A 57,671-nucleotide genomic window follows, 5' to 3' on the forward strand; every position below is an offset into this window, starting at 1 on the left:
TTCGTCGTCAATTTAAGCTACCTATTGGCAAGCTTGAAGGCATTGAAGAGCCAATGGCACGTATTGGCGGTAATGCTTATCTGATGGACGCTGTGAGCTCTCTTACGACAGTTGGTATTGGTTTGGGTGAAAAACCTTCAGTTATTTCTGCCATTGTTAAATACCATCTAACCGATAGAATGCAGAAATGTGTTATTGATGCGATGGATATCCATGGCGGTAAAGGTGTATGTCTTGGCCCGAATAACTATTTAGGTCGCGGTTACCAAGCTGCTCCTATTGCGATTACGGTTGAAGGGGCAAACATTTTAACTCGTTCAATGATTATTTACGGTCAAGGTGCAATACGTTGTCATCCTTACGTACTTACCGAAATGGAATCAGCTTTTGATACCACATCAGGTAAAGGCTTAAGTAATTTTGACAATGCAATATTCGGTCATATTGGTTTCGCTATGTCTAACTTTGTAAGAAGTTTTTGGATGGGCGTAACATCAAGTCGTTTCACTAAATCACCATATAACGATAAAACAAAACGTTATTATCAACAGATGAACCGTTTCAGTGCCAACTTAGCATTACTGTCTGACTTAGCCATGGCGACTTTAGGGGGTAATCTTAAACGTAAAGAACGTATCTCTGCGCGCTTAGGTGATTTATTAAGTCAGCTTTACCTGGCTTCAGCAACGCTTAAGCGTTATGAAGATGAAGGTCGTTTAACTGAAGATTTACCTTTAGTTCAGTGGGCAGTTGAAGATTCACTTCATAAGTTACAAACATCACTTGACGATTTATTAGATAACTTCCCTATGGGTCTTGGTTTAGCGCTACGCGCTGTTATCTTCCCATTTGGTCGCCCTCTTAAACGTCCAAGTGACGTACTAGACCATAAAGTATCAAAAATTATGCAAACACCGTGTGCTAGCCGTGACCGTCTTGGTCAAGGTCAATTCTGGACGCCTTCAGAACACAACGTTGTAGGTATTCAAGAACAAACCTTACTGGATATTCTGGCTTCAGAGCCACTATATGACAAGGTATGTAAAGCAGCAGGCAAACGTCTTCCATTTATGTGGTTAGATAAAGTTGCTGCAGAAGGTAAAGCACTTGGCGTGTTAAGCGATGCTGAAGTTGCATTACTCGAAAGAGCTGAAGTTGGGCGTTTGAAATCAATTAACGTTGATGATTTCGACTCAGAAGAACTTGAAGCAAAAGCTGCAGTTGTAGCCAAGCAAATACAAGCAGCTTGATAGATTTAATCATTTAACGTCAAAGGGAAAGCATCTGCTTTCCCTTTTTTTGCGCCGAATCTTTGTTGTTTCAACGTCTATTATTTTAATCTTATTTATCTTGAGCATTAGTCACTTGAGCTTTAGTTACTTGAACTTAAGTTACTTTAATCTTAGCGCCCAATTCCCATTATGTTGAGCCTCACACTTAGCTTCGCTATCAAACAGTACTTGTTTTGATGAAATCGATATCCCCTGCAGACTTAATTTATGAACGATCATTTGGGATATAAACATATCTTCTTTATTTAGTCTCAATTGAGTTAATTGTGCTTCGTTATCGAACACACATACGACCTTCAACGATTGCGGAAAAGCATTAAAATTTACTATATGGGTTAACCACTGAAATCCGCTAATCTGTTCAATTAAGACATCACAAACGTCAGTAAGTGACTCTCTAATTTGATTATCAATTTTTTTATCTGACTTTTTCATTTCTCTTAATACTCTATATTAACTAACCTGAGCTCGGGATAACAACTTGCTTTCTAGAGGTTATTTTTACTGATAACAGCGTTAAATTTGTTTGCAATAGGCCAGCTATTGACGCACAAATTTGCCTTGTTCTAAGCAAAAATATTTCTCTACAATAAGATTGAAAGCAAACATGTAATAATTCAACAGTTTAACTAACTTCTTATCCCTAGTCAGGTTAACTAGATTTCAATTTAGACTTTAAATTTGCTAACAAGAGTTTCCGTTATGAAATTAACCAAATCAGAAGCCAACAATAAAAAAGCCCGTTTTTGTTAACGGGCTTTGAATGAGTAATTAGCTATAACTAGCTCAAGTAGCTAATCATCTAATACATCTTTAACGTTAGTTTTGATCCAACTCTTTCTCAAGTTGCTTGGTAATTGCATCTGGCGAGGTACTATTACGAGCAAATACACTATAAGCAACAGGTATCACTAATAACGTGAAAAAGGTTGCTAGCAATATTCCTGATAAAACCACAACACCAATAACAAAGCGGGTTTCAGCCCCTGCTCCACTAGACAATACCAGTGGTATAGCCCCCGCTGCTGTGGTGATACCTGTCATCAAGATTGGGCGCAAGCGTTGTGATGATGCTTGAATAACTGCATCATCAAAAGCAATACCTTTATCTCGAAGTTGGTTCGCGAATTCAACAATCAAAATACCGTTTTTAGCCGCGAGCCCCACCAGCATGATGATGCCAATTTGACTATAAATATTGATACTTTGATCAGTCAACCATAAGCCGATTAATGCACCTAAAGTCGCCAGTGGCACAGTTAACATAATCACCATTGGATGCACATAACTTTCAAACTGCGCTGCAAGTACTAAGAACACAATTCCTAAAGCTAATATAAATACAAAGTACATTGAATTACCAGAGCTTTGGTAATCTAACGATTGCCCTTTGTAACTGATTACAGCTTCCGCCGGTAAATACGTATCAGCAATATCGTTGAGATAATCAAGTGCTTCACCTAAGCTATATCCATCAGCTAAGTTAGCCTCAAGGGTAATTGCACGCATTCTGTTATAGCGGTTTAACGAACTAGCATCTGCGTATTCTTCAACCGTTACTAAGTTTGATAAAGGAACTAATTCTCCGGTTCTGTCAGAACGTACATAGATGTTTTCAAGATCGGTTGCCGTGTTTTGATTCTCGCGGTTACCTTCAATAATGACATCGTATTCCTCACCATCTCGCATGAAGGTAGTGACTAAACGCGAGCCTAACATCGATTCAAGTGTTCGGCCAATGTGCGAAATAGACACGCCCAAATCAGCGGCGCGATCTTTATCAATAGCAACCCTTAATTGCGGTTTTGTTTCTTTGTAATCATGGTCAAGACCTACGAGCATTTCATTTTCACCCGCTTTTTTAAGCATGATGTCACGCCATGTTGCAAGCTCTTCATAAGTAGGCCCGCCTAAAACAAACTGCACAGGTTTACCCACACCACGACCAAATGCTTGGCGCATTATTGGGAATGCACGAACACCGGCTAAATCGGATATACGCCCACGAATGTCGGTTATGATTTCATTTGCTGGCCGACGCTCGGCCCAATCTTCAAGTACGATAATCGCCATACCATTTGAAAAATCCGCTGCGGTTCCAAACCCACGAGGCGCACGAATTAACAAACGTTTGATATCGCCAGCTTCAACTAACGGCATCAAGCGACCTTCAATCTCATCCATGTATTTTTCAATATATTCAAAGCTCGCGCCCTGTGGTCCATTAACGACCAGGAACATAGAACCACGATCTTCCTGCGGCGCAAATTCCTGCGGCACTTTGTTGAGCAAATATCCGCTAACGGTAAATGCAACAACAACTATTAAACCAATGAGATAAGGTTGTTTAATCGCTGTATTTAGATTTGATTGATAGATTCGGGTGATAAAATCCATCAACCCATCCACTTTACGCACTAACCATGAAGACTCTCCAGCGGGTTTTAGTAACTTAGAGCACATCATAGGGCTCAAAGTCAGCGCCACTAAGCTTGAGAACATCACAGCCGCACTCATGGTGACCGCAAACTCTTTAAACAGCTTGCCTAGGTCGCCATCGAGGAAACTGATAGGCATAAATACCGCGATAAGCACTAAGGTGGTTGCCACAACAGCAAAAGCCACTTCACGTCCACCGAGATAAGCGGCTTTTAACGGTGAGTCACCTTGTTCGATACGGCGATGAATATTTTCAAGCATCACAATCGCATCATCAACCACCATACCAATGGCTAAAATCATCGCCAGAAGCGTTAGCAAATTAATGGTATACCCAAGGGTATATAAAACAATGAATGTCCCCATAAGCGATACAGGAACCGTTAACGCCGGAATAAGCATTGCCCTCACACTGCCTAAGAAAAGATAAATCACAATGATCACTAATACCATTGCAATAAACAGCGTTTGATACACTTCTTTAATCGATGCTTCAATAAATACTGAGCTATCGTAAGAACGCTTTATCTCCATACCTGCTGGCAGGGTTGGGTTAATTTCATCGACTAATGCATTGGCTGCGCGAGCAACTTCTAACGTGTTAGATGTTGATTGCTTAGAGACACCAAGACCAATCATTGATTCGGTGTTACCACGGAACATGATCCGCTCTTCTTCAGAACCGATTTGTACCTTAGCTACATCGCCCAATCTAACCAAATAACCATCAGCACCTTGGGTTATAACCAAACTGGCAAAATCTTGCTCTGTTCTAAAGCTTCTATCAACACGAACAGTAAAATGACGTTCTTTCGATTCGATAGAACCTGCAGGTAATTCGACGTTTTCAGAACGAAGCGCAGATTCAACATCAGCCACTGTAAGGTTACGTGATGCTAATGCTTGACGGTCAATCCAAATACGCATGGCGTAAACTTTACCGCCACCTAAACGAATATTAGCGACACCATCAACGACTGAAAAGCGATCAGTTAAATAGCGTCGAGCATAATCGGTTAATTGTAATGTGGTCATTTGATCTGACACCAAATTGAGCCACATGATCACTTCATCACCACCATTAGCTTTTTCAACTTCTGGTGGATCGGCCTCTTCCGGTAAGTTATCAAGCAGGCCTGAAATTCTATCGCGCACATCATTCGCCGCAGCTTCAATATCTCGCCCTACATCAAATTCTAATGTGACAGACGAACGTCCATCTCGACTGCTTGAACTAACATGTTTGATGCCTTCAACACCGCTGATCCTATCTTCAATTAATTGGGTAATACGGCTTTCAACAACAGAGGCGCTCGCGCCACGATAACGTGTATCAATCGACACCACTGGCGGGTCAATATTCGGGTATTCACGTAATGGTAACTTTTCGAACGAGACTAGACCTAAAATAATAATCAGAATACTGATAACAGAGGCTAATACCGGCCTTTTTACAGAAATATCAGTTAAGATCATGCGGCATTCTCCGAACCTGCTACATTTGCAAAATTGAACGCTTCAGCAGTTTCTGATCTAACTACATCACCCGGCCTTACTTTTAATAAACCGCGGATAATCACTGGCGTACCAATTTCCACACCATCAATGATTTCAACCCAACCTCTATTACGAATACCTAACGTGACAGAATGTTGTTCAACAACATTTTCATCATTAACAGTGTAAACATACTGCTTAGATTGAATTGGGATAATGGCTGATTCTGGTAATAAAAGTGTTTCTCGATTTTGCTTAATTAATTTCACCTTCATCAGCATCCCGGGCAGTAAAGCAGCATCAGCATTGTCAATAATAGCTCTGACAATAACCGCTCGGGTCGATGGGTTAACTCGGCTATCAATTGAAGTTACAACACCTTTAAAAATACGGTCTGGAAAAGCAATCGCTTTAGATTCGACACTTTTGCCTAATTGCAGCTCTTGAATAAAACGCTCTGGCACTGAAAAGTCTAATTTAATCTTACTGACATCGTCTAAGGTGGTAATCTGGGTTCCCGGAGAAACGAGTGAGCCAACACTAACCTGCTTAAGACCTAAGCGACCCGAAAATGGCGCATGGATTGCTCTATCTTCTAAAGCTGCTTTTGCTTGCTCTAATTCAGCTCGAGTTGTGTCGATTAAAGTTTGTAGTCTATCTCGTTCAAGTTCAGCAACAGTTTTACTAGTGACGAGACTTCTAATTCGGTCAAGTTCACGTAAATGATCTTTTACTTTCACTTCGGCAGCTTGTACCTTGGCACGTTGCTCACGATTACGAAGTTGAACTAGCAGATCACCTTTGTTGACGATGTCACCGTCATTAAAGTTAATTGCATTAACTTGCTCAGTAACTTTAGGTGTGATGGTAATAGATTCAAAAGCTTTATTGGTACCAATCGCTTCAACTTCATCACGAACAGGTAGCATGGCAACTTTTGCGACTACAACATTTGGAATTGGCTTAACACGTTCTTTGGTGTTACTAGGAGATAACGTCGATTGATAACCAAACCAAGCGAGACCTAATGCAACGAGTAATATAATTATTTTTTTCATCGGAATTCCGTTCGTCAAACTCATATACAAAATGTTAAAAGGGTTGAGATAGTCGATAGTGTACATAGCAGCAAGCTGGTATCAAGGCGTTTTACCTTTACTTACAAAATACACATTTAAGCAACATTCTCATTTTTACGGAATAAACTGAATTATGGTTCACATATGCTATGTATATTTTTAGAATTATTAATAAAAACCAATCAATTGACTGCTTAAACCAAATAAAACAGCACAAAAAAAAAGAGACACATAAATGTGTCTCTTTCGTAATAAGTTACTGCTTTTAAAACAACAGCTAATTAAATTGAGTCTTTAAAGCTATCGTACTTTACGATTTTCTTTCATTGCATCGCTAAGTACGCGATATAACTCAGTAATAACTTCATTATCTAATGGGTCGCCAACAGCATCTTTAATAAAGATTTTAGTTTGTTGTTTATCTTCTGCAGCTTCTAGCTCAACCCGATAATTACCACGCTCTAAAGGTATTTTATCTTCGCCCCATAACGAGCTCCAGAATCCACCGCTTTCTTCAAGCACAACATAATAAAGACCTTCGGCAGTATTCATGTCAACAATATCAAAGCCAAGCTCTGGCATGACAATGCGTAAACGGTCCCACGTTTTGGTAAAGTCAGCTTCTGCAATCCAGTAAGCGCCTGCGTTTTCAGTTTCAGCAACTAAATCAACATCAATACCAAGACTTTGCTCGATTCTGTCTGCTTTGATTTGCTTATCACGTGTCACACTCATGTAAGCAATCGTGTTATTGAGCATATCGATGGTATAACGGCGTTGGTCTTCACCACTTAAAAAGACTTCTTGTTCTTCACCGTCATAAGATTCTTCATGCTCTACTAAATCAATACTCATACTACCTGAGCGGCCATGTGCACTGATATCGACATCATAACGATAGCGCTGACGTAAAACGTATACTTTGTCACTACCAAACCAACTTGACTCAATAACGTCTCTGTTTTCTATCCAGCCTGTTTCAATAATACCTTCTTCATAGTCTTCTTTTTGTACAGGTACATCATACTTAGCCAGAAAGCCTTTTAGATTATCGAACACTTCTTGCTTTAAATCTGTCGTACTTGGAATGGACTCAACGATAATTTTTATATTATCACTGCCTTCCTCAACACGAGTTCCTTCAGACATTGGCAATACCAATAATGGTGGGCGAATATCCAAACGTTTACCAACAAGATCTTTATTCGTATCTTCAGTCAGCTTGGGAATATCGTATTCACGGCTATAAGTAGGCTCTTTTAAGCCTTCAGGAATAGTCAATAATGGGGTTTCTTTTGCATTAACAAAATCATCATTACCGTTTGCAGCACGACGATCTGTTGGTGTACTACACGCGGTAACGGCAGCAATTAATAAAATTGGGGTGACTTGCTTCAACATTTATTGGTTTACCTCTATCTGGGCTTGTTTCATCGCTTCTAACAACAGACCATGAAACTGCTCAGAAAGTTCAGTTAAAGGTAAACGGATATGTCCATGGCTGATTAAGCCCATCTGATGCGCAGCCCATTTAACCGGGATTGGATTAGCTTCACAAAACAAATGTTCATATAAGCCTTTCATTGGCAAGTTAATGCTTTCTGAAAGCGCATGGTCGCCAGCTAAAGCCGCATCACACATAGCTTTAAATGATTTAGGAACAATATTATTTGCAACAGAGATAACACCATCTCCGCCTAATAATAGAAAGTCACGAGCCGTAGCGTCATCGCCACTGTATAACTTAAAATCATTACCACAAAGTTCGCGTAATTTAGCCACACGGGTCAAGTCACCAGTCGCTTCTTTCACACCTATAATATTACTTACCGACACTAACTCAGCTACAGTTTCAGGCAACATATCAACTGAGGTTCTGCCCGGGACATTATAAAGAATTTGTGGAATATCAGTACAGGCAGCAACAGCTTTGTAATGAGCAATTAAACCCTTTGGAGTCGGTTTATTGTAATATGGAGTAACGCCAAGCATGCCAACTATGCCAGAGTCTGCCATAGATTTGGTAAGCTCAATGGCTTCTGCTGTTGCATTAGCACCATTACCGCCAATCACAGGGATTCTTCCTGCAGCAAACTTAACGGTTTGGGCCACAACTTGTGCATGTTCTTTCATTGGTAGAGTCGCTGACTCTCCAGTGGTACCAACAGCAACAATCGCATCTGTGCCTTGGTCAATATGAAATTCTACGAGTCTTTCAAGACTACTGTAATCTACTGTGCCATCACTATTCATTGGTGTGATTAAGGCAACGATGCTTCCGTTTATCATCTAAATTCCCCAAGGTTTCAGGATTCGCTATGTTACTTATGCCTACTACTAATGACAAGCATTAACGGGGCTCTCAAATGCATTTATATAAAACTGTAAATTTATCGACTTATTTAAACACTTTTTTGGGCTTTATTTATTGTTTAACTCAAAAATAAATAAACTTTAATTCCTTATAAATCAATAGTTATGAAAAATAACTTACCTAAGGTAACACTTTTCGAGCAGTTTATAGCCTAATACATACATACTTATGTGGTTTAGTTTTAGTTATGGTAGCATTACCACCCGCAAAAAAACTTTGCGTTAGGTCGCTAGTTTACGCTCTATGATATCGAAAAAGTGAGGAAAATCCATGACCAACTATCTGGTCGTTACTGCTATGGGTGCTGATCGCCCTGGTTTAGTAAGTCGTCTAGCCCGTTTAGCCAGTGAATGTGATTGTGACATTGTCGATAGCCGTATGGCGTTATTTGGTAATGAATTCACTTTAATCATGATGATTTCAGGCTCTTGGGCTGCAATAACAAAGATAGAAACCTTATTACCTAGTTTAAGTGTTGAACTTGAGTTGCTTACGGTAATGAAGCGCACCTCTAAGCATACGCCTAAAAATTTCATTTCTCGTATCGAAGTCAGTGTTAACGGACAAGATCAGCGAGGCACAATGAAGCGCATCACAGAATTTTTAGCTGATCGCTCTTTAGATTTGGCAGCAGTTCGTTCTCATGCCGATGATGACAATTTAACTCAAACGATATTATTCACGATTAACGTTCCTGAAAAAGTTGATCTAATCAAGCTTGAGAAAAGTATTCAAGAGCTCGCAAGTGAGCTTTCTTTAGATTGTTCAATCAATCATATGCAGGCAAGTGAAAAGTAAAATAATTCAATAAGGACTTTACATGAATACCCTAACAGTTGGTGATTTAGCACCGCAATTTTCTCTACAAAACCAATTTGACGAAACTATCTCTTTAGCTGCTGCATTAAAAGAGGGTCCTGTATTAGTGTATTTTTACCCTAAAGCTTCGACTCCGGGTTGTACTGTTCAAGCTCAAGGTTTACGCGACAGCAAAGCTGAACTTGCTAATCATAATGTAACCGTTTTGGGATTAAGCCCTGATCCTGTCGCTAAATTGCTAAAATTCAATGATAAACAAGAGCTAAATTTTTCTTTATTAAGTGATGAAGACCACGCTATTGCCGATGCGTTTGGCGTGTGGGGCGAAAAGAAATTTATGGGCAAAATTTATGATGGTATTCATCGTTTAAGTTTCTTGATCGGTCAAGATGGCAAAGTGGCGCATGTGTTTGATAAATTCAAAACTAAAAACCATCACGAAGTCGTCTTATCAGTTATTTCGGAACAATAGTCAGTCATTTCTGATATTAATCTGTTAATGATAAAGACAATCTCTAATCAGTATCGTTAATTATTATCCAGCAGCTAGAAAAAAGGCTTCGAGTATTCGAAGCCTTTTTTGTTTCTCTACGATATTTTATTGAACTTGCAGCAACTCATTACAATTGATGCTCCAACCCATTAACTACAATGATTACTTAGCACTTGGGTTATCATCTACTGTTTCTTCAGCTGAACTTGCTACCAATTTGCCTTTTTCCTGTAACTCTTGTTCTGCCTCACGTTCAGAAATGTCTTTTAAATTACGTTGAATAACATCTTGTTCTTGTGCTTCTTGAGGTAACAAACTAATGAGCTCAATCCCAACCGGTAACTCTTTATCGGCGCCCGATACGATTTTAACTTTCTGATCTTTAGTTAAATAAATGAGCGGCATTGCAGTTTCACCATACCGTTCTTTAAAATGATTTAACGTGAAACTTTCAGTAATATTGGTCACTTTAATGACAGCGCCTTTAGCCATATAACTTGCTATGCGAGCATAAGATACCGATTCACCGAATAAACATAATCGTTTTAAATAAGACTCAGATAGTTGATGTCTTGCACTGCCGCCTTCTGCGTTATTGAGTCCATAAACTTTTTGGGCACCAAACAAATCTTGAAAGTGAAAACTCACCAGTGGGTTTAACTGACGATATGGTGATAATATTAATACTCTACCTACCCCACTTAAATCCATAAAGTTTTCAGCATGCTCGGAAGCTGGATTACCAAAATAAACCGGAATATTGGCCATACGAGCTTGGCGAATATTGTCCCAGTTATTATCAGCAAGCATCACTTTTACATTTTTCTCTGTTAATACTTTAGCTAATTCACGGGAAAATTTAGACGCGCCAAACAGTAATAAGCCTTGAGAAGAGTCTGCTTTAACCCCGAGAAATTTTGCCCAAGGTCCTGCAGTTAAAGATTGGATGACGACTGTACCGATTATAACCAAAAACACCAAAGGCACGATTGAACTAGCGCCATTAACGCCTATAGCTTCGAGTTTAATTGCAAACAAAGATGATATTGCGGCGGCGACGATCCCCCGTGGCGCAACCCAACTTAGAAACCATTTATCAGCTCGAGTTAGATTAGTACCAATTCCTGAAATCCAGATACTTAATGGTCTTGCTACTAGTAAAACCACCAATAACACCCCAACTCCCCCCCAACCTAAATCAAGCATTGCAGTGGAATTCAATCTTGCCGCTAATAAGATAAACAAAGCTGAAATTAAGAGTACCGTTAACGTTTCTTTAAATTCTAAAATATCTGCGATATCTACGCCGCGCATATTGGCAAGCCAGATCCCCATCACCGTCACAGTTAATAGACCAGACTCCTCTTGAATTAAATTGGAACCGACAAACATACCTAGCATGATCGTTAATACAGCCGTATTTTTAAGGTAATGAGGAAACACTGTGGTTCTTAGCGCAATGCCAATCAAATAGCCCGCAATAGCACCTAAGCCAAAACCAAGTAACAATGTAATTCCCAAGGCTGCTAAAACGTGTGTGGCGGGATCTGCGGCCGCTGCTACCGCAATATATTCATAGACTAAAACGGCGAGTATGGCACCAATTGGATCAATAACTATGCCTTCCCAGCGCAAGATACTGGCAAGGTTTGATTTGGGTCTCACGGTTCGCAGCATTGGCACAATAACAGTTGGACCAGTTACCACAACCAAAGCACCAAATAATAGCGCCATGGGCCAATCAAAGCCTAATAGCCAGTGCGCAGCAGGGGCAATACAAGCCCAGGTAATAAATGCACCAAAAGTGACTAAGTTGGTTACCATTCGTCCATGATCTTTAATCTCTTTAAAGTTGAGTGTCAGTGCTCCTTCAAAGAGGATTACAGCAACACCTAAAGAGATAATCGGAAACAGTAAATCACCAAAAATAGCATCGGGATCTAAGATATCTAAACCAGGTCCTAATAATAGCCCACATAATAATAGCGGCAGTATCGCTGGTAACCGTAACTTCCAACCGATCCATTGACACAATAGAGACAGTACGCCAATTAATGCGAGCATCCCTGTGATGTGTTCTACCATGTTTGTATCCTTATAAAAGCGCCAATATGACTTAGCTATTTTCTTATTGAATTTCTAGCTTTATGAAATACTAATTAAGCCACTAGAGCAAGTAAAAATGAAACATAAGATGCATTAATTTAAAAAACCATTAACATCACAACATATTGATTTAAAATATGTAAAATACACTTTAATATGCGAAGACTAAATTTTAAGCACAATAACATTTTCATATGACAAGGAATCATTTGTTTACTGAGCTAATAGAAGCTGAACAAGGGCTGGCTTGCAATAGACAGGCTTCTTCACCTACTAAACTACCGCTCCACTTACATTTCAAAGAGCAATAGAGTTTCGTCAAAAATATCCAGCCGATTGTTACTTTTTCTATTTAACTAAATAATGTTCTTCCAAGCGTATGTTTCAAACGGTCTAAATATTAAAGAATCAGCATTCATAGAAAAATTACAGTTCATTCGATTATTTTTTCGTTTATCAAAAATAACGTTGCTGTTAAACATCAATAGATGATTAAAGCGTTTGTTTCATGAAATAGAAAATACTAATTAATATAATTTATGTTTAAAAATTCAGAAATGATAATTTTAAATTAAGAAAGGGGTGTAATACCAATCAGCATAAGAAAGATCACTTATTTATCCCGATTAGTATATAAATACAAAGAAGTTACTCGTGCTTGCTTACGTCACCTGCATAACTTCTTTTAATTATTCAGTTACTTACAGAATTTCGTTCAGTAACACAATAGTCATTATTTCTCATCCGGCATGGTTAAATCCAAATCATCGATACTCGGTTCTGGAGTATCATCCCCGCCCCCTTCTTGCTCAAGGCGCAGTTTTGTTGCCGCTAACGCTTTATTTAGTGCTTGTTTTTTTCGCCAAATAATTAAGCCAAGAATACCCACCACGAATAAACTGCCATTGATCACTAGAATCCAGAATATGGCTTTATCTTTTGCTTCAGCTTCCTCTTTTGCTGCTTTAATCGCGGCGCGCTGAGCTAACTCTTCAGCTGTTGGCGGCGGTGCAGGAGGCTCTATTAAATTAAAAAACTGCTCAGGTAAATCTAAAACAATTTCTCTGCCTTCAATAGTTGTAGATACCGCTGACCCCTTAATCCGATAACTGCCAAAATCTGTCACAGCGGGGATCGCCAGTAAGGTTTCACTGAATTGTACTTCATCTAAAACTACAGGCAGTTTCAGTCCAGCAGGGCCAACAATGTCAAAATGAAAATGAGTTTGCTCAAGTTGCAGAACTTCATCATCTACATTTAACTGAATATGCCAGACGCCATTAAGTTTATCTTCTGGTTCAATAATATCGACAGCAATGGGCTTTTCTGACAAATAAAATGGATAACTGATTTCACGCTGAAATATGTTATTTCTGGCTTCAACTGTTAAGGTATAATTTCCCCAAGGCTGATTGAGGTTCTTCTTGCCTGTGAAAATTCCATCATCAGGCACTTCATCGAGTCCTTCTCCATTATCCTTGTAAGAACCTACAATAATGGTACCAGTGGTGAAATTTGCATCTGTGTTTATATGGTGACTTGCAAACTTAACGGTCCACTCAATCATATAATCAAGCCCAGGAAGCCGTACCGTTAACCCATCACCGAGTAAGCGTGAAGTGACTTTTAAGCGCTCGCCTTGAAACAATGGTTGAGGGATAGGCTCAACATCAATTTCGAGTTTAGATACTTTTTTAATAGTTGAATTAGGTGCAAGGTTACCTAATAGCTGCCAAGGGCCTGGCATAGGTTTTCGAATTTTAATCATGTCACCCGTTAAACCATCTACCCATTTAACCGATTCAGGATGCCTTTCTGCATACCATTTAGAACCGTCAGGCAAAACAACTATAACGGGAGCTGAACCGTACTCACGTTGAACTAATAAGGTCAGTTCATCAACCATATGATCAATCCTGAATCTATTTTTTAATTCAGAAGCTTGAGAATATGGCACTGCTAACACTGATTGGGACAGCATGACACCAATCAGTGTTAACAGTGACAAAATATATGGTTTAAGTCCTTTCATTCGTAACGCTATACCTTAATACTTAAGCTTCACCTCTCCAGAGGCACTTTCCTGATTTTTGGACTAAATCAAGACGTTGATCATGCGATACTAATTCATCGGCCGTAGCTGAGATCACTTTAAGATTAAACGCATTTTGATCTACTAATTGAATACCACCACCCTCTTGTCCCGGCTTTTCACTGGACAAATTAAATTTAATTTGTCCACCCGTCATGATTAAGTAAACATCAGCAAGGATTTCAGCATCTAATAATGCGCCGTGATAAGTACGACGAGATAAATCGATACCATAGCGTCGACACAGTGCGTCTAGATTGTTCTTTTGACCAGGGTGAAGGTGCTTTGCAACCGTTAGCGAATCGAGAATGCCACAAATATCGGCAGTCTTAGGACCCACAGGCTGAAGGTGAGCAAACTCATGGTCCATGAAGCTAATATCGAACGGCGCGTTATGTGCGACAATTTCAGCACCATCGATAAAATCGATAAACTCTTGGGCGATTTGATGAAAGCGAGGTTCTTTAGCAACACGCTCATCAGTAATCCCATGGACTTCAATCGCTTCTGGATCGATTAACTGACCAGGATTAATGTATTGATGGTAGGTTCTACCAGTCAATTTTCTATCGATGACTTCAACACAACCAATTTCAATAATACGATGGCCAATATAGACAGGCCCGCCTGCTTGGTTCATACCGGTTGTTTCGGTATCTAAAATAACCTGGCGACTTGCGCTAGAAATAATATTCATAAGTAACTCAATTAATCGTTGTGTGTTTAGGTATAATTGCCAAAATTAATCTGTATTGCATGGTAACAATTTGATGCCGGAACTAAAACAAATCAAAATTTATACTGATGGCTCGTGCTTAGGTAATCCTGGTCCTGGCGGATACGGCATTGTAATGAAATATAAGCAGCAAACCAAAGAATTGTCTGACGGATTTAAATTGACCACCAATAACCGGATGGAATTATTAGCGCCTATCATAGCATTAGAGGCCTTATATGAACCCTGTAAAATTATTCTAACCAGTGATAGCCAATACATGCGCCAAGGAATTACGCAGTGGATCCATGGTTGGAAGAAAAAAGGCTGGATAACTTCAACCAAGACCCCGGTCAAAAATGTTGATTTATGGAAACGTCTGGATGCAGTCAGTCAAATCCACGAAATGGATTGGCGCTGGGTTAAAGGTCATGCTGGACACGCTGAAAATGAACGCTGTGATGATTTAGCAAGATGGGCAGCTGAAGCTAAACCTAAGCAGGAAGACGTTAATTACAAACCAGAATAAATTACCTGAGTTAACAGTATAATAAGGCTAAAGCGCTTAAGCTCATTTCAAAATCAATTAATAATTAATACTCTGCTGATAATTAATCATTGTGTTTGTTTGGAAATATTTTTTGAGTGACCAGCTCTGCCCGCTGTAGACGCTGGAGCCCATTGCGGTGCTCTTGCTTTTTTCTTCTCACGAATTGGTGTTAACGGCGACTCCATTTTCCTCGCGACAATTAGGTAAACACTGCCAATACCAGGCAACCAACGTTCAATTCTATTTTGCCACCATGTGCCTTGTTGTATATCGCCGATGAGTGGGTGATATACAAAACGTTCATCTTGAAGAATTTGATAGCCCAATAGACCTAACCAATCTTTCACCCTAGCAGGCATAAAAAATTGTCCAGACCAAGGTAATTTAGTTTGATATTTGGGCAGCAGCTTCCCTACAAATGCAGTACTAACAGGATTAAAACCGCAAACAAAAATGTAGCCGCCACTGATCATTACCCTGTCAACTTCACGGAGTAGCCTGTAAGGGTCTTGTTCAAACTCGATAAGAAAACTCATCAACACCGCATCCATAGAGCCACTTTGTAGGGGTAAATGGTGAGGATCTGCAATGATTGAGGCACCTTCGCCATCATGGATTGAAAAGTGGCGTGCAATATTACAATGTAGACTGGAAACTTGATGACTAAGCGGGCCTAATTTAAGTAAATGATAACCGAATATTCTTGGCCACCAATTAGCAAGTTGTTGTTCAACTGCTAATTGTATTTCTTCACCACAAGGTAATTGGTGCCAATGATGCGGTTTCTCATTTATCGCCATGAACAATAAGCCCTTTAAATTGTAAGCCTTACTTGAGTATAACGATTTTTATCTTAAAGTACCTAAGTAGGTTCAATTTAATTATCTTATTGAGATCAATAAATAAAAAGCACTCATTTCAATCTTAAGTCTTAATCTACATATACACCTAAATATTAATTCTAGCTATATAAGTTATTGTACAGAACGATTGAAGATCGACTTTGATAAAGCTAACTACTTCATTTAGGTTCAAATATCTGCTTATAAAGTGGGAATTGTTTTTTAGAATTGCTAGTAAAAATGGTGCCTATTAAAGACATCTTATTGACATCTATTCAGTGAATATCAGTACCAAAGTAAATTAACTAAGATTTATCTGCATAATTTGGTGTCTTATCGATAATCCGTTAATCTGTAGTTTCATAATTTATCAAGGTACTTTCATGCTTTCTGTTATTACTATCCCTGCTTTCGATGACAACTACATTTGGTTATTCCATCAGGCTGATTCTAATAAGACTTATGTTGTTGATCCAGGTTGTGCCACAAGCGTTTTAGCTTACCTTGAAAATACCAAGGCAGCGGGTAAAGAATTAGAACTAGTGGGAATATTGATCACTCATCATCATGCAGATCATACTGGTGGTATCGAAGCGCTTCAACAAGCTCATCAGCAGCAACTAAGCGTATATGGTCCTAGTAAAGAGAATATCAATGGATTGACTCAGCTTATTGAGCACGAGCAAACGCTGTCGTTGCCATTTATTGATTCGCCAGTAAACGTCATTGAAGTACCTGGACACACCCTTGGTCATATTGCTTACCATATCGAAAACTCACTATTTTGCGGTGATACGTTATTCAGTGGCGGTTGTGGAAGATTATTTGAAGGGACAGCTGAACAAATGTCAGCATCGTTAGCTAAGTTGTCATCACTTGATAAAGACACAAAGGTGTATTGTGCCCATGAATATACCCAAGCTAACTTAGCTTTCGCCATTGCCGTTGAGCCAAACAATCTCCAATTACAGCAGTACGAAAAGTCAGTTCATCACGCTAGATTGAACAATATCTCCACAATCCCTTCTACCATTGCAACAGAATTAGCAATAAATCCATTTCTAAGGAATAACTGCGCAGAAATCAAACAATCCATCTCGATTCAATTCAATGTGAGTAATCCCACTGATATACAAACATTTACTCTGTTAAGAGAGTGGAAAAACAATTTTTAAAAACTAGATCTAGGCTAAGCAAATGTAACTTAACGAAGACAACAAGCGTGTTTTGCTCTACAATGCCGCTTCAATTTTGACCAACACTTTAGGCTTACACTCTTGTGAAGCCTGTTTTGCAAGACTTAGGAATATCGTTTTTGATGCACAAATCTTTATATATTTTTGTTGGTAGTGTCGCCTTTTTAACAGGTTGTCAAACGCTAACAACACCAAAATCTACGCCAGAGCCTATTGCTATTCAAAAGCCTGCAGAGCCTGAAAAGACCATCGTAAAAGTTGAAAAACCCGTTGAGATAACTGATGTTTGGCAACGTATCAACCTACAAATGGCCATGCCAATTGACGATCATAAACTCGTCAATCAATACCGTGATTGGTATTTAGCAAACCCAAGACATTTAGAAATCGTCTCTCAACGCGCCGAGCCATATCTTTATTACATTGTTGAAGAATTAGAAAAACGCGATATGCCTATCGAAATTGCGTTGTTACCGATTGTAGAAAGCTCATTTGATCCATCAGCTTATTCAGCTAGTGCCGCTTCTGGCCTTTGGCAGTTAACCTCGCCTATTTCAAATCACTTTGGAGTTAAAAGCGACTGGTGGTATGACGGACGTCGTGATGTACCAGCTGCAACGATTGCAGCACTAGATTTCCTAGAATATTTATATGACCGCACAGGCAACAACTGGCTGTATGCCATAGCGGCTTACAATACCGGTGAAGGCCGTGTAAATAACGCCGTGCGTCGTAATAAAGCTGCTGGTAAAAGTACTGATTTTTGGTCGTTATCGCTGCCAAGAGAAACTCAGCGCTATGTACCACAGTTAATTGCTTTATCAGATGTGATTAAAAATGCCGATAAATACGGTATTAATTTAACACCAATTAGTAACGAGCCTCATATCGCTGTTGTTGATATTCAAAGTCAGATGGATTTAAAACTTGCTGCTGACTTAGCAGATATGAATATCAAAGATCTCAAAAGTCTCAATCCTGGGCTTGATCGTTGGGCAACATCCCCAGATGGACCGCACACCTTGGTTGTGCCTTACGATAAAAAAGATGTTTTTGAGCAAAAGTTAGCTCAATTAGATCCAAAGTCGAAATTAAACTGGCATCGTTATAAAATTCAATCGGGTGATACAGTCAGCCATATTGCTAAACGTTTCGACACTTCAGCATCGTTTATCCGTTCAAGTAACAACTTAAAGAACAACAATATTCGGGCAGGCAGATATTTAATTATACCTGTTCCACCTGAAGGAGCTGATTTAACAACGGATCAGTTATTAGCGCAAAACCAGCTAACACCTAAAGCAATGACATATACAGTAAAATCTGGAGATTCATTGTGGGTGATTGCACGTAAATACGACGTTTCGGTAGACGCCTTAATCCGTTGGAATCGTTTACCTAAAAACGGTGCGTTAAGCATTGGTAAAGTGTTAACCATTGGCTCAGCTACATCAAGCACTGGCTCAGAACGTACAGTTAATTATAAAGTGCGTTCAGGCGACTCATTGGCACGTATTGCTAATAAATTTAACGTGTCTGTAGATGATTTGATTAAGTGGAATAAGCTACATAATACCAAGTATATACAACCTGGTCAGATGCTACGTTTGGTAGTTGATGTGAGTAAAGTCAACGCATAGCGGTTAGCTGTTCTAAGTTCTGTTCTATTTTACGACAACTGTAAAATAAAAACGGCCAGTGAAATCACTGGCCGTTTTTGTATTCGTTTATTGATAACTCAAATTAAACTTACTTAACGATTAAAGGAGTCGAACCTGTATTAATCAATGGCAAATTACTGCCTTCAACTTTACCTGCAAATTTCACTTCAAAACGATATCCAGGACCTGACACTTTTTCCATTACCGCCGCAGGTACACTAAAACGTGAGGTAATCGTTTTAGCAGGAGCTAACGTCACATCTCTTAATGCTTGGGTATACATCATATCTTGCGAAGAAGACCATACCTTTTGCCCTTTAGGATCGTACAACCATAAGTCTGCCGTCATGCCAGAGTTAAATGTTATGCTAACACTATGACTTTGGCTGTTGGTCGCTGTATGAGTTAATGACATCGCTTTACTAGGGTCAGTATATTCATTTGCTTGTAAAAATCCGACCAATACTGTTTCTGCCATAGTTGAGACTCCAGCACCTAATGTCACAGTTTTAGCTTTCATTACAGGCTCAACAACTGCAGCCTTCTCTGTATTACTTTCAGCTGTCACATCTGCACTTGTTGCACTACAACCAACCAACAGCACACTTAAGCAACCTATAAATCGTTTCATTAAAACCCTCCTAATTTTTTGAACAAGCTGTCTTTAAGCTTATCTGTTTCACCTTTTAACTTGGCATCAAAAAGCGCGCTAGTATCAATACCAAATTTGGGGTCTTGCATACTGCCTGTAATCGTCAGTGGAATATCTACACCAGCTAAAGCATCATCCCCGCCCTGTCCAGCAAGAGAGCCGACGACCGATGTAGTCAGCTTATAATCCACAGTTTGTGAATCAATATTAGCGCTACCCTTACCAGCAAGGCGAATCAAAGGCGATGCCATTGCTAAATCAGGATTAGTAAATACCGCATTCTTTAGTGAATAACTCCCCGTCAAACTGGTGAAATCAGTTTTAAGCTCTTCTTTATTTTGGGCTGATAAATCGCCTTTTAACTTATCTTGAGCGCTACGGATCATTTGCGGAATATTAACACCGTAAAGCGAACCGTCTGCAATGGTAAAATCACCATTTGCAATCAAGTTTTTCTTTAAGTTATCAGGGATAAGGCTCTTACCCGACCCTTTGATATTAAAGTTAGCTGAGCCAGATATTAAATCTATATCAGCAGCATCTTTAAATAATGGTCGAAATTGTACCCCTGAAAGTGACTTTTCAAAGTTATAACTTGCGACTTTTTGGCGTCCATCAAGTTTTGCCTTTGCTGTGATGCTACCTTCATATAAATTTGCCGAAAAATCACTCAAGTTAGCAATACCGTCCTTAACGGTTGCTTTCATATTCCAGTCCTGAGTCAATAAGTTAGATACTTTTATCGACTTAACAGTCATTCCTATCGTTAAATCGATAGTTTTTAAAGCAGATAAATCTGGTTCTTTTGCAGGCTCTGTTGAAGCCACTGTTTCGCTAGCCGCTTCATCTGATTTTTCTGAAGCTGGCGGCATCATTTTATCAAGGTCGATATCACCAAAGTCCATTTGAACATTAATTCTAGGGATCTTACTTCCATAATTAACCTTAATATCACCCGTTGCATTGATGTCCATTGCTGACAACTTAGTGATAGCAACTTGTAAATTCTGCGAGTCTAACGCAACATTAATGTCTGTGACTAACTGAGTCGATACTTTCTTATTTGGGATACTTTCACCATCAACATCAGTATTGATAGTAAATCCATCTATAGTCACTTTTGCTAAATCTTTACTGACAGTTAGCTGGCCTTCGCCATTACTATTCACCGTCATATCAGGCATTTGAGCAGAAAAGTCATAAGCAAAAGCAGCGGCATTACCCAAAGAGAATTCGCCTAAGGTTAGACTATTTAGGCTAAAGACTTGTTTTGAATTGTTTACTTCATCAATCAAGTTAATAGTCGTATTGGTGATAGAAACGCCGCCTATTTGTAGACTTTGTAATTTCACACTGCTTGGCGAATCAGATGACGTTTCATCTGGCGTAGACTTCGTCTCTGCTTTATCACCAGCTAGTCCATCAAGGCTGCTAGTTCCATCCTTTTTAGTCACCATGTTCAATGTCAAACCATCTAAAGAAAGCATGGCTATTTCCACTTCTTGGCTGAATAAAGGCATTAACTCAACATTTGCCACAGCTTCTTTAATCTCAACAAAGGTTGCAGGTGAGAAGTTTTCTGGATTAGATAATGAAATACCACCGAGATTAATTCCTAATGATGGAAAAAAGCTCCAGCTTAAATCATTTTCAATAACAAACTCTCGTCCAGTTTGTTCTTTTACTGCATCTACTATCTGTGGTTTGAAGCTATTGAGATCGAAAAATACAGTTAAATACACCACCAGTATTAAGATTACCCCAGCCACAATACCTAATAGCCATTTTAGTGCCTTCATGTTTGCATCCTTGTAAGCAAATTGAACTTTCAATTTAAAGTTACTTATATTCTTTATATTAGTTTAGCTTAATACCGTTAAATCTAAAGGATTTTCCGACACAGCTATGCCATTTTTATCAGCATATAGCATCATATCAGGCTTTATTATGACACCTGCAATTTCAATGTTTACATTAACCTGACCGACATCTTTCTTGGTAGTTTTTATCGGGTTACTTGCCAATGCTTGAACGCCGATATCAAGCGTTTCAAGTGTGCCCACATCACGAACTGCGCCGAAAATAACAATGCCTTGCCAATCATTGTTAACCGCAGACTCAGCTATCATGTCGCCTAATAATGCTCGTCTGCAAGCACCACCACCGTCGACCACTAACACTTTGCCATTTCCAGGTGTAGCAAGAATAGATTTTACTTTCGAATTATCTTCAAAGCATTTAACAGTGACAACTTCCCCATAAAAAATAGTTTTACCACCATATGAATTCCAGTTTGATTGAACTAGAGTCAGTTTATCTTCGTAATGATCAAATAAGTCAGGTAATAAATCTAACATTTCAGGCTCCATGTACTAAATTTAATAGTATTAACATTAATATAAACGTGTATAGCTATTGAAACAATTCATTAATCTGAATAAACTGTCGCTTATACTTTATTGTTCATGGATGAAAACACTGCAGTACTAATATTGCTTCTATTAACTAACCTTTCTAAGTAGTTTTCAATATGACAGATATTAATTTACAAAACGTTATTAATGCTTTCGACGAATTAGATTTTGAAAATCGCACCACTAAAAACCTTGAAAATGCACGTAACAAAGTTCAAATGAAGACATATTTATCTTCGCTGGATTACAGCTTACGACGAATGAAGATTTTAGAAGAAGTGGTCACAGAGCTAGTTGAAGAAAAACAAGAAGAACTGATTAAACAAGAACATATCCAAACATACAAATCAAAGCTGATTCAACTTTCTAGAGAATTCAAAATATCTTATCAAGATGTTTTAAACATAATGGTGCAGTTGAAACAACGCTAAATATTTTATAAAAATCAATTCATCTTTAATTTTAAATGGTTTCTACAACCTTTTTAAACAGTCTATATCTGAACATTAAATGACTAAACTGATTGTTTTAAACATTATATAACATTATCAAATAAGTTAAGCATTGATAACGATGATTCAATAATAATGGATATCTTGCTCTTTTACTCATGGATAATTTCAGCTAAGAGCTTTAAATTTGATTAATTTATGTTTCTGATATGACACTTATTAAGTCCATGATTTCCATTTCACCATCAAAGAAATTATATGTTAAGTGCCATATATGGTTAACTTACACTTTAAAGTGTCCTAAAATAGCCCCTAAATTCTCGGAGCCATCGGCTATTTGAATACTACTTTGAGAAAGCTGTTCATTATGCTCTTTGTTCTCTAATGACATGTCATTAATTCTAGTAATGTTCATATTAAGTTCAGAGATCACCGCACTTTGTTCTTCTGTGGCGCCAGCAATTTGAATATTCATTTGCGAAATATCACCGATAGCTGTTTTAATTGAGTTCAGTGCCGATTCTACTTTTTGAGTCTCACCTACGGTTTCATCAGACTGAGCGATTGCCCTCTCAACCGATTGATTTACATTCTCAATCGCTTCCCTGATAGCATCGATTATGCCGTTAATTTCTCTGGTTGAATCCTGTGTCCTGCTTGCAAGCGTTCTCACTTCATCAGCTACAACAGCAAAACCTCGACCCGCTTCACCCGCACGAGCAGCTTCAATTGCCGCATTCAGCGCCAGTAAATTGGTTTGCTCTGCAATACCAACAATAACATCCAGTATCTGGCCTATTTGACTAGAGCTCACTTTCAGCCCTTTTGCTACAGATTCAGTTTGTTGTAATTCAGAAGATAAATCACCAATTTTTGAAATAGCATTATCAACAATTTCAGCGGTTTTATCTGCTTCACTATCGGCAACATTCGCACTTGTTGCAGCGGTTTGAGCATTTGATGCGACTTCAGCGGCAGTCATCGACATTTCATTTATCGCAGTCGCGACATTTTCTGTTTCTAATTGAACGCTAGATGATATTTGATTCGCTTGAGAGGAAATTGACGATAAATCATTTGCAAGTGTATGGCTTTCTGAAACAGAGACAGCTACGGAAGAAACCAGTTGTTGAATTTTATTGGTAAAAATATTAAAGCTTTGCGCAATTTGATTTAACTCATCTTGGCCATCTTCAGCTAAGCGCAACGTCAAATCACCTTCACCGTTAGCAATATTTTCAAATGCTTTTATCGTTTGCTGCATAGGCTCTGCAATACTTCTTGTAATCACAAATAATAAAACAATAATCGGTAACCAAATAATGGTTAGCAATAGTAAATATTGCATTACAAACTCTGACTTTTGCGCATAAATGTCATCAATATAAATACCTGTACCGATCACCCACCCCCATGGTTCGAACCTTTCGACAACACTCATTTTAGGACTGGGTGAATCTTGATTAGGTTTATTCCACATATAATTTACTGTGGCATTTTTAGCTTGATTAGTTCGTTCTATCATTAACTGAAAAAGTGGAACTTTCTCAGGATCTCTCATGGATAATACGTTGGTATCAACTAGTTTTTTAGCAAAAGCATGTTGAACCATGACGCCTTCTAAATTAATGGTAAAGAAGTATTCATTACCAGAATATCTAAGCTCATTCAAAGCCGTTATAGCTGCATTTTTAGCTTCAGTTTCGGTTAATAGCCCTTTTTGAGACTGCAGATGAAATTGAGCAATGACTGAGCTAGCCACACCGACTAAAGAAGTTAGCTTAGCTTCCTTCTCTTGCACTAATACGTTATCGATTCGGTTAAAGGCAAAGAAAAACATTAGTAATGTCGCTAATGCAGCAAATATGATCATTGCTAATAAACGATTAGCGATGCTTGTTTTACGGAAGAAAAGGTAAACAGAATTCATGAGGTATCACCATATTATTGGAATTTAACATCACTAAACTTCATTCCAGCAATGACCCTTTCAAATAACCTAAGCGATTAATATGAAGATGGAGCAAAGCTGAACTCTCATAAAGCTATTACAAAGAATGCTATTACAAAGTCAGTTTATAAAGTGAGATGTCTTAAACTCATAGTGACTTCCACAGTAAACTACTTCTGCGCCATATTTATCTCACTACGACTATTGTATTATCGACCACACTGCACAAATATTAAGCTAAACTTATAAATTGAAGCGAGCTAATTGGTTTCAATACAATTTTTACCGGATTTTTTGGCACGATATAGAGCGCTGTCACCCTGCCCAATCAACTCATTCAGAGTTAATGCTTTAATGTCTGCTGCATTAAACTCATCAATGGCAGCACCGATTGAAACGGTGACTCTTAAATCTTTATCTGGCCAATAGAGTTTTGCCACATCAGTTAAAATGGACTCCGCAACACTCAACAGCTGGTCTTTATCGAAACAATAGAACACGGATAAAAACTCTTCGCCACCGTATCGAATGTTCATTCCAGTGTAACGGCCACAATGCTGTCTAATAATTTGAGCTACACCAAAAATGACATTGTCACCAACTTGATGTCCATAACTGTCATTTATTGATTTAAAATTATCAATATCAATCATCAACAAGCTTAAAGTCTTATCGGACTGCTTAGCGTTTTGAATTAGCAATGAGGCATTTTGGGTAAGGTAAAGCCTATTTTTTAATTCAGTTAACGGATCTGTTACGGTTTGCAGGGCTAACTTACTTTGACTCGCTCTCAATTTAAGTTGTTGGCTTCTTATTTGGCAAAACTGCTGAAAACTTTTATGAGTTTCAGATTCTCTTCTCAAGCAGGCAATCAAGCAAATAAAATATATCCCTATCACTATTGATAATCGGTCTACTTCTTCTGCAAAATCATGCTCTAACCTCATTGGCGTTATCATTACGACATAACATAACGCCATGAAACTTAGCCCAAATAAACTGGCTTTGAATGGCAATCGAGATAATGCACCGATATAAGCCATAACAAGAATACCACCCGACTGGTAATTGAAATCCCCCTGTTCCATCGCCATTTGACCTATGTAGGTTAATGACCAATACACACACAAAACTAGAGTAAGTTCGGCTAAATCAAGATGTTTAGGTGAATAACGTTTTAAGATAAGTAGTAAGGCGACACAAAGAAAGGAGAACACGAAACGCGTCACAGTGGCTATCCAAGCATCAGCTTGTAAATGTTGGTAATCAAAATAGCCAAATAATAAATAAATCGGGATTACAGAAAGAACAAAACCAGAGTAAGGCAACATGACATGGTTTATATGGAAATGTTTAAAGCGCCAGTAGGCATATTCTGTTCGATGTATTTTTGTCGCTCCTTTTAAATAATCGAACATAAAAGTCCCTGATTTTATTCTAATAATATTATTGTAGGATATTGAATTTAAGCTCGCAATATTTGTACTTCAAAACAAATTAAAATCTCTAAACTCGTCACCCTGTAAACCTAACCACAAGGGAGATTGTTAATCCTGTTTATACTAATACTATCGATTAATTAAAAAGAGTTAAAAACAAATTAAAAATATATATTCTTGCTTGTAAAACCCTTAATTTAGCTTTTGCTCAACTGAATCTCGCTCTTTAATCTCGAAATCAAGCACAAATCTTAAATCTGACACGCTACTTTGATCTAATTTGTCAACTTGCCCAGAGGTTAATAAACTCACAGAAGTTTCTGCCATTGCTGCTATAGGCTGCTTAACTGTAGTGATATGTGGCCAGATAGTCGTTGCTAAGGGAGTATCATCGTAACCCACAACGCTTAAGTCCGTAGGAACATTTAACCCTAAAGAATTAGCTACCGATATTACAGCAGCGGCCATATCATCATTACTTGCAAATATCGCGGTAGGTTTATTCGCTCTGTCGAGTAATAACTTTGCGGCATTCAGCCCCGACTTATAGCTAAATAAACCTTGTTCAATATATACAGGTGGCACGGGCAAACTTTTAGATCGCATGGCATCTAAAAAACCCTGATATCGTAACCTGCTTGCTCCCATGTCAGGGTGGCCAATGATAAAGCCGATTTCACGATGACCTTTGGCGATTAATAAGTTAGTCATTTCAAATGCTGCTTGATAATCATCCATACAAACAAACGGTGATAAGCCAAGTTCTACATCTGGTGACACTCGAATATATGGAACATTAGATAACTTTAATTCATTCAGAATTTCTAAGTTATTGCAAAATGGTGGCAATAAAATAACACCATCGACCCTTGTTTCTTCAACAAGATCACGAACAATTTTTAATTTCTCATCCTGCGTACCATCACACTCATCAACAACTAAATGATACCCACGTTTACGACAGCTTTTTAACGCCGAAAGCATAAACTGGCTAACATAGCCACCTTCACTTGGGTTCTCATACAGTAAACCGATGAAATATGACTTTGAACTGGCTAAGCGTCTTGCAGAGATGTTAGGCCGATAATTTAATTGGCTCGCCGCTTTTTGAACTTTAATCCTAGTTTTATCGCTGACTTTTTCATCATTATTTAACACTCTAGAAACCGTCATTTTAGAAACACCTACCAATTCAGCCACATCTTGGATGGTGGTTTTGGCTTTTGGATTTATCTTGGTAGTAGAACTCATAAAAGAAACTCATATAAAGGAAAATAATTGTTACAAGGCGACAAAGTAACAAGACCTATTTAAAATATTAAAACTAGGTATGCCCACTTTTATAGGCTATCACTAGCTTTATCTTACTTTAGTCTTTGAAAAAATAATAATTTTATAGCCACAAACAAGCTTAAAATATGACATACATGTTAACAAAAACACCTAATCTATTGTAACCTGAAATGCTATTCAGCATGATAATCACTTCGAAAATTAAGTCACATTCGTGCTTTAAATTGACACTTTATTAGATCTGCAAAGCTGGCAGGAAATTACAAAGTTACTAGCAATATAAGTAATACCAAATTTAATGAGTACATCATTCTCACAGATAAAACCTACACTCCGCTGAAGTCATTACTCGTTTGTACGTTAATATGCGCTAATAATATTTTCCATTGAAGTTATTGAGCATAGAGTTTGAAGTATTTACATTTAGGGAAATCAAGTTGCATCTAATTGACATTGCCTCCATTTTACCAGTAATAGAACTATTATAAATTGAGTCAAGAACTGAGTTAACAATTCAAATTTTTATAATTTTGAGGAGGCTAATTTCTTATAGCTGGGTATATTACAACCTATCCAATTTAGCATTAACAATCTAGAGACTTAATCATCCACACATCACATCCACCATGAATTGTACCGTCTAAGGGCTTGTTGAGATGCTTAAACCCTCGTTTCTCGTATAAATTTATCGCCGCAGTCATGCTGGCTAATGTGTCTAAATAACATTGGGAATAATTAGCTTTAACAGCAAAATCTAAACAGGCTTGAGTTAACTGTTTTCCTAGTCCAAGACCTCGGCTTTCGGGCAATAAAAAAAGTTTTCTGAGTTCACATATTGTCAATGAATCATTAAAAGGTGCAATACCTGCTCCCCCTACTATTTCACCATTGATACTCGCAACCAAATACAATGATTTATGTTCAGGTAAATAGTGCTGGCTCATTTGTTCAACCTCAGCATCAGATGGACCAAAACCCTCTCCTATTGCACCAAACTCTGCACCAACAGCTTTAATTATTTCTGCTACTCGACTATCTTGTGACGCCGTAATCGCTGCTATATCGATTTGGAGTTGCGGCATGTTGCATCCTTAATGAAAATGAAAAAGAAGTTTATGTATCTTAAATTTAATCATAAAGAATACTTACTGAGATGTTAACCAATCCATAAAAATATATTAAAGCATCATTGAGTTAATATACTTATAATCAGCTCTTAAAAAATGAGTTCTTCATTGTAGTTCAAACTTGGTTTATTTGGCGTTAAATAAATTCGATACTAGGGCGTGTTGATCTTTGCCGGTTAAATTTTGTTCGAGATAAAAGTATTTTAATTGAGGCGGATGGATTGATGCCTAGTCATCTAAGCGAAATTCATCCAACAAAAAGTAAAACACTTTTAGTCGAACCCTTTGGGCAGCGTTTGTTGGCCATTCTTACTGCGTTATCGACTTTTTATGTAGAATAACTACACCACAAAGTCTCTGCCTTGTATAAATGGCCAACAACTCGCTGCAAAAACAACCTTGAAAGATCAACACGCCCTAATAGAAGCACAAGTTCTGAGGTGAATTTACCAGAAAGTATTACCGTGCTCACCGCATCAATTCAACAACTTAAATGCTCAACTAATAAAAATTTATTACCAAAGCATTGATGGTTTCAATGATAAGTCGACGAAAAACATCGCTCTATCTCATATGGATAATGTACTCAGTTTTATGTTTTCCGGACATTATTGAAGATAGTAAACCTTGCTCAAGAAACTCGCTAGCAACAGCTATAATAATGTAACCTTTCACGGCACGATGCTTATCCATTCCCCAACATAACTGAAACAAGTTTAGTATCACAAATAGTAGCCAGGGCGATTTTGACGGTGTTTATGATTGACAATAAGATGTACTACAAAGCATAGAACCATCACATAGTCCCTTTTCTACGACGGCAAGTCCTGATAAGAATTTATGCTGTACTATATGTAAATTCTGACAGTCCTTCACTTGAGTTACATCAACAACTTTATTACTTTTGATAAACTCTTACTGCTGTATAAGTAGTTGCATAGTAGGACTAAGGCTTGTAGTCATAAGCTATAGGCATAAGCTATCTTCATTAACGGTCTTCATAAGCTCAAGATACCCAGCTTAACTGAGTATGTTTGAAAACTCAGATTTTAAAAATCGAGTAAGATATTTGGCCTAATAATTATTAAAATCACGATAATCTGGTGTATGTAAAATTTGATAATAATAATTATTTTAATCATATCCAACAACTTCAACGTTAGTTTTTTCGAGCTCCATCAGCAATGCACTGTTTTTCCATTGAGGAATAAATAATGCGTAAAAATCATCAGCATCACAAAATACATCTATTAAATTATCTATACAGTCTCGCTATGTTTTGTCCTTTCGGGTCGAAACTTCAGATCACACTGTGAACGATTAGCTCAATTTTTTCCCGAATTGAAGTAAGGTAATATACCTAAATAAAAAATAATTAAATTGTCATCAAGGTAAAACATTATAAATTGTCGAATTGGCCACGACATTCTCAACTAACAAGCTAAATTTACAGAGCTGAATATTAAATACTGATGATGAAAAATCTAAATCGAAATGGAAAGGTCAAAATGGGGAACATGGGCAGAATAATTAACGAATTTAATCATGCAGGATTAACATACTAAAGCTCACAATAGCCTAATTAATGTGTGGCTTTGAAATATCAAATTTTAGGCTAGATCAAACAGAAAATAAACGTATAACTAACCAACAAAACTCGCCCACTAACTCATCTTCAAACTTTATAAACAATGAATTAATTAAACTAGAATTAAGCGGCTACAACCTGCTGCGCTTTTCTTAGTGGATTAAGACGATTATGCATCACTTTAATGGTTTCAAATTGCTGTAGCGTCTTAGAGTTAGTTAAAGGACACTCTTTAGACAACACCATCACTAATGCTGCTTGTAAACTGTTTTCAACGACCATAACTAATACACGACTGCCATTAGCATTCAAATTAAACAACTTACCAACTTCGCAATATACACATTCTTGGCTAATTTCAAAAAACCAAGACTTTGGCATTTGCGGTTTTAATAAAAAGTGTGCAGCTGTTGCGTTCAAAGCAGTTTGAACAATTGCCGCGTCAGACATATTGATTAGTTTTGGAAGGGATTCAAGCATGTGAATATAGAATTTAGCGTGCTCGACACTAAATTCTGATGTGACTAATGCATCAGGAATGAGAGTTTTAGTTTTATATGGGGTTAAGAACTCCATCTCGGAACCTAATGAAATACTTAATTGCTTAAAGTTTTCATTATATTCCCACTGCCAGTCCTTATTTGGCATTAATAACATTTTGAGTACCTAATTATAAGAATACAAACTGATAATAGATTATATTTCGGACAATATCAAAACTTAATTCAAAATATTTGATATAAAGATCATAAAGTTATAACGATCGAAAGATCGTAATTGCGATCGTTACAACTTTTTAGATCTACAAATTAGATCGTTAGATTATTAATTGAACTAATTGGAACTTATTTAGCCTTATAGGCATTAACAATATCTTTAATTAATCCTGGGCCTTGATAAATAAACCCTGTATATATTTGAACTAATTGAGAACCAGCATCAAATTTAGCTAGAGCATCTTCTGCACTATTAATTCCGCCGACACCAATAATTGGGATCTCACCATTCAAATAACCGGCTAACTCTTTGATCACTTTAGTTGATAGATCCGTTAACGGCTTGCCACTCAAGCCACCCATTTCATTGGCATTATCTAAACCAACCACTGCATCACGTGTTAACGTCGTATTTGTGGCAATTGCACCATCAAATTTACTCTTCAATAGAGACTCAGCAATTTTCTCAATCTCTTCACTGGTTAAGTCTGGGGCAATTTTAAGTGCAATTGGAACATACTTATTATATTTCTCTGCTAGCTCTGTTTGTTTTGCTTTCAATGAGCTTAATAAATCATCTAATAATTCACCGTACTGCATGGTTCGCAGACCGGGAGTATTTGGAGAAGAAATATTGACCGCGATATAATCTGAATGCTGATATACCTTTTCCATACAAATTAAGTAATCATTTTTACCTTCATCTACTGGGGTATCTTTATTTTTACCAATATTGACACCAACAATAATGTCAGTTTTCTTAGCCATTAAGTTTCTGACTAAATTATCTACACCTTTATTATTAAAACCCATGCGATTAATAATCGCCTTAGCAGGTTTTAATCTAAATAAACGTGGTTGATCATTACCAGGTTGAGGGCGAGGAGTGACTGTACCGACTTCAACATGGCCAAAACCCATAGCATGAAAAGCATCAATTGACTCACCATCTTTATCTAAACCTGCAGCAAGTCCAACAGGGTTATTAAAGGTGATCCCCATGCAAGTCACAGGAGCAGCACTTACATCTTGGCTGTAAAATAGGTTTAAAGGGTTGTTTCCAGTGTTTTTTAAACTTCCGATAGCGATGTTATGCGCTACTTCTGGATCCATTTGAAACATTACTTTTTGTGCCATTTTGTAAAAAAACATGCTTTCTCCTAAACCTAAAAAAAGCCCCGGCTAATTGCCAGGGCTTGTTCACTTATTATAAATAATTATCTTGGCCCTTCGCAATGAAGAATCAATAAATTAAGTTCACGTAACGCCACCGAGAATTTAGCAAAGTCATGACTTTGAGAAACTTTAAAGTCAGCTAATAGATGGAACCAGCGCTCTAACAGCTTCTCATTATTATCAATCCATTGCTGAATGATCGAATCAGCATCACAGGTATCTGTACAAGCTCTTAGTACTGTTGAACTGAGTGCACGTTGCTGCCAATCGAGTTCTTCTCTAAAAGCTGCTCGAGCTAATGCTTGCCAATGGTTAGATACAGGTTGAATACTGATTTGTTCAAGGAACCAATGTAATTCAACTTTTGCACCCAATCTAAAATAAGTTTCAGCAACTAACTGAACTGACTTACCTTCAATATCTGCAATCTGGGCAATATCTAACGCTGAAAACAATGTACTCATTTTAGCAACAACTTGCGCTAACTCTTGTGGTACCTTCTGTTCTGTTAATGATTTAATTTCAGTTGAAATTGCAATCACTTCAGCAGCAATCATGTACTGATCAACATTGGTTTTCAGCTCTTCAAACACAGGTTTAAAGAAGGCTACCGTTTGCTCAATATTCTCACCTTTATTGCGATGGCGGATAAACCAACGACAAGCACGGCGCATATTACGGCGCAATTGATGCAGCATTTCACTTTGTACATCAGCAGCTACAACACCATTCAATTCAGTAATCGAATGAGTTAAGTCAGCTAAACCAAAAACTTCGCGGGCCATAGTATAGCAAATTGCAGCTTCAGCGACTGTGGCACCTGTCTCATCTTGCATGCGTTGTACGAAGTTAAAGCCCATGTCATTCACTAGCTCGTTGGCTAATGAGGTAGCAATAATTTCACCGCGTAGTGGATGAGCAATCATCTTATCAGCATATTTATCTTGCAACTGCTGCGGGAAATAAGCTGTGAGTAATTTACTTAAGAAAGTATCTTCAGTTATTTCAGGAGTGACTAACTGCTCTTTTAACACCATTTTACCATAAGCAACTAGTACAGATAGTTCAGGTCTAGTTAACGGACGATTATTCGCTAAACGCTCAGCAAGCTCATCATCAGTCGGTAAAAACTCAAGTGCTCTATCGAGCTTACCGTCTTTTTCAAGATATTGAATATAACGAATGTGCTCTTTAAGCTGTGAAATACCATCAGCTTGCGTTACAGAAATAGTGCGAGTTTGATCGTTACAATCTTGTAGTACAATCTCACCCACTTCATCAGTCATTTCTTCAAGTAAGCGGTTACGCTGTTTAACGGTTAACTCACCATCTGCTACTAAAGTGTTTAGCAAAATTTTGATGTTAACTTCGTTATCTGAACAATCTACGCCGCCAACGTTGTCGACGAAATCAGTATTAACACGGCCGCCATTAGCAGCAAATTCAATACGACCTAGTTGAGTAGCACCTAAGTTACCGCCTTCACCAATAATTTTAGCGTTGAGCTCGTTACCATTAACACGAATAGCATCGTTTGCTCGATCGCCAACTTCAGCATGAGTTTCTGAAGTTGCTTTGACGTAGGTACCGATACCGCCATTCCAAATTAAATCAACACGCATTTTAAGCAATGCTTGCATCAGTTGGTTTGGTGTCATGGTGTCTAAATCAGTTTCAAGCATTGCTTTGATTTCTTTAGTCAGCTTAAGTGACTTAGCTGAACGATTGTAAATCACTCCGCCTTTAGACATCAATTTAGTGTTGTAATCTTCCCAACTTGAACGCGGTAAGTTAAATAAACGTTCACGTTCTACATAACTTTTTTCAACGTCAGGGTTTGGGTCAACAAAAATGTGCATATGGTTGAATGCAGCCACAAGCTTAGTATGACGTGACAACAACATACCGTTACCAAATACGTCACCCGCCATGTCACCAACCGCTAAACATGTAAAGTCTGTAGTTTGGCAATCAATACCTTCTTCACGGAAGTGGCGTTTAACTGACTCCCATGCACCTTTCGCTGTGATACCCATTTTTTTATGGTCGTAACCGTTGCTACCACCCGATGCAAATGCATCACCTAACCAGAAGTCATACTCAATGGCGATTTCGTTAGCAATATCTGAGAATGTTGCAGTACCTTTATCGGCCGCTACCACTAAGTACGCATCGTCTTCATCGTGACGAACCACATCTTTAGGAGGAACAACTTTACCTTCGATAATGTTGTCACTAATGTCGAGTAAACCGCGGATAAATAAGCGGTAACAAGCTTGTCCTTCATTGAAGAAAGCTTCACGACCGCCATCTGTAGGCAGTTGCTTACAAACAAAGCCACCTTTTGCACCCACTGGCACAATAACGGTATTTTTAACTTGTTGCGCTTTTACTAGACCTAATACTTCAGTACGGAAATCTTCACGTCTGTCTGACCAACGCAGACCACCACGAGCCACTTTACCACCACGTAAATGCACACCTTCTACGCGCGGAGAATATACAAAAATCTCAAACTTCGGTAATGGACGCGGCATTTCCGGGATATCTTCAGGCAAGAATTTAAACGAGATATAAGGTTTATTCTCATTTTTAGATAATGTCTGATAGAAGTTAGTACGCAAAGTGGCGTTAATTAAATCTAGGTAACGACGAATAATACGATCGTCATCTAGGCTAGATACATCTTCAAGACGTAAATCCACCTGCTCTAAAAACTTACTTAACGTACGTGTTTTTAACTTAGGATTGAACTTACGAATAAACATTTTAACCAATAAGTCAGCAATTTGCGGGTAACGGTTAAATGTTTCCTCAATGTAAGATTGGCTGAATGTCGCATCGATTTGGCGCATATACTTAGCATAAGCACGTAAAATCGACACTTCACGACCTGTTAAGCTGGTCGCTAGAATCATTCTGTTAAAGCCGTCGTCCTCAAGCTCTTTATCCCAAACTTGTGAAAGTGCATTTTGGAAACGATCTTGGCTATCGGCCAAGTTATCAATAGCAGCGCCTTGCACTGTCATTAAGAAATCTAAAATCCAGAATGTATGACCATCAGCAGTTTTAACTTCATACGGACGTTCATTGATCACACGAAGACCGAAGTTTTCAAGCATTGGTAAAACATCAGAAAGATGAATAGGTTCATCTTTATGGAATAATTTTAAGCGAACCTTATTATCATTCAGCGCAGTTTCTTGCGGCTGGTAAAATAACATGCCTAATTTATGGTCGTCATTTAATGCTTCAAGGTGTTGAATATCCACTACCGCAGAGCTTGGCAGTACATCTTCTTTATAACTTGGCGAAAACGCCGTTAAATAACGTTTTGTAAGGCCCGTTCCAGACTGCTCACCTAACGCATTGTTAAGCGAACTGTGTAATTTGTCTTCCCATGAGCGAGCCGCTTCAATGAGGTTTTTCTCAATAGCAGCCACATCGACGTCCATATTATTATTGTCAACTTTAATGATGTAATGGGTACGCGCTAAAGTTGATTCTGAGAAGTAAGTGGTAAACTCAACATCTTCACTACTGTTAAAGTGTTGAGCCAAAATACGCTGAGTGTCTTGACGTAACTTGGTGTTATATCTGTCTTTAGACACATAAACTAAGCAAGATAAGAAGCGGCCAAAGCCGTCTTTACGAACAAACAATTTAAGTTTGTCTCGATCTTGCATTTGTAATACACCACGAGCTATGTCAGCAAGTTGATTTTCTTTTGCTTGAATTAGCTCATCGCGAGGAAGGTTTTCAAGAATGTTCATCAACGCTTTGTAATCATGAGAACGAGGAGCTAATCCAGACTGCTCCATAACGCGCTCTACTTTACCAGCCAATAACGGGATTTCTCGCGGGCTACGGTTATACAAGTTCGATGCGTACAGGCCTAAGAAACGGTCTTCACCAATCACATTACCCGCTTTATCAAAACGCTTAATACCAACATAATCTACGTAAGCTGGACGATGAACACGGCTCTTAGTTGAACTTTTTGTCAACACAAGCAAGCTTTCATCAAGCGCTTGTTTACGAGCGGATGCTGAGAACGTCGACAGTAACAAACCATGTTCAGACTGCTGATTACGTGAACGAGTCATTAAGCCTAAGCTAGACTCTAAATCAGGGACCAGTTCTACATCACCTTCGACACGTTTAAGCTCGTAGTAACGATAACCCAGCAGCGTAAAATGATGATTATTTAAGTACGTCAGGAAATTAGTCGCTTCTTCCATTTCAGCTTTTTCGCCAGGAAATGGCTGCTTTGGTAATTTTTTGATCGTGTCAGATAATTTATCTGACATTTGTTGCCAATCATCTACTGAAGAAACAACATCAGCAAACACTGACTCTAATTCTTTACCAATCGCTTTAATATCGGCTTCGCTGCTTTGACGATCAATTTCAATTAAAAATACAGCCACGTTTTCAGTTGCTTCTGGTGCATCTTTAATAAAAGAAACTTCTTTAACCAATTCCTCATCACGGACTAATGCAACTGGTGTGTGTAACACCATATGCGCCGTAATCCCCATGCGGTTTAATGCCATAGTCACCGAATCAACCAAGAAAGGCATATCTGGTTGAATTATTTCAATAATACTATGGGTAGATTGCCAGCCATGTTTTGACTGACTAGGGTTAAACACACGGATGTGGCTGTTGGTTTTAGCTGATTTGTTTAGCGCATTCCAAAGGCTTAATACTGCACCATAAAGGTCGCTGTCATTACGAGCATTTAAGTCGTCTTTTGACATATGGGCATATATACAATTGGCAAATTGCTCAACTTGTTTAGCTTGAGAGTTAGGGACTTTTTTATGAATTAAATTGACTACATTTTCTAGTAGTACTGAAGGCATTGCATCTTTAAAGGCCATGTTGCAGTTTCCTTAAGCGTTTATGGCAGCGCTTTTATCATTATATTGGATGCTTCGGCTTGTTGATTCAGTCTAAAACTGAGATCTGGAGCAAAGTTTATTACTAATTAACTGCTATATCGAGCACTATTTTAGTGGTAGATCCTCTAAAATCCTTGTTAACACAAGAATTATAGCCACTATTTGACCAATCAAGCGTTTAGATAGAGTAACTATGCAAAAAAAAGAGGAGCCTAAGCTCCTCTTGTTGATTCTAAACTGTTTGTTTACTTGGGTTTGCGCCAAAAGATGGCTGATAACGCAGGTAAAATAATTATCGCACCCAACATATTCACTAAAAACATGAAAGTTAACAAAATTCCCATGTCCATTTGGAACTTAAGTGCTGAGAAGAACCAAGTACTGACACCAATCGCTAATGTTAACCCAGTAAAGATAACCGCACTGCCACGTTCAACGAGTGCTTCAAAGTACGCTTGTTGTACTTCCATTCCCTGAGTCAACTTACCAGACATAGTGGATAAAATATAAATACCGTAATCCACACCAATCCCAACACCCAAGGCAATGACTGGTAAAGTACTCACTGCTAAACCTATATCTAACCAGGTCATTAAGGCTTGAGCTAACGTCGACACCACGTATAAAGGCACAATCACTGCAACTGTTGCTTTTAATGAGCGGAAGCTAATAAGACACAGTACAAACACAGCGCCATAGACATAAATCATCATTGGTAGCTGCGCTTCACTTACGGCTTCATTTGTTGCAGCCATAACACCAACAGGGCCGGATGCGAGTTTAAATTGCAAAGTATCTGTGTTTAATTGCTCAGCCACTTGCTTCACTTTAGCAATAACGACTTCGATGGTTTCAGCTTTATGATCTTTTAAAAATAAGAACACAGGCATAACCGAACAGTTGCCGTTTAGTAATCCGGAGGTTGTAGGCACACGTCCCACAGCTTGCACTAAGCTTGCTGTAGTTCGAGGCAGAACTTGCCACTTAGGGTTACCTTCGTTAAAGCCAGCGTTCACGCGCTTAGAAACTGACGCTAAACTTGCGGTTGATTCAACACCAGGTGTATTACCAACCATCCATTCAAACTGATCTATTTCATTTAATAGCGAATGGTAGGTACAGGCTTCAGGTTTAGCTTCGACAATTACCGTCATGTAATCGGTTGTTATCGAGTAATTATCGGTAATGTGGAAAGTATCTTGGTTATAACGAGAGTCTAAATGAAGCGCTGGTGCACCGCCTTGTAAATCACCAATTTTCATATTGCTCGCTTGTTGAAAACCAAACCCATATAAAATTGCAGTACTGATTAGTACAATGACTGCATATTTAGGTGTGGCGAATCGAGAAAGACTGCGCCATAAATTTTCAATTTTTGCTTTCTTGACCGGATCTTCTTTAGTCGGCTTAATCGTTGTGTATGAAATAACTAAAGGTAATAGGATAAGGTTGGTTAAAATAATAACTGCGACACCAAGCGATGCCGATATTGCAAGCTCTCGAATAATACCAATATCAATGGCCAATAAGGTTAAAAAACCAACTGTATCAGATAATAACGCTACGCCACCAGGCACTAATAAACTGCGAAATGCCGACGCTGAAGCCGCTTTGGTATTTTGACCATCGAGTACACGACGTCTTACAGCATTAATCATCTGAACGCCGTGACTCACACCGATCGCAAAGACCAAAAATGGCACTAGGATGGACATAGGATCTAAACCAAATCCGACCACAGTCAGCAAGCCTAACTGCCAAGTTACTGCTACTAAACTACATACAAGCGGTAATATCGTCAGAATGAGTGACTTCGAAAACAGGTAAACCATCACCGCTGTAATTAAAATTGCGATTAAAAAGAACAGTAAAACCCCTTTTGCCCCTTCAGCAACATCACCCGCCATTTTTGCAAAGCCAATGATATGGATTTTAATGGTGTCAGTTTCGTATTTACCGCGAAGTTGATCTTCTAATTGTTTAGCAAATTGAATGGTATTGAGAGGCTTAGTAGTAATGTCTTTCTCAGCGCCCTCTGATTCAGCCATTTCTTCATCAGTTTTAGCGACAAAGTCCATTAACTGCGCTGTTAACATGGCAGATGAATAATCATTAGAAACTAAACGACCGACGATACCCGCTTTTTCGACGTTATCGCGTACAACATTGAGTCCGTAATCATCATTACGAAAATCAGCAGGAATAACAGGACCGCCCGCAAAACCGTCTTCGACGACTTCTGTAAAGCGCGTTGAAGGCGAGTATAAAGATTTCACTTGTGAGCGTTCAACACCAGGGATAAAAAACAGTTCATCGTGAACTTTTTTAAGGGTATCGAAATACTCAGGGTTAAATATATTACCACTAGTATCTTCAACAGATACCATAATCCTATTGGCGCCTCCAAAATCTTTTTGGTGCTTGGTATAGGTTTTCATGTACTCATGATTCAGTGGTATGTTTTTACTGAAAGCCGCATCCATTTTTAACTGGCTAGCTTGGTAACCAAGAAAAAGTGTAATAAGTATGAATGAAAGGATCACCCACATGCGGTTTCTGAAAAGATGGGTTTCAAATCCATTGACCAGTTTTTCTAACATCTTATCGGCCCTATTATTGTTGTTTTATTTTTATACAAACTTAGTATCAATTCTGTTCAGTTTTAACAGTAACATTAATAATCTGTTACCTGCCCCCCGATACTGAACTAACTCGTCCTGAGAATGACTATCCCTACTCTACTTGAGCTGAAATAAACCTTTTGAACCAGCAAACCAAACTTGACCTTGATTGTCACTTTCTATGGCGACTATATTTTCGCCTTGTCTTCTAGCAACAATATTTGCACTATCATTGCTGTCTAACTCGATGATGACACCCGCATTACCAACAAGGTATAAGGTTCCTTTCTCAGTAATAAAGGCATTATTAATCGATGATTTAACGGGCAATTCAATTTCTTGCCACTGGCTAAATAGCTTATCAGTTTTAAATACATGGCCGCGTAGACCCATCACAAATACAGCGTTATTAGCTTCAATAGCACTAAACATTGAACCTTCATAATCGAAGGGCTGTGCGGTAAAAGTGAGTCCATTGTCACTGGATGTAGCCACTAAACCGAGTTCACCTACCATTAATAATTGATTGTCTGATAACTGAATAACACGATTAAAATGTGGTAAAAGTGCAGCGCGCTCTGATAGGTACAATGCTTCATCTTCTGCTTTTAAATCTGCTAGATATGAAACATCTTCAGGAAATAGTAGTTCTTCATGAAACTCTTGAACCCATTCATTACCGCCATCAGCTGTGCGATAAAACAGGCCATAAGCACCTACTGCAATACCTTCTTGTTCATTGAAAAATAGAATATCAAGCAGTGGTTTTTCAACCTCAGCGGATTGAAATTGTACTTGCCAAGTGAGACCACCGTCCTCAGTGTGGATGATAGTGGCATCATGGCCTACTGCCCAACCTTGCTTTTCATTTAAAAAGAATACTTTGGTTAACTGTGAAATAACTGGAGAGCTAATTTGCTTCCAATCCTGCTGTTGATTAACAAGTACATGACCCCGTTCACCGACCGCAACAAGGCTATCACCTGCTTTGGCGATATCGAGAACTAGAGAGGATTCTGCTAACGGTTGGATCTGAACAGAAAGAGGATCGAATTGAGCATTAACTGACGCAGTAGAGATTAAACAACCTAAGCTGATTGCGACAACATTGCGAAGTGTGCGAAACGACATACAAACTTCCTTAGAAATAATAGGGGCGCATGGCGCCCCTTAAAGGTCTTAGCGAATACCTGCACGACGAAGTGCGTCAGGTGTGAAATTAGCTTCAGAAAGCTTGGCATCAAAATCGTACATGCGGCCTTCGTTATCTAATCCCATAGCTAAATAACGACGAGATTGTAAATCGTGGAAAATTTCTAACGTGCTCCAATGAGTAGGAACTTCATAGTAGTTAATCGAATGAGCAGTACCAACGCGGTACAATTCATCACGGTTATCATACATATCAGTTAGCGATACTTGCCAAGAATCTTCATCGATGTAGAAAACACGTGTTTTATAAATATGACGCATGCCATCTTTAAGGGTTGCTTTAACTTCCCAAACACGGTGCTTTTCCCAACGAGCAAACTCAGGGTTAATATGACCAGGAGTTAAGATTTGATCGTATTCAAGCGAGTCTGAATGAAGCTTATAGTCGTTATATGGAATATAAAGTTCTTTCTTACCAACAAGTTCCCAGTTGTAACGTACTGGTGAGCCATTGAACATATCGAAATCATCGGTTGTTCTTAAGCCATCAGACACTGTACCTGGCGTATCGAAAGCCACATTTGGTGCTTTACGAACACGGCGTTGACCTGTGTTATATGTCCAAGCTTGACGAGGTAACGCTTCTTGATCCATTGTTTCTTTTACAAGCAGTGCAGTACCAGCAAGACGTGCTGGTTGACGTACAACTTGCTTAAAGAAGAACAAGGTATTCGTTTCAGCGAGCTTATCAAGTGTAATCTCTGGACGGCTATACTCAAAACGAATCTCTTCAGCAGTTTCGATCAAGGTGTAAGCGCCACCTTTGGTAGGCGAAGCTTGGCTACGATACGTTTCAACATCAACACCGCGGTAACGCAAGATATGGTTCCAAATAACCTCTAAACCAGTTGATGGGATAGGAAATGGAACACTGATAGATGCCCCACTCACACCATTACCATTTGAAACAAGCTCAGCGTTTAATGCATTCGCTTTAGTCGCATCATATACATATTGCGGCAGTGAAGCTGTACGACGGGTTTCATAAACATTCATCTTGTATGTATCAGGATACAGTTCAAAAAGTTTGTTTTGACCCGGGGTTAAAAATTCAGCGTACTGTGCTTTATTAGCATTAGTAATAGTGAATAGAATTTTATCCGAAGGAAAAGGATCTGGGTGATGCATGCCCTTTTCATAACCCGCTACAGGAGAGGTAATCCCATTATCCCAAGCTGGAATTGAACCGTCAGCGTTCCCCGCTTTAACAGCACCAATAGGAGTAAGTTCATTACCCAATTTAGCTGCTTCGGCTTCAGATACTTTCGCCATCGCTGCAGGTGCGCTAAACGCCATAATTACTGCAGCCGATAATATCGTCAGTTTCTTCATTATTATTATCCTTCTAGATAGAATACTTGACGTTGAACGAGACGTAATCTCGATCTGTCATTGCATTAGTTGTTCCTACACCACCGAAGAAGCTGTTGTAAGAAATATCTGCACCCCAGCGGCTGCGATAATCAAAATTTACGCCGACTGCGACTGATTTACGACCTTCGGTAAATAAGAACATTGGATCAGGTGTAATACCATCAACGTCATGTGAGAAAATCACACGTGGTGACATATTCACACCAGCAAAGATATTATTGTAGTCAGCTTTGGCAACTAAGCGATAACCCCAAGCAAAGTCTGTTGGAAACGGATTAGTTTCAGGACCATCATGAAGTGCTTCGATGATGCCTGGCATATCAGGGTTACCACCCGAACGTGCTGTTCCTGGGCCGTTTAAGCGTAACTCGTCAAAACCTGGCATATCATGGATCCACACACCACCAATCTCAGCAAGCATAGTCAGGTTATCTGTTCCTAATGTAGGGCCAAATAAATGCGTGAACGTAGCCTGTGCTTGAGTGGTATCAGATAAAATAAACCCATCGATAGACTCGCCAGGTTGAACACCTTCAATTTGAGAAATACCGTCTAAATCAGGACGAATATCAGCTTCAGCTAATTGCTGCGGCATTCCAGCAAACAATAACTCTACGTCATCAATCTGTAATGGCTCATCGATTCGGTGAGAGATTTCACCCGCTACAGATGTGTCACCTACCAAAGTGTTAAAACTGAAACCATATAATTGGATATCTTCAGGATAAACAATTTGTGCTTTAGTGAAGGTTTCCATACTAAGCAGTAATTCACGGTCAATTTCACCACCACTTGCCATTAACTTTCCGAAATCAGCTGAAACAGCATCACTGGTAAAGTTAGATGCTGTACCACTAATAAGTGGACGACGGCTATGATAGTTTATGTAGTACAGACCAAACTCTGTTTCACCTAAAGACGGTGCATAATAACCTAATTTGACACCGTACTGTCCGTCATCACTTGGCTCTGCTTCATCTTGAACCAAGGCGACTTTAGTAGCATAAGGTACCATTAGACCAGCATATGCAGCTGCAATTTCATTGTACTCATCAGGAGTGGTTGCTGCAGCTAATGCTGCACCAGCAGCGCCATATAATGCAGTATATTCAGACATTAAAAATTCAAGGTTGATATCTGGATTAGCATTGAAACCTAACTGTGCATTTTGGCCATAACCACCAAAACCAGCGAAGTCATTGGTTGCAAAGTTCGAACCCGGAGTAGGAACCCAAATTGGCTCCCAATCATATTGATAAAATGCTTCAACCGATAAATTATCAGTCACACCTAAAGAAGCCCAAACCATACCTTGTGGACGGAATGCTTCTTTAAGTTCTGCACCAGGTGCATTCAAAATATTTAAATCGACAGCGTTAATCACACCAATACCATGTGGAATTAATGTACTTTCCCCCCAAGACACCACTTGGTTACCCACGCGGACTGAAAGCGGGTTTTTACCGTCATTTAAATCAAAGTTACCGTAAACAAAGGCATCTAATAGACGTACATCTTTACATTGCACTTCTGATGCGCGGTCATCTTCACACGGATCAAATTCATTGCCTGTAAGTGGGTCATTAAAGTCGTAATCACCATCGTTTAATTTACGATCGTAAAAATACATCCCACGCACGAATAACCCAAAATTCTTATATTCTAAAGACAGCTCATGCAAGCCTTTAAAAATTTCAGAAGTGGTATCGCCCTGAGAGTAAAGTAAATTACTTAAGTCGTTGTTACTTGAATAAGAGCCTGGTTGGCTCCAGATTTGAGAAGTGGTGTATTTTGGTGTTTGGCCAAATGGCGCACCAAAAGCAGAATAACCAGACCAATCAAACTGTGGTTGGTTAACTTTACCGATTTGCCCTTCCCAATCACGCTCAGAAACACGCCAGCTTGCGCCAACAGTCCAAGTCGAGTCAAAGGTGCCTCGTACTTCACCCCAATCAAATGAAACAGCATTAGCGCTACTGCTCATCCCTAAAGTCAATGCCGACACCACCCCCAAAGCGAGTGCCGACTTGTTAAAGCGTCTTTTAACAATATTCATTTTTGCTTCTCTCCGTAACCTGCCGGATTCGTTGTTATAGGATTTGAACCAACATTTTGTTAGCCTGCAGGCAACACCATTGTTACAGCAATTAACATCATTGAGCAAGTTCAAAAAACATTAAATTTGTTAACGAAATGGTGTAGTTAGGAGAAATTTAAGAAGAATAAACGAACGCTTATTTGAATTAGATCACACGAATGGACTACAGAAAGAGATAAGAAGAATATAATATTTAATTTACAATAACTTAGAGAAAACCAAGTGAAGCTAAATTACCATTTAACAATCAATTGGTCGTTTGAAGTAATTGCTCTAAATTTTATTCAGAGAAATAAATTTTCCAGAAGATTCTAGACGTAAAACGAACTGTCCATGGATACCTGCAGAGCTCACGAATGGTCTAAAATATTTACCATTAATATGTAATATTTTGCCATTCACATCCTTTACTTCCACATTCTTAACCGTTCCTTGGTAATAAGGTAGAAAATCTTTGAAACTAATATACATCGAAAATATAAATTGCATGACTTAATCATTTAACTATTAATGTTGAACAACTGACTGACAATGGTTTGTCTTAAAAACAAAACCATTGCCAGTCAAACTGAGTTAAGCGTGTTCTAACGCTTTGTCTACTTTCTCAAACAAATCTTTAGAAAGATTTGGTAAAGCTTTCAATCTTAATAAGCAATCTTTCATTTTTTGCTGACGTTCTGCATCAAATTTCGCAAATTGGATTAACGGTGTAATCATTCTCGCTGCAATTTGCGGATTTAACTCGTTCAATTTAATTAAGATATCAGTCAGGTAGTTGTAACCGCTACCACTGATGTCATGGAATTGATACGTATTGGCTGCAACGAAAAAGCCAATCAAAGACCGAACACGATTTGGATTATTAAAACTGAAACTTTCATGTTGAGTTAACGACTTAATTTCAGCTAATACTTCAGGCGTGTTTTGCGACGCTTGAAGGCTAAACCATTTATCCATCACTAAAGGCGTTGAAACCCACTTCTTCTCGAAGTCAGCCATTAATTCTTGTTTACAAGCCAACTGACCCGACACAGCGGATTTCAATGCAGCCAAGCTATCCGTCATGTTGTTTGCAGAATGATATTGCTCAGTCACCAAAGCTTCGTATTCTGAAGACACGCGTGATAACAATACTAAACAGATATTTTTAAAGGCTCTGGAAGCAGCATCATCTAAATGAATAAGTGAGCGATAACGAGTAACAAGCTCATCTAAACATGATTCTGCAAGTTCATCGACAACAAACTCTCTTGCCGCCTGTAATGAATCTAAGTCAACAGACTCAACTTGTTCGATAAGCGCTGCCGCACTTGGGAAAGCAAGGATTTCAGCGACTAAGGCTTTATCAATATTTTCGTCTAAAATAATCCCTCTGATCGCTTCAATCACTCTAGCATCAAGATGCATGGTTTCTTTAGCCTTCAGGCTTGCTACATTTTGCCATACCGCTTGACTAAATAAGCCCACAGATGCTTCCCAGCGAGCCACTTCACTCGATGCAAATCGACTCAGGTGTACAAGTTGATCCACATTAAAATCGTACTCTAAACGCACAGGGGCAGAAAAGTCTTGTAATAAAGACGGCACTGGCTGCGAGGCAATATTGTCAAAAGTAAATGTTTGCTGAGTTTGTTTCACATCCAACACTTGATTGGTTAATGAGTTGCCTTCAGAGTCCAATAGCTCAATACTGAAAGGAATATGCAATGCTTTTCCTTTAACACCTTGCGACGTCACTGATTGACTCACAGTTAATTGATATTGCTGTTTCTGCTCATCATAGCTGTCTTCAACAGTAACCACTGGCGTACCGGCTTGGCTGTACCAATTTCTGAATAAACTTAGATCAATACCACTGGCCGTTTCCATCGCGTTGACAAAGTCATCACATGTTACCGCTTGTCCATCATGGCGCTCAAAATAAAGCTTCATTCCCAACTGGAAGTTGTTCTCACCTAAAATGGTGTGCATCATGCGAATAACTTCTGCACCCTTGTTGTATACCGTTACTGTGTAGAAGTTGTTCATCTCAATGACAGATTCTGGGCGGATCGGATGCGACATTGGGCCTGCATCTTCAGCAAACTGCTGGTTCTTCATCACTCTAATAGCTTGAATACGATTAACCGCACGCGAACCTAAATCAGAGCTGAATTCTTGATCTCTAAAGACGGTTAAGCCTTCTTTCAAGCTTAGCTGGAACCAGTCACGGCAAGTAACACGGTTGCCAGTCCAGTTATGGAAATACTCATGGCCCACGACGGACTCGATGCCATGATAATCTTCATCGGTAGCACTAGCAGTGTCAGCTAATACGTATTTGGTGTTAAAGACATTTAAGCCTTTATTTTCCATCGCACCCATGTTGAAGAAATCAACGGCAACAATCATGTAAATATCTAAGTCATATTCTAAATCAAAGCGAGTTTCATCCCACGCCATCGACTTTTGTAGCGACACCATTGCATGGTTAGCTTTGTGCAAGTTTCCTTTATCCACAAATACTTGCAGCTTAACTTCACGACCACTTCGAGTAATGAACTTGTCTTCAAGTAAATCAAAATCACCCGCAACTAAAGCAAATAAATAGCTTGGTTTAGGGAAAGGGTCTTCCCAACGGACAAATTGACGAGACTCAGAAACATCGCCCTTTTCAATCAAGTTGCCGTTACTGAGTAAAAAAGGAAATGCTGCTTTATCGGCTTCGATTCTGACGGTGTAAATAGCTAATACATCAGGGCGGTCTAAGAAGTAAGTAATTCTTCTGAAACCTTCAGCTTCACATTGCGTGCAGTACGCGCCATCAGACATATATAAGCCTTCAAGGCTTGAGTTAGCTTCAGGATCTTGCTTAGTGACTAAGGTTAATTCAAAATCATTTAATGAGGTATTAACCAATAATTGATTGTCTTTTTCTTGGTATTCAACCGCTTCCCCATTAATTTGAACTGAAACTAAATTAATCTGCTCACCTACAAGTACTAAAGCTTCATTATGTTCGCCAACTCTCTGAACTTTACTGGTTGCGATAACTACAGTGTCTGAACCTTTTAAATTAAAATCTAATTCGATGTGACTTATTGTGAAAGTCGGAGCTTGATAGTCTTTTAAATGTTTTGCTTGAGCTTGAGTCATAAATAATCCTTGAATAACACTTAGCACTTTATAGGCATAAAATTTACATAATAAAAAACGCGCTTAAAGCGCGTTTTTTGGCAATAAAATAGGATTTATTTCACTGCTGATTTTTTAGCATCAACCATATCTAACGTAATTAATGCTGTCTCTTCTAAAAACGCATCAGGCACTTCTAATTCATCTTCATCAGACTCTTCAGTATCGGCTGTATCATTCTCAACGACTTCAGTAGAATCTGCTTCAGTTTCAGTAGTCTCTTCATCTTCTTCATCAAGTGATGCTAAAGGCTCAAGACCATTCTTAACACGACGTTCATTGGTACGGTCAAGAATACGTTTTTCATCTTCTTCACGTGATGCAATACGCTCGCTTTCAACTAGCGAAATAGTTTTGTCGTCGTGATGTTTCTTGAATTCAGCAATATCATCAAAAATATAACCAAATTCTACATCTGTCTTGATACGTTGCTGATGCTTGGTATCAAGTTTAGCGACAAGTTCAGGATAAATATTCCCTAATGTACCGTACTGAGCAACTGGCACTTTATCCCAAGGTAGAGCATTCTTCTCTTCAGACTCACCGTATTCGCCTGGCTCTAAAGCACTTGGGAATTTAATATCTGGCGTAACCCCTTTAAGTTGAGTACTGCCACCATTAATACGGTAAAACTTTGCAATTGTATATTGTACGTGACCAATTGGTTTTTCGTACATATCGTAAATACGGCCTAAGCTTTTATGCTGCTGAACCGTACCTTTACCAAAGCTCGCTTCACCTACAATCAGTGCTCGATCGTAATCTTGCAATGCTGCTGCGAAAATTTCAGAAGCTGAAGCACTGTAACGATCTACCATGACTGTTAATGGTCCGCTATAAGCACTCTTTCCATCATTATCACGATTTTGAGTCACACGGCCATTAGCATCACGAATTTGAACCACTGGGCCCATATCGATAAACAAACCAGTTAATAAGGTTGCTTCAGTTAAAGCACCGCCGCCATTACCACGTAGATCAATGATAATACCTTCAACTTTATCTTCTTTAAGTTTGGCGATTTCTTTTTCGACGTCTACTGACAAGTTCATGTAGAAACCAGGAATTTGAATAACACCGACTTTACGGTTAGCAAATTCGCCTTCTGTCGGTTCGATAACTTTAGACGTTGCTGCGCGGTCTTCTAAACGAATTTTGTCACGAACAATGGTGACTTCGAATGCTTTAGCGTTAGCGCCACCTTTGTTGGGTAAAATTTGTAAATTAACTTCACTGCCCTTAGGACCTTTAATCAACTCAACAACATCATCTAAACGCCAGCCGATAACATCAACTATTTCACCGTCTTTTTGACCAACACCAATAATTTTATCTTCAGGAGATAGTTTCTCACTGCTTGCAGCTGGTCCACCAGCCACTAAACTTTTAATCACTGTGTAGTCATCGTCCATTTGCAAAACTGCACCAATACCTTCAAGGCTTAGGTTCATTTCCATTTGGAAACGTTCAGCATTACGTGGAGATAAATAACTTGTATGTGGTTCTACAGTGCGAGCAAAGGCGTTCATTACACCTTGGAATACATCTTCACTGTGAGTTTGACTAAGACGCTTAATCGCATTGTTATAACGCTTACCGAGTATTTCAACTGTTTCTTCCCAGTCTTTATCAGCAAGTTTTAAGTTTAATGCATCATATTTAACACGTTGACGCCAAAGCTCATTTAATTCTGCTTCATCTTTCGGCCATGCTGCTTCTTCGCGATCAAACTCATAAGCATCACCGGCTTCTGTGAAGTCGAATTCTTTGTCTAATAGCGTTAATGCGTAGGCAAAACGTTCATAACGACGTTTTTGCAATAAAGAGAACATATTAAAGGCAGGTTCGATATTGCCAGTTTTGACCATATCGTCAAACAGATGCTGATATTGTTTAAAACTATCAACATCTGCCTGGGTAAGCACATTACGTCTGAAATCTAACTGTTGTAGATAACGGTCGTAAATCAACTCAGAAAAAGCATCATCAAGTTCAAAGCGATGGTAATGAGAGCGAGTGAATAAATTCGTGACTCTCTTACTCGCAACCTTGTGTTGAGGCTCTTGCTCAAGTTTAGGTAACTCGTTGATTTGAATAGTTGGTGAAATTGCCCAAGCCGAAAAACCGACAAATAAAGTGGCAATCGACGCAGCCAAAGTGAGTTTTCGCATCAACAAGTTACTCCTTAAATGATCACGATAATAAGATATGCTCTGCACGTACTTTAACGACTAAACCTGAATCAAGCTGTACATGGACATCTTCTTTTTTGATGTCTGTGATAACGCCAGCCACAGGATTTTGTCCTAACTTGACACTAACACGTTGTTTTTGTTTAAGCTCGTCAAATTTTGCAGGTACATAATTAACTTTTGGAGCAGCAGGCTTTTTAGCCTTCGCTGGACAGCCTTTTTTAACCGCTGCCGCTTTTGAAGCTGGTGCTTTTTTAGCTGGCTTCTTAGGGTTTGCTTTTGCAGCTTGCGCTTGACGCTTGGCTTTCGCTTTCTCTTGACCTTCTTTTAAGGTCTGCTGAGCGTGATCGATATGCTCTTGCTCAAGTTCACCACAATCTTGACCATCTAGATCAATACGTTGAACGCCAGCTTTTACACCTTTAAGGTAGCGCCAGCTACTTGTATAACGTCTAAGTGCAACACGTAATTGTGTTTTACTTACTTTAGAATCATCAGCCAACCTTTCAGCTAAATCTTGAAACAACCCAATTTTTAATGGCTTAGTTTCACCTTCTGCAATAAAGCATAAAGGAAATGTTTCATATAAATACGCTAAAACTGCGTTGGTGTCGGTCAACTTGTCTGTTGATTCCATTTTTACTTCCACGTTATATAAGGGGACTGGTTGGTAGCTGTCTTAGCTAGTTACAGTCGTTTATCTTTCGTTAAACAGAGTCTTGCTTAACGTTCAAATTAGCATTTCCTACATGATTGCTAAAGCAATTGAAACATGCCTTAACAAATTAACTTACTTGCCTGCTTATTTACAGTAAATAAATTTTAAACATAGTAATGCGTGCAGCTCAGTATTATAAAGCTCATGTCAGCGATTGCGACCTGCAATTTGGCTTATTTGTTCGCAAATTAAGCAAATAAGCAAGATTCGAAGCTTTTAACTAAGTTTTCGAGTCCTTTTTGATCATCTTTATCAAAACGATTTAAAGAAGGACTATCAATATCTAACACTGCGATGACATTTCCACCAGCATGAACTGGAACCACTATTTCAGAATTACTGGCTGCATCGCAAGCAATATGTCCTTCAAATTGATGTACATCTTCAACTAATTGAGTTTGATCTAATGCCGCTGCTGTTCCACAAACACCTTTACCAATCACAATACGTGTACAAGCAACTTTTCCTTGAAACGGACCTAACACTAATTGGTCATTACGTTTAATGTAAAAGCCAACCCAGTTAATATCGTCCAAATTATCATTTAACAATGCAGAAAAATTTGCCATACCTGCAATCAGGTCATCTTCACCTTCCATTAGAGCCAGTACTTGTCGATTTAAGGTGTCATACAATTCAGCTTTCATTTTACTTCCTAACAATTATTTTATTCTGCTGCCGCTTTTTTAGTGGCTTTTTTAGCCGCTGGTTTTGTCGCTGCCGGTTTTGCTTTGGCCACGCCTTTAAGTAAATTTGCAAGCTCATCTTTATTAGATGCAAGATAGAATGCAAGTTTCTCTACGCTATTTTCGTCAATTTTTAACTCAGCGCTAGTAATAAAAGGAACTAAGTTATCAGCAATGTCGAGCATTTTGTCATAGGCATCGGCTTCTTTTTTAGATGTGAATGTCATCTTTTCCACCCCTTCTCTGACCACGACAAACTTTGTAATTACCGCCATGATTAACCTCTTACTGTTTTTATATACAGTGCATAGAGTGTCATAGAACTAACTTCTGATGCAAGTATTCTGATTATTCTGATATTATCTCATTTCATTGTAACTCGAATCTTGCTGAATATAATCAGATTGAGTTCATATTTAAGGCTAAATGGTCATTGAAATATGTCTCAAATTGCATCAAGGTATCGCTGCGAATATTCACTAAATGGATGGTTTTAGCTTTTATATGCCAAAAAATTTAGATCAAGACACCATTATACTGTGCCGTTCATGTGATTTAGCGGTTCAGCGTCGTGCTCTACCCTCTAATGTTCGGGCACTCTGCCCACGATGCCATACTGCACTTTATGACGTGCCTTATTGTTCAATTAACGGCATGCTTGCTTTGTGTATCGCAGCGTTATTGTTTTTCATTCCTGCTAATTTACTCCCAGTCTTAGAAATTCATTTTATGGGCAGCATAAGAGCGACCACTGTGTATGAAACTGCGGTTGCCGTTTGGAATCATGATTATTGGATTGTCGCTATCGCAGTGATTGCATCAGCGGTATTAGCACCTGGTTTACTGATTTTATCTATTTTATTTCAAATCATTATCGTAAAACTGAAGCTACAGTCCACCTTCTGGCAGAAAACTTATAAAAGACTATTAAAAAACCATGAGCTACTTTCACAATTATCTATGTTAGAAATCTATGTCATTTCATTTTTAGTCGCCGCCTTCAATCTGTCTGATTTTGCTGAGATATACTTGGGTATGGGTACCCTAAGTTTTGGTATATTGTTTTTAGTTATTTTATTTTTACAGCGTGAATATAATTTAGAACATATGTGGGGAATGGTTCATGACAAATGAATTTGCTCAACAAGGCAAAGATGTCGGAATGTGCCTGTGTAAGGTTTGTCGCAATATTAACCCTATTGACCAAACTCATTGCAGCCGTTGTGAATCAAAAATACAGCCGCGTAATTATGCTAGTTTACAACATAGTTGGGCGCTTTTGATTACCGCTGCAATATTACTTATACCGGCAAACATATACCCTATAACAATAGTGACCAATCAAGGAAAAGTCACTTATGACACCATTTATACTGGTATTGTACATTTGGTGCATTTAGATATGTTCCCGATTGCAATTATCGTATTCACTGCCAGTATCCTAGTGCCTTTATTAAAAATTGTTGGTTTAGCTATTTATTTATCTGCAATTACCTTTAATTTACCTCTGCCAAAAAAGAAACTGATGACAGGATTTCATATCATTGAATGGATTGGCCGTTGGTCTATGCTTGATTTATTTGTTATTGCATTAACAGTTGCAGTAGTGAATATGGGACAACTTTTAGATGCAAAACCAGCACCTGCAGCAACAGCGTTCGCGTTGGTCATTCTATTGACTCAGTTAGCTGCAAAGGTGCTTGATACACGCTTACTTTGGGATCGCTTGGAAAAAAACAATGACACAAATTGAATCACCAAAAGTCGTTAAAAAGAAACTCTTTTCTCCTATATGGTTATTGCCTATTGTCGCGCTTGCGCTGGGGGCTTGGCTTGGAATCAAAAGTATTAAAGAGTCAGGAATTGAAATACAAGTTCACTTCCCAAGTGCTATTGGCATTGATATAGGTAAAACGTTAGTGAAATACCAAGGGCTAACCGTTGGTAAAGTCACAGATATTAGCCTCGACAAAGATTTATCTGGAGTGAACGTTACAATCGTCATGGATTATCGTTCAGATCCTTTTTTAAATAAAAACACCCTATTTTGGCTGGTGATGCCAAAAGCCAGTATTACCGGTATTGAAGGCTTAGATACACTGTTTTCTGGTAATTACATCGCCATTGAACCCGGTGATGGTAGTTCCACATCAAAGTTTATAGCCTCAACTGAAGCTCCTTCAATGATCCCAAATGAAGAGGAAGGTATCGTCGTTAAACTGACGACTTCTACCTTAGGTTCATTAGATGTAGGCTCTTTAGTATTTTATCGCCAAGTGCCTGTGGGTAAAGTCGTTAACTATCGTTTGATAGATAGTGACACTATTATTATCAGTACTTTCATTGAACAGCAGTACTCACATCTAGTAAATCAAGAGTCTCAGTTTTGGAATGTATCAGGCCTTAAAATTGATGCATCTTTATCTGGGATTAACGTAAATACTGAAAGTCTTGCATCACTATTAGCTGGCGGGATTAGCTTTAATTCGGGTGCTAAAGCCGATAAAGCAGTCACCGGCGATCACTACGTTTTATACCCTGATGAAGAAAGCGCAGTTAAAGGAGTCGAATTTGTGTTAACTGCAGAAAATGCAGATGAAATTAACCAAGGCTCTGCAATGGTTTATCGTGGCGTTGAAGTCGGTAAAATCCATAAAACTCAATTAACCGAAAGTGGGGTTAAGTTTTTAGCAAAATTTGATATCCAATATCAACACCTACTCAATGCCGACAGTCAATTTTGGGTTTCTGGTGCTGATATTTCGATAGATGGCGTTAAGCATGCGAGTCGTTTACTCACTGGTAGTGTAGTCAATGTATTACCTGGATTAAGTGATAGCGCAATACCACAAGATTTTAAATTACAAAACCAAGCACCAGATCTACTAAGTGACAGTAAGTTTAATATTAAGTTGACCTCCGATGAACACAATGGCTTAGATACTGGAGCCAAAGTCAGATACAAACAAATGCCAATAGGCGAAATCACTCAAGTAAAGTTTTCTGATGATTTTAGTGGTGTAGAGTATTTAGTTGAAATACTACCTGAATACAAAAACCTGCTAACATCCGATAGTCATTTTGTTTCTGAGTCAGCTTTAAAAATCGATGCATCTTTAGATGGTGTTACGGTTACAACTCGGGATATAAGTACAGCTCTTGATGGCGCGATATCATTAGTGAGAGGCAATAACAAAGCATTAGTCAAACCTAATAGCCGCTTTGCGCTTTATCATTCTAATGAGAATGCTGCTGAGTCAATTGCTAAAAACAACATCACTACCCTTACACTCGAAAGTATTGATGGCGCCGGGTTATCTGCTGGCTCGTCAATTTATTATAAAAAAATGAAAATTGGCGCTGTTAAAGATGTTCGCTGGGATAATAAAACTGATCAGTTTTCGATTAGTCTGGCTATAAAAAATAAATTTAGTCAGTTAGTTCGTGATAATAGTGTGTTTTGGCGAAATGACGCTGCGAGCATTAACGCAAGCTTGTCTGGTATTGAAGTCAATGTAGCACCACTTGAAGGCGCACTTAAAGGCAGTATCAGCTTAGGCTTACTCAGTGACGATCAAATGGGTAACCAACAGCGTTTGTACGACTCAAAAGAGTTAGCGCTCAAACAAGCCCAAACCATAACGCTTACTCTACCTGCTGAAGCTAAGGTTGCAGCTAAAGCTGCTATTCGTTACCAAGGTCACCAGATTGGTGTTGTTCAGCAAGTGAAATTGAACCAAGATTTACAGACGTTAACTGCAACGGCTTACCTTTATGGCGAGTATGCTAGCCACTTCACTAAATCTGACACTGAGTATTTTGTGGTCGATGCGCAAATTTCGTTAACAGGCATTAAAGCACCAGAGACACTCATTACAGGGCCATATATCGGTGTTATACCAGGTAAAGGTTCAGAGAGTGCTGATAGTGCTGATAGTGCTGATATATTTGAAGCACATTTAGCTGCTCGATATGATGCTGATATTGACGATGATGCTTTAACTTTAATTATAGAAGACAGTCAACTTGGCTCGATTAAAGTGGGAACACCCATCTTTTTCAGAGGAATTTCTATTGGGCAAGTTGACGGTTACACCTTGTCTGATAACGGTAATAAAGTACTCATGTACTCGCACATTGAACAACAATATACCCACCTTGTTAATCAGACTAGTCGATTCTGGGATGCATCGGGTATTCAATTAGAAGTGGGGATTTTCTCAGGGGCCCAAATTGAGACAGGCTCATTAGAAACCCTACTATCTGGTGGTATTTCTGTCGCCACTGAAGATGTCACGACGAGTGAAAATAAATTGTCTTCAGGTGCCAGCTTTAATCTTTATAACAAGATGAAAGAAGAATGGCGTAGCTGGCAACCAGAGCAAGTTAAACCGTAGGTATATAGCTTAACTAATCATTCCAATAAAAAAGTCGGCTTATGCCGACTTTTTTATTGCTTATGATAATGATAATAACAAACTTAACCATAAAACCAGTAACAAACACCGATAGCAGCAATAATCCCACCCACATCAGCAGCAAGTCCGCAGCCTAATGCATGGCGACTATTTCGAATACCAACAGAGCCAAAATACACCGCTAAAACATAAAATGTGGTTTCAGTACTGCCCTGAAATATTGCTGACAATCTTCCTGCAAAAGAATCGACACCATGATGGTCCATCGTTTCAAGCATCATCGCTCTTGCGCCAGAGCCACTAAAAGGCTTCATTAGCGCAGTAGGCATAGCATCAACAAAACGGTTATCAAAGCCAAATAAAGCCACTAGGTTTGATAAACCTTGTAAAGCAAAATCTAACGCTCCAGAGGCCCTTAATAAGCCAATGGCCAATAACATTGCGAGCAAATAAGGAATGAGCATCACAGCCTGCGAGAACCCACCTTTCGCCCCTTCTACAAATTCATCGTAAATGGCGACTTTCCTGTGTCCTGCTATGAGAATAAAACTCAAAATGAGTACTAATAAAATGCCGTTACCTAAGGCTGTTGATAAAGTACCAATGGCATCGGCTGATAATGTCATTAAATAAAATACACTGGCAATCAACACACTGATTAAGGTTGCGCCATAGGCGAGCACAACACTATTAAGTAAAGAGATACGTTGCACAATTGCCACCACAGTCAAGCCAACTAATGTCGATGCAACAGTTGCGAGTAAAATAGGTAAAAATACGTCAGCAGGAGCTGCAGCGCCTTGTTGGGCACGATATAAAAATACTGTGACTGGCACTAAGGTGACAGAAGAGGTATTTAGGACTAAGAATAAGATTTGCGCATTGGTCGCAACGGTTTTTTCAGGGTTTAAACTTTGTAAATCCTGCATTGCCTTAAGCCCAAGAGGCGTTGCTGCATTATCAAGCCCAAGCATATTAGCTGTTAAGTTCATCGACATACTGCCATAGGCAGGATGCCCTCTTGGTACATCAGGCATGAGTTTAGATAATAAAGGTTCAAATAATCGAGCAAATACCGCGACAACCCCTGCCTTTTCGCCGACTTGCATCAAGCCCATCCACAATGCCAATACGCCAATCAAACCTATCGATATTTCAGCGGCAAGTCTCGCACTACTGAATATGGCATTGACTGAGTCACTGAGCACCTCAACATGGCCATTGAATAACTGAACTATGATGGCGACAGCTGCCGTTATAAAAAAGAATAACCAAACTCTATTCAGCACTTAATACTCCAATATCCTCACCGATATTATCCTGACCGACATCAACCCAGCTTATATGCCTATATCATTTCTAAGCTTTTATCATTTCCAAGCTTTGTCGGCATAGATAGCCTAAGCTTGATTAATGCATGATATAATCTATTTCATTATTACACAGTTGTTTTATCGAATTTTTTACTATGGCTCAAATTAATCCAGATTACCTCACACACATTGCCAGCGAGCTTCCTGAACATCTTAATATGAATGATTTTATCGCGGCCTGTCACCGACCTTTAAGAAAATCAATCAGAGTAAACACCTTAAAGATTACTGTTGATGATTTTAAACAGGTTATGAATTCAAAAGAATGGAAATTTGAACCCATTCCTTGGTGCAAAGAAGGTTTCTGGATAACTCACGATGACAGTCAGCAACCAGGTAATTGCGTTGAGCATATTCAAGGGCTTTTTTATATACAAGAAGCAAGCTCTATGCTGCCGCCTCAAGCGCTATTTAACGAATTACTCAACGATGACGTAGGTCAAGCACCTATAGTATTAGATGTAGCCTCTGCGCCAGGCTCTAAAACCACCCAACTTGCAGCGTTAATGCATAACCAAGGTTTATTAATTGCTAACGAATACTCATCAAGCAGAGTCAAAATCCTTCATGCTAATATTCAACGCATGGGCGTTAACCAAACTGCTTTAACCCATTTTGATGGTAAAGTTTTTGGTGAGTACCTTTATGAAAAATTTGACGCCATCTTATTGGACGCACCTTGTGGCGGCGAAGGCACTGTAAGGAAAGACGTTAATGCGCTTAAAAACTGGCAACTCGATGACGTAACAGATATTGCCGAAACCCAAAAACAGTTGATTGAATCAGCCTTTTTAGCCTTAAAACCTGGCGGTTCATTAGTCTATTCGACCTGTACGTTAAGTCAGATTGAAAACCAACAAATTTGTCATTATATACAAGAGCAATATCCAGATTCGGTTGAGTTTATACCGCTAAATCACTTATTTGAAAATGCA

The 57,671-nt window shown here is 38.8% G+C and carries 41 protein-coding genes (2 of these 41 cut by a window edge); 11 read left to right on the forward strand and 30 right to left on the reverse strand.

What is annotated here, in order from left to right; genetic code table 11:
• A protein-coding gene (gene fadE / locus L2735_RS08940; RefSeq protein ID WP_248984368.1) for an acyl-CoA dehydrogenase FadE crosses the window boundary here: on the forward strand, positions 1-1,250 show its 3' portion. 1,198 nt of this gene lie to the left of the window's left edge; only the last 1,250 of its 2,448 coding nucleotides appear in the window; the start codon falls outside the window, past its left edge; it ends in the stop codon at positions 1,248-1,250.
• 141 nt (positions 1,251-1,391) lie between these two features.
• On the opposite strand, the gene L2735_RS08945 is transcribed toward fadE, so the two are convergent.
• From L2735_RS08945 to dapA, 5 genes are all read right to left on the reverse strand, one after another.
• Complete coding sequence (locus L2735_RS08945) at positions 1,392-1,727, reverse strand: Fis family transcriptional regulator (RefSeq protein WP_248984369.1); 336 nt, start codon at positions 1,725-1,727, stop codon at positions 1,392-1,394.
• 384 nt (positions 1,728-2,111) lie between these two features.
• On the reverse strand, positions 2,112-5,207 hold the full coding sequence (locus tag L2735_RS08950; RefSeq protein ID WP_248984370.1) for an efflux RND transporter permease subunit: 3,096 nt from the start codon (positions 5,205-5,207) through the stop codon (positions 2,112-2,114).
• Entirely contained in the window at positions 5,204-6,286 is a 1,083-nt protein-coding gene (locus tag L2735_RS08955) for an efflux RND transporter periplasmic adaptor subunit (protein ID WP_248984371.1), read from the reverse strand. Before L2735_RS08955 ends, L2735_RS08950 begins: the two co-directional genes overlap by 4 nt.
• A 321-nt stretch (positions 6,287-6,607) precedes the next feature.
• Complete coding sequence (bamC, locus tag L2735_RS08960; protein ID WP_248984372.1) at positions 6,608-7,708, reverse strand: NlpB/DapX family lipoprotein; 1,101 nt, start codon at positions 7,706-7,708, stop codon at positions 6,608-6,610.
• On the reverse strand, positions 7,709-8,596 hold the full coding sequence (gene dapA, locus L2735_RS08965) for a 4-hydroxy-tetrahydrodipicolinate synthase (RefSeq protein ID WP_248984373.1): 888 nt from the start codon (positions 8,594-8,596) through the stop codon (positions 7,709-7,711).
• A 355-nt stretch (positions 8,597-8,951) separates the two neighbouring features.
• Here dapA and L2735_RS08970 point away from each other — a divergent pair, with 355 nt between their 5' ends.
• Together L2735_RS08970 and bcp are read left to right on the forward strand one after the other, a co-directional pair.
• A complete protein-coding gene (locus tag L2735_RS08970) occupies positions 8,952-9,479 on the forward strand; it encodes a glycine cleavage system transcriptional repressor (RefSeq protein ID WP_248984374.1) in 528 nt (175 codons plus the stop codon).
• Between the two features lie 22 nt (positions 9,480-9,501).
• On the forward strand, positions 9,502-9,972 hold the full coding sequence (bcp, locus tag L2735_RS08975; protein ID WP_248984375.1) for a thioredoxin-dependent thiol peroxidase: 471 nt from the start codon (positions 9,502-9,504) through the stop codon (positions 9,970-9,972).
• Positions 9,973-10,155: 183 nt separating this feature from the next.
• Here bcp and L2735_RS08980 read toward each other — a convergent pair whose 3' ends face one another.
• The 3 genes from L2735_RS08980 to dnaQ all read right to left on the reverse strand — a co-directional run bounded on the left by L2735_RS08980 (position 10,156) and on the right by dnaQ (position 14,888).
• Positions 10,156-12,078, reverse strand: coding sequence for a cation:proton antiporter (locus L2735_RS08980; protein WP_248984376.1), 1,923 nt, complete (start codon positions 12,076-12,078; stop codon positions 10,156-10,158).
• Between the two features lie 754 nt (positions 12,079-12,832).
• Positions 12,833-14,080, reverse strand: coding sequence for a TIGR03503 family protein (locus tag L2735_RS08985; RefSeq protein WP_248984443.1), 1,248 nt, complete (start codon positions 14,078-14,080; stop codon positions 12,833-12,835).
• 73 nt (positions 14,081-14,153) lie between these two features.
• On the reverse strand, positions 14,154-14,888 hold the full coding sequence (gene dnaQ, locus L2735_RS08990; RefSeq protein ID WP_248984377.1) for a DNA polymerase III subunit epsilon: 735 nt from the start codon (positions 14,886-14,888) through the stop codon (positions 14,154-14,156).
• 73 nt (positions 14,889-14,961) lie between these two features.
• Between dnaQ and rnhA the strand changes: the two genes are divergently transcribed.
• Positions 14,962-15,435, forward strand: coding sequence for a ribonuclease HI (gene rnhA / locus L2735_RS08995; protein WP_248984378.1), 474 nt, complete (start codon positions 14,962-14,964; stop codon positions 15,433-15,435).
• An 86-nt stretch (positions 15,436-15,521) separates the two neighbouring features.
• Here rnhA and L2735_RS09000 read toward each other — a convergent pair whose 3' ends face one another.
• A complete protein-coding gene (locus L2735_RS09000) occupies positions 15,522-16,256 on the reverse strand; it encodes a class I SAM-dependent methyltransferase (protein ID WP_248984379.1) in 735 nt (244 codons plus the stop codon).
• Positions 16,257-16,681: 425 nt separating this feature from the next.
• On the opposite strand from L2735_RS09000, the gene gloB reads away from it, so the two are divergent.
• Positions 16,682-17,473 (forward strand): hydroxyacylglutathione hydrolase, encoded by a 792-nt coding sequence (gene gloB / locus L2735_RS09005; protein ID WP_248984380.1) that lies wholly within the window; start codon positions 16,682-16,684, stop codon positions 17,471-17,473.
• A gap of 143 nt (positions 17,474-17,616) precedes the next feature.
• Positions 17,617-19,134: a LysM peptidoglycan-binding domain-containing protein gene (locus L2735_RS09010; protein ID WP_248984381.1), complete on the forward strand. Its 1,518-nt coding sequence runs from the start codon at positions 17,617-17,619 to the stop codon at positions 19,132-19,134.
• Between the two features lie 109 nt (positions 19,135-19,243).
• Here the strand turns inward: L2735_RS09010 and L2735_RS09015 are convergent, their stop codons facing one another.
• From L2735_RS09015 to L2735_RS09025, 3 genes are all read right to left on the reverse strand, one after another.
• Positions 19,244-19,786 carry a BsuPI-related putative proteinase inhibitor gene (locus L2735_RS09015; protein ID WP_248984382.1) on the reverse strand — a complete coding sequence of 181 codons (543 nt, stop codon included), beginning with the start codon at positions 19,784-19,786 and terminating at the stop codon, positions 19,244-19,246.
• Positions 19,786-21,606: an AsmA family protein gene (locus tag L2735_RS09020; RefSeq protein WP_248984383.1), complete on the reverse strand. Its 1,821-nt coding sequence runs from the start codon at positions 21,604-21,606 to the stop codon at positions 19,786-19,788. Before L2735_RS09020 ends, L2735_RS09015 begins: the two co-directional genes overlap by 1 nt.
• Before the next feature lie 63 nt (positions 21,607-21,669).
• The gene (locus tag L2735_RS09025; RefSeq protein WP_248984384.1) at positions 21,670-22,164 is read right to left on the reverse strand and encodes a putative 4-hydroxy-4-methyl-2-oxoglutarate aldolase; all 495 of its coding nucleotides are present in this window, start codon (positions 22,162-22,164) and stop codon (positions 21,670-21,672) included.
• Between the two features lie 173 nt (positions 22,165-22,337).
• On the opposite strand from L2735_RS09025, the gene L2735_RS09030 reads away from it, so the two are divergent.
• Complete coding sequence (locus tag L2735_RS09030; RefSeq protein ID WP_248984385.1) at positions 22,338-22,652, forward strand: hypothetical protein; 315 nt, start codon at positions 22,338-22,340, stop codon at positions 22,650-22,652.
• 304 nt (positions 22,653-22,956) lie between these two features.
• Here the strand turns inward: L2735_RS09030 and L2735_RS09035 are convergent, their stop codons facing one another.
• From L2735_RS09035 to L2735_RS09120, 17 genes are all read right to left on the reverse strand, one after another.
• Positions 22,957-24,603 (reverse strand): methyl-accepting chemotaxis protein, encoded by a 1,647-nt coding sequence (locus L2735_RS09035; protein WP_248984386.1) that lies wholly within the window; start codon positions 24,601-24,603, stop codon positions 22,957-22,959.
• Positions 24,604-24,884: 281 nt separating this feature from the next.
• The gene (locus L2735_RS09040; protein WP_248984387.1) at positions 24,885-26,042 is read right to left on the reverse strand and encodes a GGDEF domain-containing protein; all 1,158 of its coding nucleotides are present in this window, start codon (positions 26,040-26,042) and stop codon (positions 24,885-24,887) included.
• 213 nt (positions 26,043-26,255) lie between these two features.
• Entirely contained in the window at positions 26,256-27,314 is a 1,059-nt protein-coding gene (locus L2735_RS09045; RefSeq protein ID WP_248984388.1) for a LacI family DNA-binding transcriptional regulator, read from the reverse strand.
• Positions 27,315-27,940: 626 nt separating this feature from the next.
• Positions 27,941-28,438, reverse strand: a complete 498-nt coding sequence (locus L2735_RS09050; protein WP_248984389.1) for a GNAT family N-acetyltransferase — start codon at positions 28,436-28,438, stop codon at positions 27,941-27,943.
• Positions 28,439-30,194: 1,756 nt separating this feature from the next.
• Complete coding sequence (locus L2735_RS09060; RefSeq protein WP_248984390.1) at positions 30,195-30,728, reverse strand: cell division protein ZapC; 534 nt, start codon at positions 30,726-30,728, stop codon at positions 30,195-30,197.
• A 188-nt stretch (positions 30,729-30,916) separates the two neighbouring features.
• A complete protein-coding gene (pyrD, locus tag L2735_RS09065) occupies positions 30,917-31,939 on the reverse strand; it encodes a quinone-dependent dihydroorotate dehydrogenase (RefSeq protein ID WP_248984391.1) in 1,023 nt (340 codons plus the stop codon).
• A 65-nt stretch (positions 31,940-32,004) separates the two neighbouring features.
• Positions 32,005-36,849: an NAD-glutamate dehydrogenase gene (locus L2735_RS09070; RefSeq protein ID WP_248984392.1), complete on the reverse strand. Its 4,845-nt coding sequence runs from the start codon at positions 36,847-36,849 to the stop codon at positions 32,005-32,007.
• Positions 36,850-37,115: 266 nt separating this feature from the next.
• Positions 37,116-39,470, reverse strand: coding sequence for an efflux RND transporter permease subunit (locus tag L2735_RS09075; RefSeq protein ID WP_248984393.1), 2,355 nt, complete (start codon positions 39,468-39,470; stop codon positions 37,116-37,118).
• Between the two features lie 138 nt (positions 39,471-39,608).
• Positions 39,609-40,622, reverse strand: coding sequence for a WD40/YVTN/BNR-like repeat-containing protein (locus L2735_RS09080; RefSeq protein WP_248984394.1), 1,014 nt, complete (start codon positions 40,620-40,622; stop codon positions 39,609-39,611).
• A gap of 48 nt (positions 40,623-40,670) precedes the next feature.
• Positions 40,671-42,035, reverse strand: a complete 1,365-nt coding sequence (locus L2735_RS09085; RefSeq protein ID WP_248984395.1) for a DUF1329 domain-containing protein — start codon at positions 42,033-42,035, stop codon at positions 40,671-40,673.
• A 13-nt stretch (positions 42,036-42,048) separates the two neighbouring features.
• Positions 42,049-44,133: a DUF1302 domain-containing protein gene (locus L2735_RS09090; RefSeq protein WP_248984396.1), complete on the reverse strand. Its 2,085-nt coding sequence runs from the start codon at positions 44,131-44,133 to the stop codon at positions 42,049-42,051.
• 315 nt (positions 44,134-44,448) lie between these two features.
• The gene (locus L2735_RS09095; protein ID WP_283104587.1) at positions 44,449-44,664 is read right to left on the reverse strand and encodes a DUF2835 domain-containing protein; all 216 of its coding nucleotides are present in this window, start codon (positions 44,662-44,664) and stop codon (positions 44,449-44,451) included.
• Between the two features lie 84 nt (positions 44,665-44,748).
• Positions 44,749-47,310, reverse strand: a complete 2,562-nt coding sequence (pepN, locus tag L2735_RS09100; protein ID WP_248984397.1) for an aminopeptidase N — start codon at positions 47,308-47,310, stop codon at positions 44,749-44,751.
• A 95-nt stretch (positions 47,311-47,405) separates the two neighbouring features.
• Positions 47,406-49,520, reverse strand: a complete 2,115-nt coding sequence (gene prc / locus L2735_RS09105; protein ID WP_248984398.1) for a carboxy terminal-processing peptidase — start codon at positions 49,518-49,520, stop codon at positions 47,406-47,408.
• A 22-nt stretch (positions 49,521-49,542) separates the two neighbouring features.
• Positions 49,543-50,178, reverse strand: a complete 636-nt coding sequence (gene proQ, locus L2735_RS09110; protein WP_248984399.1) for an RNA chaperone ProQ — start codon at positions 50,176-50,178, stop codon at positions 49,543-49,545.
• Between the two features lie 269 nt (positions 50,179-50,447).
• A complete protein-coding gene (locus L2735_RS09115; RefSeq protein ID WP_248984400.1) occupies positions 50,448-50,906 on the reverse strand; it encodes a GAF domain-containing protein in 459 nt (152 codons plus the stop codon).
• 20 nt (positions 50,907-50,926) lie between these two features.
• Positions 50,927-51,220: a YebG family protein gene (locus L2735_RS09120; protein WP_248984401.1), complete on the reverse strand. Its 294-nt coding sequence runs from the start codon at positions 51,218-51,220 to the stop codon at positions 50,927-50,929.
• A 229-nt stretch (positions 51,221-51,449) separates the two neighbouring features.
• On the opposite strand from L2735_RS09120, the gene L2735_RS09125 reads away from it, so the two are divergent.
• Genes L2735_RS09125 through L2735_RS09135 form a run of 3 tightly spaced genes read left to right on the forward strand, consistent with a single transcriptional unit; the run spans position 51,450 to position 55,342 of the window.
• Positions 51,450-52,079, forward strand: coding sequence for a paraquat-inducible protein A (locus tag L2735_RS09125; RefSeq protein ID WP_248984402.1), 630 nt, complete (start codon positions 51,450-51,452; stop codon positions 52,077-52,079).
• Positions 52,069-52,698 carry a paraquat-inducible protein A gene (locus L2735_RS09130; protein ID WP_248984403.1) on the forward strand — a complete coding sequence of 210 codons (630 nt, stop codon included), beginning with the start codon at positions 52,069-52,071 and terminating at the stop codon, positions 52,696-52,698. The genes L2735_RS09125 and L2735_RS09130 overlap by 11 nt, the downstream gene beginning before the upstream one ends.
• Positions 52,685-55,342, forward strand: coding sequence for a PqiB family protein (locus L2735_RS09135; protein ID WP_248984404.1), 2,658 nt, complete (start codon positions 52,685-52,687; stop codon positions 55,340-55,342). Before L2735_RS09130 ends, L2735_RS09135 begins: the two co-directional genes overlap by 14 nt.
• Positions 55,343-55,425: 83 nt before the next feature.
• Here L2735_RS09135 and L2735_RS09140 read toward each other — a convergent pair whose 3' ends face one another.
• Positions 55,426-56,652: a nucleoside recognition domain-containing protein gene (locus L2735_RS09140; RefSeq protein WP_248984405.1), complete on the reverse strand. Its 1,227-nt coding sequence runs from the start codon at positions 56,650-56,652 to the stop codon at positions 55,426-55,428.
• Between the two features lie 179 nt (positions 56,653-56,831).
• On the opposite strand from L2735_RS09140, the gene rsmF reads away from it, so the two are divergent.
• Positions 56,832-57,671, forward strand: partial view of a 16S rRNA (cytosine(1407)-C(5))-methyltransferase RsmF gene (gene rsmF / locus L2735_RS09145; protein WP_248984406.1) — the 5' portion only. Its footprint extends 612 nt past the window's final position; only the first 840 of its 1,452 coding nucleotides appear in the window; it begins with the start codon at positions 56,832-56,834; its stop codon lies beyond the right edge, outside the window.

It is taken from the genome of Shewanella olleyana, assembly GCF_023283825.1.
Taxonomy (GTDB): Bacteria; Pseudomonadota; Gammaproteobacteria; order Enterobacterales; family Shewanellaceae; genus Shewanella; species Shewanella olleyana.

Excerpts from the sequence above, each read along its gene's own strand:
- L2735_RS08945 (WP_248984369.1), bottom strand. The coding sequence starts at position 1,727 with ATGAAAAAGTCAGATAAAAAAATTGATAATCAAATTAGAGAGTCACTT.
- L2735_RS08950 (WP_248984370.1), bottom strand. The coding sequence starts at position 5,207 with ATGATCTTAACTGATATTTCTGTAAAAAGGCCGGTATTAGCCTCTGTT.
- L2735_RS08955 (WP_248984371.1), bottom strand. The coding sequence starts at position 6,286 with ATGAAAAAAATAATTATATTACTCGTTGCATTAGGTCTCGCTTGGTTT.
- bamC (WP_248984372.1), bottom strand. The coding sequence starts at position 7,708 with ATGTTGAAGCAAGTCACCCCAATTTTATTAATTGCTGCCGTTACCGCG.
- dapA (WP_248984373.1), bottom strand. The coding sequence starts at position 8,596 with ATGATAAACGGAAGCATCGTTGCCTTAATCACACCAATGAATAGTGAT.
- L2735_RS08970 (WP_248984374.1), top strand. The coding sequence starts at position 8,952 with ATGACCAACTATCTGGTCGTTACTGCTATGGGTGCTGATCGCCCTGGT.
- bcp (WP_248984375.1), top strand. The coding sequence starts at position 9,502 with ATGAATACCCTAACAGTTGGTGATTTAGCACCGCAATTTTCTCTACAA.
- L2735_RS08980 (WP_248984376.1), bottom strand. The coding sequence starts at position 12,078 with ATGGTAGAACACATCACAGGGATGCTCGCATTAATTGGCGTACTGTCT.
- L2735_RS08985 (WP_248984443.1), bottom strand. The coding sequence starts at position 14,080 with ATGCTGTCCCAATCAGTGTTAGCAGTGCCATATTCTCAAGCTTCTGAA.
- dnaQ (WP_248984377.1), bottom strand. The coding sequence starts at position 14,888 with ATGAATATTATTTCTAGCGCAAGTCGCCAGGTTATTTTAGATACCGAA.
- rnhA (WP_248984378.1), top strand. The coding sequence starts at position 14,962 with ATGCCGGAACTAAAACAAATCAAAATTTATACTGATGGCTCGTGCTTA.
- L2735_RS09000 (WP_248984379.1), bottom strand. The coding sequence starts at position 16,256 with ATGGCGATAAATGAGAAACCGCATCATTGGCACCAATTACCTTGTGGT.
- gloB (WP_248984380.1), top strand. The coding sequence starts at position 16,682 with ATGCTTTCTGTTATTACTATCCCTGCTTTCGATGACAACTACATTTGG.
- L2735_RS09010 (WP_248984381.1), top strand. The coding sequence starts at position 17,617 with ATGCACAAATCTTTATATATTTTTGTTGGTAGTGTCGCCTTTTTAACA.
- L2735_RS09015 (WP_248984382.1), bottom strand. The coding sequence starts at position 19,786 with ATGAAACGATTTATAGGTTGCTTAAGTGTGCTGTTGGTTGGTTGTAGT.
- L2735_RS09020 (WP_248984383.1), bottom strand. The coding sequence starts at position 21,606 with ATGAAGGCACTAAAATGGCTATTAGGTATTGTGGCTGGGGTAATCTTA.
- L2735_RS09025 (WP_248984384.1), bottom strand. The coding sequence starts at position 22,164 with ATGTTAGATTTATTACCTGACTTATTTGATCATTACGAAGATAAACTG.
- L2735_RS09030 (WP_248984385.1), top strand. The coding sequence starts at position 22,338 with ATGACAGATATTAATTTACAAAACGTTATTAATGCTTTCGACGAATTA.
- L2735_RS09035 (WP_248984386.1), bottom strand. The coding sequence starts at position 24,603 with ATGAATTCTGTTTACCTTTTCTTCCGTAAAACAAGCATCGCTAATCGT.
- L2735_RS09040 (WP_248984387.1), bottom strand. The coding sequence starts at position 26,042 with ATGTTCGATTATTTAAAAGGAGCGACAAAAATACATCGAACAGAATAT.
- L2735_RS09045 (WP_248984388.1), bottom strand. The coding sequence starts at position 27,314 with ATGAGTTCTACTACCAAGATAAATCCAAAAGCCAAAACCACCATCCAA.
- L2735_RS09050 (WP_248984389.1), bottom strand. The coding sequence starts at position 28,438 with ATGCCGCAACTCCAAATCGATATAGCAGCGATTACGGCGTCACAAGAT.
- L2735_RS09060 (WP_248984390.1), bottom strand. The coding sequence starts at position 30,728 with ATGTTATTAATGCCAAATAAGGACTGGCAGTGGGAATATAATGAAAAC.
- pyrD (WP_248984391.1), bottom strand. The coding sequence starts at position 31,939 with ATGTTTTTTTACAAAATGGCACAAAAAGTAATGTTTCAAATGGATCCA.
- L2735_RS09070 (WP_248984392.1), bottom strand. The coding sequence starts at position 36,849 with ATGGCCTTTAAAGATGCAATGCCTTCAGTACTACTAGAAAATGTAGTC.
- L2735_RS09075 (WP_248984393.1), bottom strand. The coding sequence starts at position 39,470 with ATGTTAGAAAAACTGGTCAATGGATTTGAAACCCATCTTTTCAGAAAC.
- L2735_RS09080 (WP_248984394.1), bottom strand. The coding sequence starts at position 40,622 with ATGTCGTTTCGCACACTTCGCAATGTTGTCGCAATCAGCTTAGGTTGT.
- L2735_RS09085 (WP_248984395.1), bottom strand. The coding sequence starts at position 42,035 with ATGAAGAAACTGACGATATTATCGGCTGCAGTAATTATGGCGTTTAGC.
- L2735_RS09090 (WP_248984396.1), bottom strand. The coding sequence starts at position 44,133 with ATGAATATTGTTAAAAGACGCTTTAACAAGTCGGCACTCGCTTTGGGG.
- L2735_RS09095 (WP_283104587.1), bottom strand. The coding sequence starts at position 44,664 with ATGCAATTTATATTTTCGATGTATATTAGTTTCAAAGATTTTCTACCT.
- pepN (WP_248984397.1), bottom strand. The coding sequence starts at position 47,310 with ATGACTCAAGCTCAAGCAAAACATTTAAAAGACTATCAAGCTCCGACT.
- prc (WP_248984398.1), bottom strand. The coding sequence starts at position 49,520 with ATGCGAAAACTCACTTTGGCTGCGTCGATTGCCACTTTATTTGTCGGT.
- proQ (WP_248984399.1), bottom strand. The coding sequence starts at position 50,178 with ATGGAATCAACAGACAAGTTGACCGACACCAACGCAGTTTTAGCGTAT.
- L2735_RS09115 (WP_248984400.1), bottom strand. The coding sequence starts at position 50,906 with ATGAAAGCTGAATTGTATGACACCTTAAATCGACAAGTACTGGCTCTA.
- L2735_RS09120 (WP_248984401.1), bottom strand. The coding sequence starts at position 51,220 with ATGGCGGTAATTACAAAGTTTGTCGTGGTCAGAGAAGGGGTGGAAAAG.
- L2735_RS09125 (WP_248984402.1), top strand. The coding sequence starts at position 51,450 with ATGCCAAAAAATTTAGATCAAGACACCATTATACTGTGCCGTTCATGT.
- L2735_RS09130 (WP_248984403.1), top strand. The coding sequence starts at position 52,069 with ATGACAAATGAATTTGCTCAACAAGGCAAAGATGTCGGAATGTGCCTG.
- L2735_RS09135 (WP_248984404.1), top strand. The coding sequence starts at position 52,685 with ATGACACAAATTGAATCACCAAAAGTCGTTAAAAAGAAACTCTTTTCT.